The organism is Salinirubrum litoreum (assembly GCF_020567425.1).
Classification (GTDB): Archaea; Halobacteriota; Halobacteria; order Halobacteriales; family Haloferacaceae; genus Salinirubrum; species Salinirubrum litoreum.
In genome coordinates, this window is the sequence record NZ_JAJCVJ010000001.1 from 228,293 (window position 1) to 284,516 (window position 56,224).

At 67.9% G+C, this 56,224-nt stretch carries 56 protein-coding genes and 2 pseudogenes (2 of these 58 cut by a window edge); 30 read left to right on the forward strand and 28 right to left on the reverse strand.

The window, feature by feature from the left end; genetic code table 11:
• On the forward strand, window positions 1–579 hold the 3' portion of the coding sequence (locus LI337_RS01050) for a bacteriorhodopsin (RefSeq protein ID WP_227227857.1). Its footprint begins 192 nt before the window's first position; only the last 579 of its 771 coding nucleotides appear in the window; its start codon lies off the left edge, out of view; the stop codon is at window positions 577–579.
• Window positions 580–640: 61 nt separating this feature from the next.
• Here LI337_RS01050 and LI337_RS01055 read toward each other — a convergent pair whose 3' ends face one another.
• On the reverse strand, window positions 641–1,363 hold the full coding sequence (locus LI337_RS01055) for a diphthine--ammonia ligase (RefSeq protein ID WP_227227858.1): 723 nt from the start codon (window positions 1,361–1,363) through the stop codon (window positions 641–643).
• Between the two features lie 438 nt (window positions 1,364–1,801).
• Between LI337_RS01055 and LI337_RS01060 the strand changes: the two genes are divergently transcribed.
• The 7 genes from LI337_RS01060 (at window position 1,802) to LI337_RS01090 (ending at window position 10,226) form a co-directional block, all read left to right on the forward strand.
• Window positions 1,802–3,442 carry a SipW-dependent-type signal peptide-containing protein gene (locus LI337_RS01060; protein ID WP_227227859.1) on the forward strand — a complete coding sequence of 547 codons (1,641 nt, stop codon included), beginning with the start codon at window positions 1,802–1,804 and terminating at the stop codon, window positions 3,440–3,442.
• 405 nt (window positions 3,443–3,847) lie between these two features.
• On the forward strand, window positions 3,848–5,434 hold the full coding sequence (locus LI337_RS01065; RefSeq protein ID WP_227227860.1) for a CalY family protein: 1,587 nt from the start codon (window positions 3,848–3,850) through the stop codon (window positions 5,432–5,434).
• 263 nt (window positions 5,435–5,697) lie between these two features.
• Window positions 5,698–6,681, forward strand: coding sequence for a hypothetical protein (locus LI337_RS01070; RefSeq protein WP_227227861.1), 984 nt, complete (start codon window positions 5,698–5,700; stop codon window positions 6,679–6,681).
• Window positions 6,678–7,664, forward strand: coding sequence for a superantigen-like protein SSL4 (locus LI337_RS01075; RefSeq protein WP_227227862.1), 987 nt, complete (start codon window positions 6,678–6,680; stop codon window positions 7,662–7,664). The genes LI337_RS01070 and LI337_RS01075 overlap by 4 nt, the downstream gene beginning before the upstream one ends.
• Window positions 7,665–7,711: 47 nt before the next feature.
• The gene (locus LI337_RS01080; protein WP_227227863.1) at window positions 7,712–8,893 is read left to right on the forward strand and encodes a signal peptidase I; all 1,182 of its coding nucleotides are present in this window, start codon (window positions 7,712–7,714) and stop codon (window positions 8,891–8,893) included.
• Window positions 8,890–10,059: a hypothetical protein gene (locus LI337_RS01085; protein ID WP_227227864.1), complete on the forward strand. Its 1,170-nt coding sequence runs from the start codon at window positions 8,890–8,892 to the stop codon at window positions 10,057–10,059. Before LI337_RS01080 ends, LI337_RS01085 begins: the two co-directional genes overlap by 4 nt.
• A complete protein-coding gene (locus tag LI337_RS01090) occupies window positions 10,056–10,226 on the forward strand; it encodes a hypothetical protein (protein ID WP_227227865.1) in 171 nt (56 codons plus the stop codon). The genes LI337_RS01085 and LI337_RS01090 overlap by 4 nt, the downstream gene beginning before the upstream one ends.
• Here the strand turns inward: LI337_RS01090 and LI337_RS01095 are convergent.
• The 3 genes from LI337_RS01095 to LI337_RS01105 all read right to left on the reverse strand — a co-directional run bounded on the left by LI337_RS01095 (window position 10,203) and on the right by LI337_RS01105 (window position 13,573).
• Window positions 10,203–10,898 carry a 6-hydroxymethylpterin diphosphokinase MptE-like protein gene (locus LI337_RS01095; protein ID WP_227227866.1) on the reverse strand — a complete coding sequence of 232 codons (696 nt, stop codon included), beginning with the start codon at window positions 10,896–10,898 and terminating at the stop codon, window positions 10,203–10,205. The genes LI337_RS01090 and LI337_RS01095 overlap by 24 nt on opposite strands.
• A gap of 153 nt (window positions 10,899–11,051) precedes the next feature.
• Entirely contained in the window at window positions 11,052–12,206 is a 1,155-nt protein-coding gene (locus LI337_RS01100) for a dihydropteroate synthase (RefSeq protein WP_227227867.1), read from the reverse strand.
• Between the two features lie 308 nt (window positions 12,207–12,514).
• Window positions 12,515–13,573: a glycosyltransferase gene (locus tag LI337_RS01105; RefSeq protein ID WP_227227868.1), complete on the reverse strand. Its 1,059-nt coding sequence runs from the start codon at window positions 13,571–13,573 to the stop codon at window positions 12,515–12,517.
• 121 nt (window positions 13,574–13,694) lie between these two features.
• Here LI337_RS01105 and LI337_RS01110 point away from each other — a divergent pair, with 121 nt between their 5' ends.
• Window positions 13,695–15,497, forward strand: coding sequence for a S9 family peptidase (locus tag LI337_RS01110; protein ID WP_227227869.1), 1,803 nt, complete (start codon window positions 13,695–13,697; stop codon window positions 15,495–15,497).
• Window positions 15,498–15,512: 15 nt separating this feature from the next.
• On the opposite strand, the gene LI337_RS01115 is transcribed toward LI337_RS01110, so the two are convergent.
• Entirely contained in the window at window positions 15,513–16,106 is a 594-nt protein-coding gene (locus tag LI337_RS01115) for a sulfite oxidase-like oxidoreductase (protein ID WP_227227870.1), read from the reverse strand.
• A 223-nt stretch (window positions 16,107–16,329) separates the two neighbouring features.
• On the opposite strand from LI337_RS01115, the gene LI337_RS01120 reads away from it, so the two are divergent.
• Both LI337_RS01120 and LI337_RS01125 read left to right on the forward strand, forming a co-directional pair.
• Window positions 16,330–16,545 (forward strand): ribbon-helix-helix domain-containing protein, encoded by a 216-nt coding sequence (locus LI337_RS01120; protein WP_227227871.1) that lies wholly within the window; start codon window positions 16,330–16,332, stop codon window positions 16,543–16,545.
• A 66-nt stretch (window positions 16,546–16,611) separates the two neighbouring features.
• The gene (locus LI337_RS01125) at window positions 16,612–16,890 is read left to right on the forward strand and encodes a UPF0058 family protein (RefSeq protein WP_227227872.1); all 279 of its coding nucleotides are present in this window, start codon (window positions 16,612–16,614) and stop codon (window positions 16,888–16,890) included.
• Window positions 16,891–17,059: 169 nt separating this feature from the next.
• Here LI337_RS01125 and LI337_RS01130 read toward each other — a convergent pair.
• A pseudogene (locus LI337_RS01130) lies at window positions 17,060–17,503 on the reverse strand (universal stress protein); the annotation flags it as partial.
• 556 nt (window positions 17,504–18,059) lie between these two features.
• Here LI337_RS01130 and dhaK point away from each other — a divergent pair.
• Complete coding sequence (dhaK, locus tag LI337_RS01135) at window positions 18,060–19,055, forward strand: dihydroxyacetone kinase subunit DhaK (RefSeq protein ID WP_227227873.1); 996 nt, start codon at window positions 18,060–18,062, stop codon at window positions 19,053–19,055.
• Between the two features lie 174 nt (window positions 19,056–19,229).
• Window positions 19,230–20,228 (forward strand): annotated as a pseudogene (locus LI337_RS01140) (S1C family serine protease); the annotation flags it as partial.
• 222 nt (window positions 20,229–20,450) lie between these two features.
• Here the strand turns inward: LI337_RS01140 and LI337_RS01145 are convergent.
• From LI337_RS01145 to LI337_RS01160, 4 genes are all read right to left on the reverse strand, one after another.
• Window positions 20,451–21,230 carry an ABC transporter permease gene (locus tag LI337_RS01145; protein WP_227227875.1) on the reverse strand — a complete coding sequence of 260 codons (780 nt, stop codon included), beginning with the start codon at window positions 21,228–21,230 and terminating at the stop codon, window positions 20,451–20,453.
• A complete protein-coding gene (locus LI337_RS01150) occupies window positions 21,227–22,261 on the reverse strand; it encodes an ABC transporter ATP-binding protein (RefSeq protein WP_227227876.1) in 1,035 nt (344 codons plus the stop codon). Before LI337_RS01150 ends, LI337_RS01145 begins: the two co-directional genes overlap by 4 nt.
• Before the next feature lie 93 nt (window positions 22,262–22,354).
• The gene (locus LI337_RS01155; protein ID WP_227227877.1) at window positions 22,355–22,678 is read right to left on the reverse strand and encodes a DUF8060 family membrane protein; all 324 of its coding nucleotides are present in this window, start codon (window positions 22,676–22,678) and stop codon (window positions 22,355–22,357) included.
• Window positions 22,675–23,682 carry a DUF7490 domain-containing protein gene (locus LI337_RS01160; RefSeq protein ID WP_227227878.1) on the reverse strand — a complete coding sequence of 336 codons (1,008 nt, stop codon included), beginning with the start codon at window positions 23,680–23,682 and terminating at the stop codon, window positions 22,675–22,677. Before LI337_RS01160 ends, LI337_RS01155 begins: the two co-directional genes overlap by 4 nt.
• Window positions 23,683–23,849: 167 nt before the next feature.
• Here LI337_RS01160 and LI337_RS01165 point away from each other — a divergent pair, with 167 nt between their 5' ends.
• On the forward strand, window positions 23,850–24,251 hold the full coding sequence (locus tag LI337_RS01165) for a universal stress protein (protein WP_227227879.1): 402 nt from the start codon (window positions 23,850–23,852) through the stop codon (window positions 24,249–24,251).
• Here LI337_RS01165 and LI337_RS01170 read toward each other — a convergent pair whose 3' ends face one another.
• The 7 genes from LI337_RS01170 to LI337_RS01200 form a co-directional block, all read right to left on the reverse strand.
• Window positions 24,252–24,581 carry a hypothetical protein gene (locus LI337_RS01170; protein WP_227227880.1) on the reverse strand — a complete coding sequence of 110 codons (330 nt, stop codon included), beginning with the start codon at window positions 24,579–24,581 and terminating at the stop codon, window positions 24,252–24,254.
• 333 nt (window positions 24,582–24,914) lie between these two features.
• Window positions 24,915–26,036: a presenilin family intramembrane aspartyl protease PSH gene (locus LI337_RS01175; RefSeq protein WP_227227881.1), complete on the reverse strand. Its 1,122-nt coding sequence runs from the start codon at window positions 26,034–26,036 to the stop codon at window positions 24,915–24,917.
• A gap of 113 nt (window positions 26,037–26,149) precedes the next feature.
• The gene (locus tag LI337_RS01180; protein WP_227227882.1) at window positions 26,150–26,377 is read right to left on the reverse strand and encodes an H/ACA ribonucleoprotein complex subunit GAR1; all 228 of its coding nucleotides are present in this window, start codon (window positions 26,375–26,377) and stop codon (window positions 26,150–26,152) included.
• Window positions 26,377–26,655, reverse strand: a complete 279-nt coding sequence (gene srp19 / locus LI337_RS01185; protein WP_227227883.1) for a signal recognition particle subunit SRP19 — start codon at window positions 26,653–26,655, stop codon at window positions 26,377–26,379. Before srp19 ends, LI337_RS01180 begins: the two co-directional genes overlap by 1 nt.
• A gap of 85 nt (window positions 26,656–26,740) precedes the next feature.
• On the reverse strand, window positions 26,741–27,970 hold the full coding sequence (locus LI337_RS01190; RefSeq protein WP_227227884.1) for an HAD family hydrolase: 1,230 nt from the start codon (window positions 27,968–27,970) through the stop codon (window positions 26,741–26,743).
• Window positions 27,971–28,197: 227 nt separating this feature from the next.
• On the reverse strand, window positions 28,198–28,695 hold the full coding sequence (locus LI337_RS01195) for a LabA-like NYN domain-containing protein (RefSeq protein WP_227227885.1): 498 nt from the start codon (window positions 28,693–28,695) through the stop codon (window positions 28,198–28,200).
• A 92-nt stretch (window positions 28,696–28,787) separates the two neighbouring features.
• Entirely contained in the window at window positions 28,788–29,774 is a 987-nt protein-coding gene (locus LI337_RS01200) for an NAD-dependent epimerase/dehydratase family protein (protein ID WP_227227886.1), read from the reverse strand.
• A gap of 118 nt (window positions 29,775–29,892) precedes the next feature.
• On the opposite strand from LI337_RS01200, the gene LI337_RS01205 reads away from it, so the two are divergent.
• The gene (locus LI337_RS01205; protein WP_227227887.1) at window positions 29,893–30,600 is read left to right on the forward strand and encodes an ABC transporter ATP-binding protein; all 708 of its coding nucleotides are present in this window, start codon (window positions 29,893–29,895) and stop codon (window positions 30,598–30,600) included.
• Complete coding sequence (locus LI337_RS01210) at window positions 30,597–32,027, forward strand: hypothetical protein (protein WP_227227888.1); 1,431 nt, start codon at window positions 30,597–30,599, stop codon at window positions 32,025–32,027. Before LI337_RS01205 ends, LI337_RS01210 begins: the two co-directional genes overlap by 4 nt.
• 166 nt (window positions 32,028–32,193) lie before the next feature.
• On the opposite strand, the gene LI337_RS01215 is transcribed toward LI337_RS01210, so the two are convergent.
• Window positions 32,194–32,652, reverse strand: a complete 459-nt coding sequence (locus LI337_RS01215; protein WP_227227889.1) for an SRPBCC domain-containing protein — start codon at window positions 32,650–32,652, stop codon at window positions 32,194–32,196.
• Between the two features lie 87 nt (window positions 32,653–32,739).
• Here LI337_RS01215 and LI337_RS01220 point away from each other — a divergent pair, with 87 nt between their 5' ends.
• Window positions 32,740–33,171 carry a DCC1-like thiol-disulfide oxidoreductase family protein gene (locus tag LI337_RS01220; RefSeq protein ID WP_227227890.1) on the forward strand — a complete coding sequence of 144 codons (432 nt, stop codon included), beginning with the start codon at window positions 32,740–32,742 and terminating at the stop codon, window positions 33,169–33,171.
• An 85-nt stretch (window positions 33,172–33,256) separates the two neighbouring features.
• Here the strand turns inward: LI337_RS01220 and LI337_RS01225 are convergent, their stop codons facing one another.
• Complete coding sequence (locus LI337_RS01225) at window positions 33,257–34,123, reverse strand: hypothetical protein (RefSeq protein ID WP_227227891.1); 867 nt, start codon at window positions 34,121–34,123, stop codon at window positions 33,257–33,259.
• A 141-nt stretch (window positions 34,124–34,264) separates the two neighbouring features.
• Between LI337_RS01225 and LI337_RS01230 the strand changes: the two genes are divergently transcribed.
• From LI337_RS01230 to hemA, 12 genes are all read left to right on the forward strand, one after another.
• Window positions 34,265–34,756 carry a GIY-YIG nuclease family protein gene (locus LI337_RS01230; RefSeq protein WP_227227892.1) on the forward strand — a complete coding sequence of 164 codons (492 nt, stop codon included), beginning with the start codon at window positions 34,265–34,267 and terminating at the stop codon, window positions 34,754–34,756.
• A 227-nt stretch (window positions 34,757–34,983) separates the two neighbouring features.
• Complete coding sequence (locus tag LI337_RS01235) at window positions 34,984–35,772, forward strand: helix-turn-helix transcriptional regulator (protein WP_227227893.1); 789 nt, start codon at window positions 34,984–34,986, stop codon at window positions 35,770–35,772.
• A 31-nt stretch (window positions 35,773–35,803) separates the two neighbouring features.
• Entirely contained in the window at window positions 35,804–37,003 is a 1,200-nt protein-coding gene (locus LI337_RS01240; RefSeq protein WP_227227894.1) for a pyridoxal phosphate-dependent aminotransferase, read from the forward strand.
• A 72-nt stretch (window positions 37,004–37,075) separates the two neighbouring features.
• The gene (locus LI337_RS01245; RefSeq protein WP_227227895.1) at window positions 37,076–38,350 is read left to right on the forward strand and encodes a tripartite tricarboxylate transporter permease; all 1,275 of its coding nucleotides are present in this window, start codon (window positions 37,076–37,078) and stop codon (window positions 38,348–38,350) included.
• A gap of 143 nt (window positions 38,351–38,493) precedes the next feature.
• Entirely contained in the window at window positions 38,494–39,678 is a 1,185-nt protein-coding gene (gene priS, locus LI337_RS01250) for a DNA primase small subunit PriS (RefSeq protein ID WP_227227896.1), read from the forward strand.
• A 16-nt stretch (window positions 39,679–39,694) separates the two neighbouring features.
• Window positions 39,695–40,705: a hypothetical protein gene (locus LI337_RS01255; RefSeq protein ID WP_227227897.1), complete on the forward strand. Its 1,011-nt coding sequence runs from the start codon at window positions 39,695–39,697 to the stop codon at window positions 40,703–40,705.
• A gap of 24 nt (window positions 40,706–40,729) precedes the next feature.
• Complete coding sequence (gene bcp / locus LI337_RS01260; protein WP_227227898.1) at window positions 40,730–41,194, forward strand: thioredoxin-dependent thiol peroxidase; 465 nt, start codon at window positions 40,730–40,732, stop codon at window positions 41,192–41,194.
• Between the two features lie 6 nt (window positions 41,195–41,200).
• Window positions 41,201–41,614, forward strand: coding sequence for a twin-arginine translocase subunit TatC (locus LI337_RS01265; protein WP_227227899.1), 414 nt, complete (start codon window positions 41,201–41,203; stop codon window positions 41,612–41,614).
• 180 nt (window positions 41,615–41,794) lie between these two features.
• Window positions 41,795–42,196 (forward strand): DUF5778 family protein, encoded by a 402-nt coding sequence (locus LI337_RS01270; protein WP_227227900.1) that lies wholly within the window; start codon window positions 41,795–41,797, stop codon window positions 42,194–42,196.
• 164 nt (window positions 42,197–42,360) lie between these two features.
• A complete protein-coding gene (ahbB, locus tag LI337_RS01275) occupies window positions 42,361–43,422 on the forward strand; it encodes a siroheme decarboxylase subunit beta (protein WP_227227901.1) in 1,062 nt (353 codons plus the stop codon).
• Window positions 43,423–43,988: 566 nt separating this feature from the next.
• Window positions 43,989–44,642, forward strand: coding sequence for a precorrin-2 dehydrogenase/sirohydrochlorin ferrochelatase family protein (locus tag LI337_RS01280; protein WP_227227902.1), 654 nt, complete (start codon window positions 43,989–43,991; stop codon window positions 44,640–44,642).
• Window positions 44,642–45,994: a glutamyl-tRNA reductase gene (gene hemA, locus LI337_RS01285; protein WP_227227903.1), complete on the forward strand. Its 1,353-nt coding sequence runs from the start codon at window positions 44,642–44,644 to the stop codon at window positions 45,992–45,994. Before LI337_RS01280 ends, hemA begins: the two co-directional genes overlap by 1 nt.
• Here hemA and LI337_RS01290 read toward each other — a convergent pair whose 3' ends face one another.
• The 9 genes from LI337_RS01290 to LI337_RS01330 all read right to left on the reverse strand — a co-directional run bounded on the left by LI337_RS01290 (window position 45,995) and on the right by LI337_RS01330 (window position 54,690).
• Window positions 45,995–46,867: an RNA methyltransferase gene (locus LI337_RS01290; protein ID WP_227227904.1), complete on the reverse strand. Its 873-nt coding sequence runs from the start codon at window positions 46,865–46,867 to the stop codon at window positions 45,995–45,997.
• Window positions 46,864–47,553, reverse strand: coding sequence for a DUF8114 family protein (locus LI337_RS01295; protein ID WP_227227905.1), 690 nt, complete (start codon window positions 47,551–47,553; stop codon window positions 46,864–46,866). The genes LI337_RS01290 and LI337_RS01295 overlap by 4 nt, the downstream gene beginning before the upstream one ends.
• Window positions 47,554–47,647: 94 nt before the next feature.
• Entirely contained in the window at window positions 47,648–48,523 is an 876-nt protein-coding gene (locus LI337_RS01300; RefSeq protein WP_227227906.1) for a DUF7847 domain-containing protein, read from the reverse strand.
• Between the two features lie 138 nt (window positions 48,524–48,661).
• Entirely contained in the window at window positions 48,662–50,782 is a 2,121-nt protein-coding gene (gene metG, locus LI337_RS01305) for a methionine--tRNA ligase (RefSeq protein ID WP_227227907.1), read from the reverse strand.
• 434 nt (window positions 50,783–51,216) lie between these two features.
• Window positions 51,217–51,609 (reverse strand): hypothetical protein, encoded by a 393-nt coding sequence (locus tag LI337_RS01310; RefSeq protein WP_227227908.1) that lies wholly within the window; start codon window positions 51,607–51,609, stop codon window positions 51,217–51,219.
• Window positions 51,610–51,785: 176 nt separating this feature from the next.
• Window positions 51,786–52,352, reverse strand: coding sequence for a DUF7110 family protein (locus LI337_RS01315; RefSeq protein WP_227227909.1), 567 nt, complete (start codon window positions 52,350–52,352; stop codon window positions 51,786–51,788).
• Between the two features lie 202 nt (window positions 52,353–52,554).
• Window positions 52,555–52,899: a glutaredoxin family protein gene (locus tag LI337_RS01320; RefSeq protein ID WP_227227910.1), complete on the reverse strand. Its 345-nt coding sequence runs from the start codon at window positions 52,897–52,899 to the stop codon at window positions 52,555–52,557.
• Window positions 52,900–52,985: 86 nt separating this feature from the next.
• Window positions 52,986–53,627, reverse strand: coding sequence for a transcriptional regulator GfcR (gene gfcR / locus LI337_RS01325; RefSeq protein ID WP_227227911.1), 642 nt, complete (start codon window positions 53,625–53,627; stop codon window positions 52,986–52,988).
• On the reverse strand, window positions 53,614–54,690 hold the full coding sequence (locus LI337_RS01330) for a glucose 1-dehydrogenase (RefSeq protein WP_227227912.1): 1,077 nt from the start codon (window positions 54,688–54,690) through the stop codon (window positions 53,614–53,616). Before LI337_RS01330 ends, gfcR begins: the two co-directional genes overlap by 14 nt.
• A gap of 299 nt (window positions 54,691–54,989) precedes the next feature.
• Between LI337_RS01330 and LI337_RS01335 the strand changes: the two genes are divergently transcribed.
• A protein-coding gene (locus tag LI337_RS01335) for an alkaline phosphatase D family protein (protein ID WP_227227913.1) crosses the window boundary here: on the forward strand, window positions 54,990–56,224 show its 5' portion. 475 nt of this gene lie beyond the right edge of the window; 1,235 of the gene's 1,710 nt are visible here — the first part of the coding sequence; its start codon is at window positions 54,990–54,992; its stop codon lies beyond the right edge, outside the window.

Sequence of the window (56,224 nt, forward strand, 5' to 3'; positions counted from 1 at the left end):
GGGTTGATCGAGGTGAACGTGGCCGGTCTCGGCACGCTCGACATCTACTGGGCGAGATACGCCGACTGGCTGTTCACCACGCCACTGCTCCTGCTCGATCTGGCGCTGTTGGTCAACGCCAAGCGGAACACCATCTACACGCTGATCGGACTGGACGTGCTGATGATCTCGACCGGCCTGGCGGGTGCGCTGGCGACAGAGGGGCAACTGTTCCGGATCTTCTGGTGGGCGATCAGCACGGGCGCGTTCGTCGTCCTGCTGTACTACCTGCTCCGGACCCTGACCCGCGAGGCTGCGACCCGCGACCCCGAGACTGCGAAGCTGTTCGGACAGCTTCGCAACCTCGTGATCGTGCTGTGGTCGCTGTACCCCGTGGTCTGGCTCCTCGGCACCGAGAGTGGCCTGGCGATAATCGGTCTGGGCGTCGAGACGGCCGCGTTCGCGGTACTCGACCTGACGGCGAAGGTCGGCTTCGGGCTGGTTCTCCTCCGGAGCCGCGCCATCCTCGGCACCGACGAGGGCCGGGAGATGGACGAGGCGACGGAGGAAGCCGACCTGACCGGCGACGCGGCCGTCTGAGATCCGACCGTCGGAACACGTTTTTCGGGCGAATCGACCGACTACCTGCTGTATCGACCTGCTACTCGCCGAGTCGCGCGTCGGTGATCTCCAGATAGCCGCGCGTCCCTTCCCACACCGTCTCGTACTCCAGTTCCAGCTTTCGACTCATGTGCGGCGCGTCGGTCACGAGCGTCTCGAACTCCCCGCCCTCACCGAGCAGGTGGACGCCGTACTCGTCGTGCAGGTCCTCCAACTCCGCCAGCGCCTCGTGATCCAGCGTCCGGCCGAGCCACGACTCGTCGAGTCCGTGCGCGGCGACCTGCACGATCAGAATCTCGAAGCCGGCGTCGAGCATCGCGTCGGCCAGTTCGCGGGGGTCCTCCTGCCAGAGTGGCGCAAAGAGGTCGATGCCGAGGCGGTCGCACATCGCCCGAATCCGGTTCGTCTGGAACTCGCTCTCCACCGCGCCGGCCGTCACGCCCGCGATGTCGATGTCGTCCTGCAACTCCCGCAGGGCGGCTTCGAGCGGTTCCAGTTCCGAGTCACCCTGCGCGCCCGAGTCCCGGGTGCCCTCGGCGTCGAGTTCGCCCGGTTCGACCTCGATCAGGTCGATGCCGACGCTCTCGGCGACCAGCGCCGTGAGATGCGTGGCCGGCGTGTGGTACATGTACGAGTCGCCCTCGGGGTGGACCGTCAGGAGTCGCGTGACGTTCAGGCCATCCTCCAGGGCGCGGTACAGCGCCCACGAGGAGTCCTTCCCGCCCGAGAAGAGACTGACCCACTCGCCCTCGCTCGTCGTCATTGCCGGTCCTAGTACCGAGTGCAGTAAACCGTCTCCGGTTCGCCGCGGTAGGCCGAGAACGAGGCCGGATCGGTTCGACACACAGTCTCGCGGGTTCTGCTACCGCCGGTCGTGACAACGACTGACTCGATTCCGTGAAACCGAGCGACAGCGCCGACTTCGGCTCGGGTGGTACGCCGGCCCTACCGATCCGGTTCGCCGGGCCTGCGAGGGACCTAACAACGACTTAGGCCGGGAGGTGGCGGATCGTACCTATGACCCAACAGGTCGGAGTGAGGGTATCCCTGTTCGGACAGGTGCCGGCACCGCGCCGGCTGGCGACAGACGCCGAACTCCCGACGCCCGTCGCGTCGTGGGACGACGCTCACCGCGCCGTCGTACGACGCCCCCGCGCCGTGGCAGTCCGACCGACGAACAGGACAGAGAGAAACCCCAACAATGAGCAACGATACACAGTTCCGCATCTCCCGACGCAGCGTCCTCGCAGGCCTCGGCACCATCGGCATCGCGTCCGCCGGCGCCGGCCTCGGCACGACCGCCTTCTTCAGCGACGAGGAATCCGTCTCCGCCGAGCTCCAGGCCGGCCGCCTCGACCTCCTGGTCGACTTCCGCGCCACCTACAAGCCGTGGCTCGGACTGGAGGACACCCAGGCAATCGTCGACGGTCCCGTCTACGCAGTACCGGGCGACGAGATGACCTACGTGGTCGGACAGGCGCCCGACTGGCGCGACGTCGACGACCAGGTTCTCACCGGTGAGGCGTGGGCGTCCGCGACCCGTCAGATCGACGCGTGTGAGTACGAGAACACCACCGACATCCGCCAGGAGATCGGTGACGGCCAGTTCGTCGACGGCACGCCCGAGATGGACGACTCGTTCTACACGGGCTACGTCGACGGCGACGAGGGCGTCATGTTCTCGCTCAACGACGTGAAGCCGAAGGACGAGGGCGAGGCGACCATCTCCCTGCACCTCTGCGACAACCCCGGGTTCATCGGCGTGAGCGCGTTCGTCGACTCCGCGTCCGAGAACGGCCTCGTCGAACCCGAGACGTCGGCCGGCGACGACATGGGTGACGGACTCGGCGAACTCGCCAACTTCATCTACGTCCGCGTCTGGCGCGACGCCGACTGCTCCAACACGATCAACGGCGACGAGTCACCCCTCTACCAGGGTTCCCTCGCCGGCTTCGTCGCGGCGATCGACGAGGCGAGTTCCGAGCAGACGCCCGTCGAGGGCCTCCAGCTCATGGGATCGCGCATGAACGGCTGTTTCGAGCCGGGCGTCCACTGCGTGGCCTTCGACTGGTACTTCATCTGTGAACCCGAGGACTTCGACCTCCCCTCGGACGCAGTCGCGGAAGGCACCATCGGTGACGAACTCGACGCCGCCGGCATCGAGCGCGACGTGAACGTCGCCCAGACCGACACCCTGTCGTTCGGTCTCGCGTTCAACGCGGTCCAGTGCCGCCACAACATGGTCCCGAACTTCCGACACGTCGTCGGTGAGGGCTTCGGCAAGAACGACGCCGGCGCTGACGGTCTCGCAACCCCCGTCCCGCTCGAGGGCAAGATCCGCAAGGGTCAGTCGCCCCAGAAGGGCACGTTCGCCTACACGCTCCAGAACAACGTGACGAACGCCGCTAGCCCGCTGAACGGCACGAACGTCCCGAACGGCACGAGCCAGTCGTTCACGCTGAGCTACGACGGCACCACGGCGAACCTGATGGTCGACGACGCCGACGACACCGTCGACATCGACATGCTCTCCGACATCACCGACGCGGTCGGTGTGACGGTTCGCGGTCGCGGCACGGTCTCCAACGCTGTCGTCGAGAACCTGCGCCTGCAGGTCCCCTCCAGCGGCATCGACACCACGGTTCCGACGCTCAGCGCGTTCGACAACCCGAGCTACATCAACGGCGACGACGACCAGCCGGAACGCTACTGCGCGTTCCTCGACGTGGACGGTCTGGACGAGGGCTTCACCCTGACCGGCGACGCGACCCTGACCTGGGACGGCGACAGCTCGCAGGAACAGCCCGCCGTGTACTTCTTCGCTGGCGCGACCGGCGCGTGAGCTGAAGTCCACGACCTGACAACCTCCACCCCCGTCTCGGTGCGGCAAACTCCCCTGTCTCACCGACGACCCTCCCGCGCCCTGCGCGATTTTCACGATCACCACAGCACCTTGCTGTCGAGTCGTGAAGCCGGCGCGTAGCTAACTGGATCGTAGAGTGTTTGCATCCGACCGCACCCGAGACGCGTCCGGTACGCATCCCGTACCGTCTCTGCGAGTCGCACCACGCGACCCATACCTATCCCCCGAGAGGGCGTCAGATCGGGTGTCCTCCCCCGCCGGCCGGTCGTCTCCGACCGGTCCGTGGGACCCCGACTGACGGTCGGCTCTCCCACCCACCGTGGCGTTCGGCGGTTCGACTCCGCCAGTGGGTCTCACTCCGGCACCACCGGAGCAGACACGATCATGACACACACACCTCCCCGCGACGGTGACTCCCGTCGCCGGGCCGACACCACCCGTCGCTCGGTCGGCGTCTCGCGCCGCCAGCTACTGGCCGGCGTCGGCACGGTCGGCGTCGCCTCGCTGGGCGCGGGACTCGGCACGACCGCGTTCTTCACCGACCGGGAGGTGACGACCGCGACGCTGGACGGCGGCACGCTCGACCTCCGACTCGACTACCGCGCCGCCTACCGCCCTGGCGACCGCCGGACCGACTTCGGCTCGGACCCCGACGCGGACCGCATCCCCGACTCGGGCGGGCTGGTCGTCCTCGAGCAGGTCCCGGACCTGCGCTACGAGGACGGCCCGCGCGAGGGCCGCCCCTTCAGCGAGGGCGACTGGGGCGACGCTGTCCGGGAGATTCCGTGTGACGACACCCGACTCGTGGACGGGTCGGTGCCGACGATCTTCGACCTCGGCGACGTGAAACCCGGCGACGAGGGCGAGATCACGACGAGCCTCCACCTCTGCGGCAACCCGGCGTACCTCTGGCTCCGGACGACCGAAACCGTCGACGCCGATGGACCAGAAGACGGTTCGATGCCGGCGCTGACCGAGCCGGAAGTCGTCGCCGGTGACGACGGCGAGGGACCGCTCGTCGCGGGCGAACTCGACGACTACCTCTACGTCGAGGTCTGGTACGACACCGACTGCGACAACCGGTACGACGACGAGGAGGCCCTGCTCTACCGTGGCTCGCTCGACGGCTTCCTCGGCCTCGCCGAGACCGGCTACCCGCTCGCACCCTCGCGGGCAGTGGCCGACGAGCAGGATTCCGACGCCAGCGACCTGTCCCCGGTCGTCGGCGACCTCGACGGCTGTACGCCCCTGACGAAGATCGAGTGGGACGAGTCTGCCGGCCGGTTCACGACCGCCGACAAGGACGACGCCGGGGAACGCGCACTCGATCTCGGCGAGGGCGACACCCTCGCCGTCGTCTACGACGAGGACGCCGAGCCGATCCTGCTCGAACTGTCCGACTTCGTCTGGAAGGGCGAGGGCGGGGGCGAAGACGGCGACGAGGGCGAGATCACCGCCTTCGACTTCCGGGTGCTGACACCCGGCTTCGGCGTCTGTGCGGTCGCGGTGAAGGCCGGTTCGGACCGACAAGGCGGTCGGGGCGGTCGTGGCGGCCCCGGCAACGCGGGCGGCACGGAGACGTTCGAGTTCGCCTGCGCCCGCAGCGGGACGGTCGACACCGACGACCTGGGCGGCAAGGGGATCAGCAACGTCCGGTTCTCGCTGTGTCCGCGGCCGTCTGTCCCGCCCGTCGGCGACCCCGACGGCGAGTGCGTCCAGCCAGGCGTCGTCTGTCTCGGACTGCGGTGGTACCTCCCGACCGGCGCGGACGAGGACGGCGAGCGCTTCGCCGACTTCCCGTCCGACGTGGCCGGCACCCTCGCCGAGGAACTCCGGACGAAGGGTCTCCCGACCGACGCCGACGCGATCAACGTGATCCAGACCGACGTGGTCGGCTTCGAGACTGAGTACGTGGCGATCCAGTGTCGCCACAACGCGGACAACCCCAACCCGTTCACGCTCGGTCTGTGACGGCAGGCACAGCACCGGAAGCGGACGAAACGGGTCAGTATCGAGCGACAGAAGCCGGTATCGACACACCGTCTTACAGCGTCCTAACGACGCGGTAGGGCGCGGTACGGACGCCATACCGCCGAGATCGGCGGGGTACGCGAGACATACCTAATGCCGGTTCTGGCGAACCAAGGGACAGAGACCACGGGTGTCTCCGCCCCTGCCCACGCGGGCGGTCGGCGGTTCGACTCCGCCGGTGGGTCTTCCCCTCGGGGACCATCATGACACACGACTCACGACTCATCACACGCAGGAAGGTACTCGCCGGGATCGGCGGGGTCGGCCTGCTCACGGCGGGTGCGGGCCTCGGACAGGGGGTCCTGTCCGGTGGTGCCCCACCCTACACGCGATTCACCTACGCCCAGCCGGACGGCACCGACGGCAACGGCCAGAACGGCAACGGTGGAAACGGCGGGAACAACGGCAACGGCTCGTTGCCCCGACTCAAGATCGCGTGGTATCAGACCTACAACGACCGGCCACTCGACTCGCCCGTCGACGAACAGACCGAGGACGCCTTCGGCGATCAGGCGGTCTACGTCGCGGACGTGACCGGCCCGGTGGTCCGGGTTCCCGACGCGATGCCGGGCGACGCCGGGTCGCTCGGTATCGGCCTCCTCGCGGAGAACGCCCCCGCGAACGTCTGGTTCGCGGTCCGGGCGGTCCCCGCCGACGGGAGCGACGACCCGATCACGGGGTTCACCGAGAACCAGATCCGGGAACCCGAGGCGACGGCCGGCGACACGACCGAGACGCTCGGCGAACTCCAGAACTACCTCGACTTCGACCTCTGGTACGACACCGGCGTCCTCGGCAACGGAGCCGGCTTCACCGGTGCCTGCAACGGGACCCGGGACGTGGGCGAGCAGACGATCGCCGAGGGTCGACTCTTCGAGACCGACGACAGCGGCGCGTTCCTCCACCCCGACTACCAGTCGCTGTCCGAAGGCATCAGACTCGACGACGAGACGCTCGTCGGCGGGAACGGCTGTCTCGCGCCGAACCAGCCACGCTGTCTCGGCCTCGACTGGCAGTTCGCGGCCGACGCCCCGAACGTCGCACAGACCGACGCGGTCCAGTTCGAGTTTGTCTTCGCGCTGACCGAGTGTTCCCCGAACACCGACGACGTGAACCCCTTCACCGGGGCGACCGTCGCGGAGGCGACTGGCAACGGTCGCGGCCGTGGGCGAGGAGGCGACAGATGACCTTCGACGGCATCTCCCGCAGAGAACTGCTCGCCGGCCTGACCGGCGTCGGCGCGGCAGGCGCGCTGACCGGCCTCGGCACGGGGGCGCTCCTCTCCGACACCGAAGGACTCGCGGCCGGCCTCGCCGGCGGCGCACTCGACCTCGAAGTCACGTGGTCGTACCCCTCCGGCGCGTCCGAGTCGGACGCGAACCTCGCGCGCGTGCCGACCACCGAGGCCGGCACCGAGAGCACGGTGTCGATCACCGTGGACCTCCCGCAGGGCGCGACCGACTTCAACAACGCCGCGTTCGTCTGGGTTCGCCTGCTCTGTCCCGAGGAGTCGGACGTGCCGGCCGACGACGTGACGGTCGAACTGGCCTACGACGACGGCGACCTCGACGGCCAGTCCATCGTCGGTCCCGCGTCGCTCGCCGATCTCCTGTCGCTGGAGACTGGTGACGGTGCCCGGACCGGCGTGCCACTGCGCGCGACGGCCGACGACGCCTGCCTCGACACACGGGACGACGGCGACCCGATCCGACTCGCACTCCGGATCGCGCTGGACGAGGACTACGTCGGCGAGACGGCGTTCCACCTCCCGGTCGAGTTCGTCGGCCACCAGTGCCGACACGCGACCGCGACGGAGAACCCCTTCGCCCGGTCGCCAGTCGGCCCCTGTGGCTCGGTCGGCGTCTTCGAGGAACCGGCGTCCGATCCCGAGGAACCGAAAGCCCCCGAGGAGTCGACGACCGAGTCCGACTCAGCCTCCACCGAAACCGAGACGGACCCGACTCCCGAGTCGTCGGAGACCGAGTCGACTCCCGAGGAATCGACCCCCGACGAAGCGACTCCCGAGTCGTCCACCGCCGAGACCGAGACACCCACCGCAGAACAATCGACCACCGAACAGCAACCGACCGAACAGCAGTCCACCGAGACGACGGCGACCGAATCGACACCCGAGTCGGTCGACCCGAACGTCGGCGGTGGGCGGGCGTAGCCGGTACGTGACCCATACCTAACCACTCGAAACACCATCTCGAACCAATGACATCACTCTCACGTTTCACAGGCGGCAGGTGGGGAGCACGGAACGTGCTCGCCCTCCTGCTGTTGCTCGCTCTCCTCGCGCCCTTCGCGGTCTACGCCGTCCCCGGCGTGATCGGGGCCGACCAGAGCTACGTCGTCCTCACGGGGTCGATGGAACCGGCGATCAGTCCCGGCGACGCGGTCGTCGTGGACGCGGTCGACCCGGCTTCCATCGTCGCCGGGGACGTGATCACCTTCCAGCGCTCGGCCGCGAACGACATCCCCACGACCCACCGGGTGATGGACGTCGTGAACGGTGACGCCGGCCTCGCGTTCGTCACGAAAGGTGACGCGAACGAGGACGTCGACGCCAGCGTGGTCACCCCCGACCGCGTCGTCGGGAAGGTCGTCCTGACCATCCCGTTCATCGGCTACGTCGTCCAGTTCGTCAACTCCCCGCTGGGCTTCGTCGCCCTCGTGGTGATCCCCTTCGGCCTCCTCCTCATCACCGAGGTCTGGAGCATGATCCGGGGCAACGCCGGCGCGTCGAGGCGCGACACCGAACCCGGTGTCGGAGCCGACGCGACCACCACTGGTGCCGCCTACGCCACCGACGGCGAGTCGGCGCGAGCCGACGAGCCGACCGGCCCGGACGACGACAACCTGACGTTCAGTCAGCGGGACCTCGCGGTCGCCGCAGTCGTCCTCGCGGTCGCGGCGCTCTTCAGTGGCTACTTCGCCTACGAGCGCCGCGAGGCGTGGCTCGTCGCCGTGGCGGTCGCCGCGACCACGACGTTCCTGCTCGTCGTCGGCCTCCGCCAGTTCGGTGGTGACGACCCGACCGCCGACGGGACGGTCCAGGCCGGCGCTGGTATCACTACCACCGCCTCGGCCGCAGTCCCGCAGGCGACCATCCCGGCCGCGATCCGCGACCTGCCGACCGTGACGCTCGCCGACGCGACCGCGCTGGTGACGCTCGGCCGGGACACCGGCCACCCGGTGGTCCACGACCCCGAGACGGACGAGTACGTCCTGATCGACGCCGGCACGGTCTACACCGCCCCCGCGCCACAGCCAGAACCGGACCCGGAACTGGCCGCCGACGTCGACGCCGACGACACCCTCGACGCGTCGATGGAGTGGTTCTTCGGCACCACCGTCGAACCACCGCGCCCGGTGACGGACGGAGGTGAGGAATGAGCCGACTCGGACCCACGGGACGCCTCGCGGCACTGGCGATGGCGGTCGTCCTCGTCTTCGCGCTCGCCGGGAGCGGCGTCGGCACGGACGCCCGACTCGGCGACAGCGAAGTCGCCAACGTCCCGGTCGTCGTCTTCGGTGCCGCGCCGGACGACCAGCAGTCGGACCTCGTCGGGACGCCCCTCACGCTGACGTTCGAGGGACTGACCGCCGAGACCGCCGACTGGCCGGACGGCTTCACCGCGGTCGCCGACGACACCGGAACGGCGTCGTTCTCGGTCCTCTCGACGGTCTCGACCACCGAGTCCGACGAGTCGAACGAGACCGCAGAACCGGTCTACGTCGTCAGACTCGACAGCGTCGGCCCCGACAGCGTCCAGTTCACGCTCGCCGGGAGCGAACAGACCCCCGCGACGGTCGCCGTGAACGGCGATCTGCTCGCCGGCGCACTGGGCCTCTCGGCGTTCGACCCGGCAGTCGTCGAACTCCGGATCGACGGCGTGGTGACCGGCTACGACACGACCGCCGCCGGGTCCGTGCAGTTCCAGACGCTCGACTGGGCCGACCGGACCGTGACGTTCCGGGCTGTCGAGTCCGAGGTGCCCGTGAGCGATCCGACCACCGAGACGCCGACCGCGCCCGGTGAGGAGCCGAACTCCACGACGGAAGCGCCGACCGAGGACCCGAACAGCACGACCGAGGAGACGCCCACGGAAGGTCCCTCGGGCGAGACGCCGACCGAGACACCCACCGAAGAGGCTCCGACCGAGGCTCCAACAGAGGAGGCACCGACCGAGACTCCAACGGAGGAGACGCCGACAGAAGAGGCTCCAACGGAGGAGGCACCGACCGAGGCTCCAACGGAGGAGACGCCAACCGAGACACAAACCGAAGCGCCGACCGAAGACACGCCGACAGAGACACCGACTGAGTCCTCTCCGACCGAGGAATCCACCGAGTCGTCTTCGACCGAGACTCCGACCGACGAGACGAAGACAGAGACTGAATCGTCGGAAGCGACAGAGACGACCGAAGCAGGGTCGTCGGCAGCCGAGACGACAGACTCGGCCGGATCGGGTGATTCGACCGACTCGTCTGACTCGACCGACTCGACCGGTTCGGCTGACACCGAGGCGTCACAGACACCCGACGAGGCGGGCGAATGAGTGACGCCGGAGCGAGCGGCATGACGGCAAGACGCCCGTCTCGCTCGCTCCTGTGGAGTGTCCCCGGACTTCGGGCGAACGCACCCAAGCGCAACGCGCTCGTCGTGTTGTGCTACCTCCTGCTGATCGCGCTACTCGCCGAACTACTCCTGCTGTTCGTCGTCTAACGGGACCAGCGACTCCCGTCGGCCGTCGAGGACCGCGAACTGTTCGCCGCGACGACGTTCTAACCAGCCGAGCAGTCGCTCTGCCCAGTCCAGTTTCTTCGCCTTCTCCGGATCGACCGACTGATCGTCGAAGTCCCACCCCGGAAACACCAGTGTCTCGGCACCGAACGCGTCCGCGAGGAACGCCCCACGGTCCCCGTCCGTGAACCCGCCGTAGTTGGCCACCGGGCCGACCGGTTCGGCCTGCGTCGTCGGCAGGACGTTGTCACGCGCGAACGCTGGCACCCACTCGCGGACCGCCGGGACGTTGTCACCGTGGGCGTGGGCCGCGACCGGGATACCCTCGCGTGTGAGGTCCCGGGCGGTCTCCGGCGTCTTGTCCAGATCGGTGACGAGGAGGTCGATCTCGACGCCCGCCGCTCGGAGCACGTCACCCGCTGTCGAGGCGGCGACGACGTAGTCGGCCTGCGCTGCGAGTTCGGTCTCGTCGGCCAACGAGGGAGCGGCACCGGCGACCGCGACGCGACTGCCCGCGATGGGCCGAAGTCGATCGGTGTCGAAGGGCCTCGTCAGATCGGCGAGCACGTCGCGGGCGTGTTCGTCGCCGGCTCTGTCGTAGCCGAAGTCCGCGAGAATCGCTTCGTAGACCGGCTCCCACGTCTGGAAGTTCACGTGTCACTCCGCAGGTGGTCGTCGAAGAAGCCCGGAGTACGATGACTCTCGGGGAACTGTTGAGTTTGGGCCGGAGTGGCACCAAGTACCCCTACCCGTGTGCCCTTCCGGCGTCCGAATGACAGTTTAGGTGGATACGGCATAAGTTTTCTCTTACTCGACAGACCCACCGATCTCCCCGAGTGCGTCGTCTAGCGCCGCCGAGACGCCCGATCCAGCCGTTTCGAGCGCCGTGAGCGCGCCGGGCGTCCCGAACAGCAGTCCGCGACCGGGGTCGTCGGCCTCCAGGAAGACGACGCCGGTGTCGGCACTCGCGGCGCGGAGGGCACCGCGGTCCTCAGGCGACAGCCCCGAGAGTTCGTACACCCGCGAGACTGCCTCGCTCGCGGCGTCCGGGTTCCCGCCGAGTCGTTCGAGGTGGCGGTCGGCCTCGCGGGTCGTCGTCACGTCGAGTTCCTCGACGCCGATCGCGTTCTCCGAGGGATCGACGCGCAGTCGGTCGCGGGCGAACTCCGCGCCGATCAGCGCGGCGTCGCGGGTTTCGGCCACGTCGTGGGTCCGGATCACGTGCGCACCGCGCTCGACCGCCATCGACGTGGCGGCCAGCGAGACGGGCAGTGCCTCATCGGTGTCTCTGCCGGCGATGTCCCGGAGGAAGTTCTTCCGGTTGATCGACACCAGAATCGGCTGGCCGAGGCCGCGGAACTCCCGGAGGCAGTGGAACGTCTCGCGGTCGTCTTCGAGGGTCTTCGCTTCGGACCACCCGCCGAAAGCCGGGTCGACGATCGTCTTGTCGGTCAACCCGTTCAGCTTGAGGGCCTCGTAGATGTCGTCGACGTCTTCGACCGCGCCGGGGCGTTCGAGGTCCGGCGGAGACGCCATCTTCCCGACTGCGGCGTCGTACTCCGCACACACTTCGGGCATCTTCGGGTCGGCGAAGCCACAGATGTCGTTGACCATGTCGTAGCCGGCCGAGAGGGCGGCGTCGGCGACTTCGTGGTAACGCGTCTCGATCGACCAGATCGCGTCGCCGGAGGTGGACTCCATCACCTCGATGGCGGTGTCGAGGCGGTCGAGTTCCTGTTCGGCGGAGAGCACCTCGAACTTCTTGTTCGCCGATTCGAGTCCCACGTCCACGATGTCGGCCCCTTCGCCGATCAGGTCCTCGTCGACGTACTCGGCCGCCGCACTCGCGTCGTCGAAGACGCTCGGTTTGTACGGCGACTCTTTGCTGACGTTCAACACGCCCATGATTCGCGGCGGGTAGTCGTCGCCGATCCCGAGGCCTGCGGCGTCCACGTTTCGCATGGAATTCGAATCGGGCGCGACGACCTTAGGCGGTCCGATGTGTCGAGCGACGACAGCCGTGTGAGTCTCGGCGGACTCCGCTCTGGTTCGGTGAGACGGCGCGAGCAGATTCCGGCGCGACCGTGACCGTGACGGACTACTGTGACCGCGACAGCGACCGCCACGGCTAGTAGCGCGAGGAACCGCATCCGCACCGCGACAGCACAGCACCACACCTCACCCTTCCCAAGCCTCGCGGGCGACGCACCCGAGTTCGCGTCTCCGACTCGCCCGATCGGGTACCCCACCGGCCCGTACTCGACTCGGCCTCAGAACAGCCCACGCTCGTCCAGCACGTCCCGGTAGCAGTCCAGATACTGCTCCAGTACCGGGAACTCGTCGTAGTCGGTGAACGCCTCGCCGACCGTCGAGTGTGGGACGTCACTGGCGGCGACGATCTCGTCGGCGAGTTCCTGCGGACTCGTCACCCGGTAACCGCGGTCGCGGCCCTCGACGAGTTCGTGCGCGCTGGACCCGGCCTGGTACTCCACGATGCCGACACAGCCACAGGCCAGCGCCCACAGCAGGTTCGTGGCGAACGCCTCCCGCGTCGCGGTCTGCGCGAAGACGTGCGCACCCTTCAGAATCGGGACGCGCTCTTCGATCGGGAGATCGCCGAGGAACTCTACCCGGTCGTCGATCCGGAGGTCCCGCGCGGTCTGCTCGGCGTCGGCGCGGGCCGGGCCGTCGCCGATCACCGCCGCGCGCCAGTCGCGGTCCCGAAGCTCTGCCAGCGCGAGCAGAAAACTCTCGACGTTCGCGTCGTCGTCCAGATCGCGGGCGTAGACCACGTCGGCCCGGTCGTCGACGGGGGACTCGCGGATCAGGTCGTAGTCCACCGGGTCCGGCACCACGCGCACCGACGCCTCGGCCGCGCCGTGCTCTCTGATCTGGGTCTTGACCGTCCGGGAGGGTGTGACCACGCCGTCTACCGCCCGAACCGCCAGTCGGCGCGCTCGCCCGGACGCGTCGTCGTCGTCCGCCCACCAGTCCGCGACGACCGGCGTCCGGAGGAGCGTCCCAGCGACGCCTGCCGTCACGACGAGAGTCGCGGGGTTGGCGACGACCTGGATCACGTCCGGGTCGACGCGGGCGAGCGCGACCGGCAGTCGGGAGCCGAACCGACCGGCAGAGTCGTCGCGGGTGACCGCACGGTACTCGACGCCCTCGTGGGTGAACGCCGGTAGGTGACCCTCCCACCAGCGGGCACACAGCACGGTCACGTCGTGCCCACGCTCGGCGAGAAGTCGTGCAGTGTGTCGCGTTCGGCGCGTGACGGGTGTCTCCCGTCGGTGAGTCGTCCACGGCGAGACGAACGCGACGCGCATACCCCCGGCGACGAATCAGTGGCATAAAAATCCAGTGTGTTCCGGGCCGGACTCGGACTGTTCGCCTCGCCGCCGGTTCCGCCACCCGAAACGGTTTGCCCGTGCCAGCGGTAGCGGAGGTATGTTCGACATCGACCGGTATCTGGCCGTCGAGAGTGCGGCCGGGGCGTCGTTCGGTCCCGACGGCGACCACCTCTCGTTTCTGATGAACACCACCGGCACCCACCAGGTGTGGACGCTCGACGGCCCGGAGGCGTGGCCGGACCGTCGGACGTTCTACGACGAACAGGTCTCCTTCGCGTCGTGGTCGCCCGAACGTCGGGAACTCGTCTTCGGGATGGACGAGGGTGGCAACGAACGCACGCAGTTCTACCGACTCGACCCCGACGCCGGCGAGATCACCGACCTGACGCGCCACCCGGAGAAGAAACACCAGTGGGGCGGCTGGAGCCACGACGGCGAGCAGTTCGCGTTCACCTCGAACCGGCGCGACGAACGCGTCTTCGACGTCTACGTGCAGGACCGCGAGGCAGTCGGCGAGGCGGCGACGCTGGTCGCAGAGAGCGACGGCTGGTACTCCGCGGTCGGCTGGAGCCCCGACGACGACCGCATCCTGCTCCACGAGATGCACTCGAACTACGACCACGACGTCCACGTCCTCGACCTCGACTCCGGCGACCGCCGGCATCTGACGCCACACGACGAGGCGACGCGCTTCGGCAGTCTCGCGTGGGCACCGGACGGCGAGTCGGTGTACGTCACGACCGACGCCGACGCGGACACGCTGGAACTCGCCCGTCTCGACCTGGCGGACCTGTCGCTGGAGACGGTCGTCACCGGTGGCGACTGGAACGTCGACAGCGTGGCGATCCACCACGAGACGGGTCGGGTGGTGTACGCCCGGAACGTCGACGGCTACACCGAACTGACGACCGGCGAACTCGACGACTCGGGTGAGATCGACGAGTTCGGACAGGTCGACCTCCCCCTGTCGGTCTCGGGCGGGATCAGCTTCGACCCCGACGCGGAGCGGTTCGCCGTCACTGCGACCGGGAGCACGCTGAACACCAACGTCCACGTCGTGGACCTGGAGACCGGCGAGGCGACGCGCTGGACGCGCGCCTCGACCGCCGGTATCCCGCCGGAGACGTTCGTCGAACCGGAACTCGTCCACTACCCGACCTTCGACGGCCGGGAGATTCCGGCGTTCTTCTCGCTCCCCGAGACGGACACCGGCACCGGTGAGACGCCGGTCATCGTGGACATCCACGGCGGGCCGGAGTCCCAGCGCCGTCCCTCGTTCAACGGCGTGAAGCAGTACTTCCTCTCGCGGGGCTACGCCTACTTCGAACCGAACGTCCGCGGGTCGACGGGCTACGGGAAGGAGTACACGCGCCTAGACGACGTGCGCAACCGGATGGACTCGGTCGCAGACATCGAAGCGGGCGTCGAGTGGCTCCACGACCACCCCGCAGTGGACCCGGACCGGATCGTCGCCTACGGCGGCTCTTACGGCGGGTTCATGGTTCTCGCGGCGCTGACGGAGTATCCGGACCTGTGGGCCGCCGGCGTCGACGTGGTCGGGATCGCCAACTTCGTCACGTTCTTAGAGAACACCGGCGAGTGGCGGCGCGAACACCGCGAGGCGGAGTACGGCTCTCTGGCGGACGACCGGGAGTTCCTCGAATCCATCTCGCCGACCAACAACATCGAGAAGATCGAAGCGCCGCTGTTCGTCCTCCACGGCGAGAACGACCCTCGGGTCCCGGTCGCGGAGGCCCACCAGATCGTCGAGCAGGCCCGCGCTCAGGGCGTGCCGGTCCGAGAACTCATCTTCGAGGACGAGGGCCACGGCTTCTCGAAGTTGGAGAACCGAAAGGCGGCCTACCGCGCCATCGCGGAGTTCCTCGACGACCACGTCTGAGCGAGGGTCGTCGGCTCAGCTGTAGCGTTCCTCGTTCCACGGGTTCGCCGTGTTCGAGTAGCCACGCTTCTCCCAGTAGCCGCGCTCCGGGTCGGTCAAGAACTCGACGCCCGTCACCCACTTCGCACCTTTGTAGGCGTACTTGTGTGGCGTGACGACGCGCAGTGGCCCGCCGTGGTCCGCCGGCAGTGGGTCATCGTCGTACGCCCACGTCAACAGTACCTCGTCGCGCAGACAGTCCGAGAGCGGGAGATTCGTCGTGTAGCCGTCTGCGGCGTGGAACATGACGTGGACCGCGTCGTCGTGGACGCCGACGTGGTCCGCCAGCGTCGGGAACGTGACACCCGTGAACTCGCAGTCGAACTTCGACCACCCGGTGACACAGTGGAAGTCCTGCACCTGCGTCTCGCTCGGCAACTCGCGGAACTCCGGCAGTGTCGCGTCCAGTGGCTCCTCGACTGCGCCCCACACCTCGATCCCCCACGAGTCCGGATCGCCGGACGGCGTCCCGCTCTTCGACAACACGGGGAAGCGACTGGTCTCCCGCTGTCCCGGCGGGAGGCGGTCGTCGCCGAACTTCCGGTAGAGGTCCGTGACGTTCCTCGTCATACCCGACCCAGGACCGCGACCGTGGTAGGCGTTCCGACTCGGCCCGTGTGACTCCGAGTGCCCCGGTGGAACCCGGAGAGACGAAAGATCACTGTCCAGAATCGAAAGAAATCTGTTCGTTCTCCCGACTCGAGTTCGGTATCGACCGAAAACGGACCGAAAACGGCGTATCCCGCCCCCGCCAGACTTATATATACCCCCTTCAAATCCCCGGCCGTTCAGAATGCCGAAAGTCGAGATCACTATCCCCGAACATCTTGAGATGCAGATCACCCAGCTCGTCGAGCAGGGTGAGTTCATGAACCGGGAGGAGGCGGTCGAAGAACTCCTCTCGACCGGATTGAAAGCGTACAAGACGAGCGGGCCGATGGACGACGAGCAGGAACCGGGCTTCGAGGACGACGGGATGATGGGCCACGACGACGAGTACGTCTTCTAAACTCGTCTCGGGTGTGCGACAAGTGCCCAATAACGCTTAAGCGGGCTACAGTGCATAGGGACGCTCATGCACAAAGACGAGCTTCTCGAACTGCACGAACAGATGGTCACGATCATGAACCACTTCCGCTCGCAGAACACGGTCGACGACGAACTGTTCGAACCCTACGAGGGACTCGGCGTCGATCCGTCGCACGTCCACAAGTCCAAGAGCGAGCACAAACACGCCGTCTTCGTCCTCGGCAACGCACTCGCCACCGCGATGAGCGAAGACGAGTTCTCCAACGCCGGCCGGGTCGGCAAGCGGATGGAGGAACTCGCCAAGGACGCCGAGTCGAAACTCTGAGCCGGGTCGGTCCCGCGGTCGGTCGTCTCACGGAGCGACAGCAGTAAACCGACTCTCTCGTCACCCCATCTCGTCTCACACTTCTCGCCGCCGGCCGCTTCTCTCGCTCTCGATCACCGACCTCCCACCAGCGATCGCTTGTTTCCGCCGCTCAGGTCGGTTCTCCGGGCGCTTCGTCGCCGACGCGGAGCGTCAACACGGGGACGTTCGAGGCGCGGACGACCTTCTCTGCGACACTCCCGAGCAGCAGTCGGTCGATCCCACCGCGTCCGTGAGTGCCCATGACGATCAGGTCACAGCCCTCTCGCTCGGCGTACTGGACGATCTCGGTGCTGGGCGACCCGTCGATGACGTGGGTCGTCACGTCGACGCCGGAGCCCTCGGCGCACTCGCGAACCTGCTCCAGTGCGCTGTCGGCGTCCGAGCGCAGCATCTCGTCGACTCCTTCCATCGAGGCCTCCATCGGGAGACCGGCGAGGCCGGCGGTGTTGACGACGTAGATCGCGTGGATCTTCGCGTCGTGGGCGGCCGCGAGGTGGATCGCGTGGGTGATCGCGCGCTCGACGCCGGCCGATCCGTCGGTCGGAACGAGCACGCGGTCGTACAGTGCCATGTTCTCTCGTACCACGCTTCTCGTCGGTCAGGTAAGAAGATTTCGCGCGAACCGGTGCGACCACCTGGAAGTGACGACAGCGGATCGGTCAGTGACGGTGCTCCCGAATCGGGTGACGACCGAGCCTGGAAGGCGACGAGGGGTGTCGGAGCCGGGTGGCTCGCCGGGTTCCGGGCTGGCGACAGCACCCGCGACTGGATCCACACCGCACCCGCCGACAGCACCGCACCTCGGACCTCCCCAGCCTCGTCGGATGCTCTCCGCACCGCCCGCATCCGACTCCCTCGCACGTCTGGCGAGAGACACGCTCTCGCTGACCCTCGTCACCGGCGCGCCGCGCCGACTGCCAGCGAGCCCCTCGGTCTCGCCCTGTTCGGTCCCCTCACGAGGACGACGCCTCGCGCGCGCCGTCCGCAGACTCACAGACTGAACCGCTCGAACTCCACCCCGAACAGCTATTCGTGGCTCACACGGCCGAACAGCCTTCCTTCCAGTCACTCCGGGCGTGAGTCCCGAGCAAAGCTTTTGCCCGGAGACAGGAATGGTAACGTGCACCATGAAGAAACTCATCAACGAGCCGGGTGACGTGGTCGACGAGATGCTGGACGGGATGGTCGCCGCGTACCCGGATCGGCTCCGACGGCTGGACGGAAACGAGGTGCTGGTGCGGTCTGACGCGCCGGTCGCGGGGAAGGTCGGTATCGTCTCCGGCGGCGGCAGTGGCCACGAACCGACACACGCGGGCTACATCGGCGACGGGATGTTGGACGGCGCGGCCGCCGGCGAGATATTCACCTCGCCGACCGCCGACCAACTCGACGCGATGATCCAGGCCTGTGACGCCGGCGAGGGCGTCCTCTGTGTCGTGAAGAACTACGAGGGCGACGTGATGAACTTCGACACCGCCGGCGAGATGGCCGGGATGGAAGACGTCGACGTCGAACAGGTCGTCGTCAACGACGACGTCGCGGTGGAGGACTCGCTGTACACCTCCGGCCGCAGAGGTGTCTGCGGGACCATCCTCGTCCACAAGGTCGCCGGCGCGAAGGCCGCCGAGGGCGCGGACCTCGCGGAAGTGAAGCGGGTCGCGGAGAAAGTCATCGACAACGTCGGGACGATGGGGATGGCGCTCACCTCCTGTGTGACGCCGGAGAAGGGCGAACCGACCTTCGACCTCGGCGAGGACGAGATCGAACTCGGCATCGGGATCCACGGCGAACCGGGCACCGAGCGTACCGACGTCATGTCCGCCGACGAGATCACCGACCACCTGACACAGAACGTCCTCGACGACCTCGACCTCGACGCGGGACAGGAGGTCGTCACCATCGTCAACGGGATGGGTGGCACGCCCCTGTCGGAACTGTTCGTCGTCAACCGTCGCCTCCAGCAACTGATGCACGACCACGGTCTGGAGACCTACGACGCGTGGGTCGGCGACTACATGACCTCACTCGACATGATGGGCTGTTCGATCACGGTCTGTGCGGTGGACGACGAACTGAAAGACCTGCTGGACGCACCGGCCGACACCCCCGCGCTGAAGGTCTGAGTCGCACAGCCATCCACGACTCTCGATCCGTCTTCTTTCGCTGTCGTGCTCGAGGCACGCCACCACGCGACAAGGTGATATACGCGCTCGGCCTAACCGATGGTAAGTGTCGGGGCGTTCGCCACCTGTTCGACCGCGTTCGGGCGATCTGCGGCGATCGACCGGCGCAGACTCATGCAACAGGATATCGACCTCGAACGACTGTACCGCGACGTGATCCCGTCGGTCGTCTCCGTCTACGTCGCCAGCACCGGCCCCGGCATGGGGTCGGGATCGGGCTTCGTCTACGACGACAGCCACGTGCTCACGAACCAGCACGTCACCGCCGGCCAGCGAGAGGTCGAACTCCGCTTCTCGGACGGTCAGTGGCGCACCGGCAGAGTCGTCGGCGAGGACGCCTACACCGACCTCGCAGTAGTGGCAGTCCCGGACCTCCCGGCCAGAGCGACGCCGCTGACGGTCGCAAGCGAGAACCCTTCCCCGGGACTCCCGGTCGCCGCACTCGGCAACCCACTCGGTCTCGAGGGCTCGATCACGGCGGGCATCGTCTCCGGATCGAACCGGTCGATGGCGACCTCCAACGGCTTCGCCATCCCGGACGTGGTCCAGACCGACGCGCCGATCAACCCCGGCAACTCCGGCGGCCCACTCGTGGCACTCGCCGCGGACGCCGACCCCGACGATCCGGCCTACGAAGTCGTCGGCGTCAACCGCGCGAAGTCCGGCGACAACATCGGCTTCGCGGTCTCGCCGACAATCGTCCACCGGGTCGTCCCGGACCTCGTCAGCGACGGCAAGTACCGGCACTCGTACCTTCGCGCCAGAACGCTGGACGTGACGCCCTCGGTCGCCGAGGCGAACGGACTGGACGCTCCACGCGGTGTTCTCGTCGTGGACGTGACCGAGGGGCCGACCGGCGGGGACAGCCTGCGCGCCTGCACGACACGCCGGACGGTTCGAGGCAGAGAGATACCGGTCGGCGGCGACGTGATCGTCGGGATCAACGGTCACGAACTGCGCGCCCACGAGGAACTGATGCGGTATCTCATCACCGAGACGCGACCGGGCGAACCGGTCAAGGTCGACGTCCTCCGCGACGGGCAGGAGACGACTCTCCGCGTCGTTCTCGGCGAACGCCCGGCGGCGACACCCCGTGATCGGACGCGCGGGGGACGCAGAGGTGGTCGCGGCCGAGGCGGACGCGGTGGCGGTGGTCGTGGCGGACGGGGCGGTGGCGGCCGTGGTGATAGCGGTCGTGGTGGTCGACGCGGCGGGAGCGGTCGTGGTGATCGTGACAGGCGCGATGGCGACGACGACAGCGGTCGTGACGGCGACGACGGCGGGAACCGAATCCCCATCGAGTGACGACGAGAGGAGCGGACGACGCAGCCCTGCTCAGTCGGTCGTCGGGATGGCGACCGCGCCGGCGACGAAGAACGCGACCGCCAGCACCGCCAGCACTCCGAAGTTGAGCCAGACCAGCGACGGCTCCGTCCCGGCACCGACCGCCGGCGGCGAGGTGACGGCCCGGACGCCACGCGCGAAGTAGGTCAGCGGCGAGAGGTCGACCACCGGCCGGAACCACGCCGGGAGCAGATCCAGCGTGACGAACGTCTCCGAGAGGAACAACAGCGGGAGCGCGACCGCGTTGCTCGCCGCGATGACGCCGTCCTGTGAGTCGGCGACCCGGCCGAGCACCGCGCCCAGTCCACAGAACAGCGCGACCGCGAGTGCGACGAACGGCACGAGCAGCAGCAGGTACGGCGACACGACGATCTGTGCGCCCGTCGTCAGGACGACCAGCGCGAGCAGAAGGAGACCGGCCGCGCCGATGACGGCGACGTTGACGAGGGTGTGTGCCAGCAACCACTCGGCAGTCGAGAGCGGCGTCGTCGCCAGTTTCTCGAACCGGTTGCCCTCGCGGTGGCGAGCGATCTCGCTCCCGACACGCGAGAGCGGGGTGAAGAGGACGACGACCGCGAGATAGCCCGGCAGATAGTAGACCGGCGGTTGGGAGAACAACCCGCCACCGGTCGGTCGGGTCCCGACGAGGACGCCGAAGATCAGGATCAGGATCACCGGGAAGAAGAACGTGAAGAAGACCGCCGTCCGGCGTCTGAGGAAGGAGGCCAACGCGGCCGAGAACTCCGCGCCGACGCGACGCGTGGCCGTCATCGCGTGCCCCCCTGCCGACCGCCGGTGGCGGCGCTCGCACTCTCGGTCCCCTCGCCTGCCGTCTCGTCCGGTGGCGACTCACCCGGCGACTCGCCGGGCGTGACCGCCTCGGGGTCGGCGACGGTCCTGCCGCCGGCGTCCACGCGCTCCCCGGTGAGCGTGAGATACACGTCTTCCAGGTCGGGTTGTGCCCACGCCAACGTGTCGTACTCGACGCCGTGGTCCGCGAGGAGTTCGACGACCGGGCCGATGTCGGTCGGAGTGACCGGCCTGACGACGACACGCTCGGGACCGGTCTCGACCGCCAACTCGGTCTCGGCGAGCGCCGCGACGGCCGACTCGGGATCGTCGGTCTCGAAGGTCAATCGCGTCTCGCCGCCGTAGTCCGCGATCAGTTCCGCCGGCGAACCGACCGCGACGAGTTCGCCGGCGTTCAGCAGGCCAACCCGGTCGGCGAGTCGCTGGGCCTCCTCCATGTAGTGGGTCGTCAGGAAGACCGTGGTCCCGCCGCCGGCGAGCGATTCGAGGAGCGACCAGAGCGCGCGTCGGCCGGCGGGGTCGATGCCGGTCGTCGGTTCGTCCAGAAAGAGGATGTCCGGATCGTTCACCAGCGCGGTCGCCACGCAGGCTCTCCGCTGTTGACCGCCGGAGAGCGTCTCGTACCACGTGTCGGCGTCGTCGGCCAGTCCCACGTCCGCGAGCACTGATTCGGTGTCGCGGGCCTCGTCGTACAGGCCGCCGTAGTAGTCCACGAGTTCGCGCGCGGTGAGCCGCGAGGGTGGGTCGAACGACTGCGGGAGCAGGCCGATCCGCTGTGGGTCGAGCGCGTCGGCCGACTCGCCGAAGACCGCGACACGGCCCTCGACCTCCGTGGTCCCGGTCAGCGCACGTACGAGCGTCGTCTTCCCGGCCCCGTTCGGGCCGATGAGACCGAACACCTCGCCCGTCCCGACCGACAGCGAGACGCCGTCGAGCGCGACCGTGTCGCCGTACTCGCGGCGCACGTCCTCCGCGACGACTGGCTCCGTCATACCTCTCGCTACCGGCGGTTCGTGGGTAAGGATTCCGTTTCCGGTGGGTCGACGTGAGTCGTCCGGCGGTCGGTGCCGGCGTGCGTCGATGACTCAGCGCAACCGCCGGAGTTGCCAACTGATCCCGACGCCGACGACCAGCAGGACGACGAGGTTGAACGCGGTCCGGAACAGCGACCGGAACTCGGGGGCGATCCAGTCGGTGATGACCTGCGAGGCCGAGAGGTACAGCGAGACGACCGCGACCCCCGCGAGCAGTAGGAAGCCGGCGAGCAGGACGTAGTCGATGTACCGCCTGACTCGACTTTCGTCCGTCCCCTCGTCGCTCGACCGCTCATCGCCGACGTCCTCGTCATCGCCGACACCGACGGCGGTCGCTGGCTCACTCTCCTCGCCGGCGAGTGCGTCGTCGCTCACGCGGCCCACCTCCGGGCCAGCAGGCCAGCAGAGAACAGTGCGACGAGCGCGACGACCGGCCCGAAGCCGGGTGCCTGCGTGTCGAGGCGGGTCGGATCGCTGGTCGGTCGGCCACCGTCAGTGGCACTGTCCGACTCGAAGTCGCTCACCTCGAACTCGACCTCCTCGCGGGTCTCGTCGGCCGAGATGGTCCGCGACGGATCGAGGTTCGCGGTGCTTCTGGCGGTGTCGATCAACACGCCGTCCCGCCAGAGGGTGGCGTCGAGGTAGTAGTTGTACCCCTCCGGCACCGTCAGGCGAACGCTCGGCGCGACGGTCCGACCGGGGCGGATCGAGCCGACCCGAACCGAGGCGCGGTCGGCGACGACGTTCGACTCGGCCTGCCGCGCGACCACGGTCACGCGGAGGTCGTCGGGTGCGGTGTCGCCACCGTTCGTCAGCGCGGTCGAGACGTTCAGCGTCGTGCGGTTCGGGCCGGCGTCCGCCACCGAGTAGGAGAGTTCCGGGAGCGCGTCGGTCTCGGCGAAGGTCACGTCGCTCCGGGCGTACGGTGGCTGGAGCGCCGAGAGACCGGAGAGCGTGGTTCGACCCTGGTCGACGCGCTCGCCGTCGCGGTAGACGACGGTCTCGATCCGGTAGCCGCCCTCGCGTTCGACGCTGAGGGTCGCGTTCGCGGTCGTCTCGCGGTCGCCACGGAGTGTCCCCACGTCGACCCGGCGGGTCGTCTGGAGGAGTCCGGAGTCACCGTCGACCGCGCGGACCACGAGCGTCACGTTCTCGCTCGGGTTGCCGGCGTGGCGGAGGCGCGTCTCGACGCGGAGGTCGACGGTCGCACCCGAGACGTTCTCTGCGGCGACGGCGGCGTCGGCGATCTGGACGGGGCCGGGTCGCACCACCTCGCGGGAGTCGGGGCCTGCGAGGACCCCCGGGACCACGCCGGCGACGAGGAGGGCGACCGCGACCGTGCCGACGGCTCCGGCCGTCAGCAGGCGTTCGCGGTTCATATCCGGGAGTGCGCGGGAGTGAGATAAGTGTCTTGTGTCGAACTGGTTCGTGCGGCGTCGAACGGTCGCCGTCGCCTCAGTTCGTGCGACACGCCCACACGAAATCGGCACGCGCCGGCGGGCGATTTGGGACCGGTTTTAAGTCGTCTCGCGGGGGTCGTTCGAGTATGACGCTGTTCGTACTCGGGACGAACTCGGTTCACCACAGCGCCGCTATCGCCGACTACCTCGACGGCCGTGTCGGGCCCGACGACGAGGTCCACGCGATCAACTCCCAACAGGGTGGGGACGCCACCAGTGCCGAGGACGTGCGCGACGGCGAGGACGCGCTCAACGCGATCCGATCGCGTCTCGGCGACGCGACGACGGTCGAGACACACCAGTTCATCCGGGGGAACGATCCCGAGGAGGACGTGCTGGGCTACGCCGACGAGGTCGATGCGGACGAGATCGTCATCGGTATCCGGAAACGGAACCCGACGTCGAAGGTAGTGTTCGGGTCGACCGCACAGAAGATCTTGCTCCGGTCGAACCGACCGATGGCGGTCGTCCCGCTGGAGTCGGTCTGACTACTCGAAGTTCCGGGCGTACTCGACGCGCCGGCCGCTGTCGTCAACGCGGACGACGTAGAAGTCGGCGTCGCGGGCGTCGGCGGCATCGCTGAGTGCGCCGTGGCGGTCCGTCGCGGCGTCGCCGGTCTCGACGGCGACGATGCGTGCGGTGCCCTTCCGGGTCGCGTAGATGTCGGGGTCGTAGTCCGCGAACGGGCCGGGCTGATCGAAGCGGTCCAGTGCCGCCTGCACGCACCACCCGCTCTCGACGAGTTCGTCCGCTTCGCGTTCGATCCCGACCTCGCGGGGCGACCGTCCGCCGTCCGCCGACGCTCGTGTCTGACTCATGGATTCGTGTTTTCGTTCTCACGTGATAAAGCTGGTAGAAGGCGTGTTAACCCGACACGTGGCGGCTCGCGCCCGCTCGCCGGCTCTCGGGGGTCGGCTCCCGCGGTGGTCCCTCCGTCGACTGGCGGCGACCGAAGCCGGTCCCCCCGGACGCGTGAGCCATCGACTCGTCGCCGGTCGTCGTGCGCTTCGCTCGGGTCCTGCTCGGTGTCGGTCGCCAGCAGACTGCGTCCTCCTGGGGTCCGGGTCGCGCCGCGTGACCGAACGACGGTCGTGGCGGTCGCTTGTCGGGCGTCCGTGCGATCGAAACCACTCGCAGACGGCGTCCCGCGCTCAGAGTCCCAGCGCGGTGAGGATCGGCACTCCGGTCGCGAGCGACCCGAGGAGGTAGCCGGTGATGGCCCCGCCGTTCAGCAGTGGGAGTCCGGCGTGAGCGCGTCCCGCGAACACCATCCTGAGCAGGATCAGCAGGCCGAGGAAGGTGCCGACCATCGACAACAGCGCGGGGAGGTTCAGCACCGAGAGGAGGCCGGTGCCGAGCGGATCGGCGGGTGAGAAGAACGCGGCGCTGGCGACCATCACCGTCGGCATCACCGCGTCACCCAGTCCGATGAAGAAGGCGTCGCGGTCCGGTTCGTCGGTGTCGTCGGGGTCGACGCGCCCCTCGCCCAACTCGAACTCGCCGTCGCCGCCGACGTTCACCGCCGGGTCGTCGCGCTCGTCGGCCACCGACTCGCCGCCGTCGGCCTCCGGCGCGGCCCCTCCCGACTCGGTGGCACCGGCGTCCGTGCCGCCGGGGGCGTCCTCGTCGTCACCCTCTACGGCGGGCGTCTGCGAGAAGTCCTCGTCAAGGAGGGAGTACGAGAGAGTCAGTGGGACGACCAGCACCACGGGGATCTTGAGGTTCATCACGCCCTCGGCGAGGTCCAGCATGTGCTCGGTGCCGTAGACGCTGATCGCGTCGTACACCGCGAGCACCGTCAGGAGGACGATCGCCGGGAGCAGGCCGAAGCTGATGCCGAACAGGCCCGCCGCGCCGGCACCCATCAACACTCCGGCGGTGTCGATGACGTACCACTCCGGGTAGAGCAGGAGCGCGACCGAGACCCCGCCGGCCAGCGCGATAGACAGCAGGTTCGCGGGGCCGGCACCGATCACACCCCCCAGCGCGGGCGGGATCACCGCACCGAAGACGTACCACGACAGCAGTCCGGAGGTGAAGACGATCAGGCCTCGGATCAGTCGGTCGAGATTGTACTTGAACGCGGCGAGCATGACGACGGTCGCCACGAGAATCGCCCCGATGTACAGCAGACTGTTCGTCGGGTCGGTCGGGTCCTCGACGGTCTGGTACCCCTGCTCGTAGAACGTCGGCACCAGTGCCAGCGCGCCCAGTTGGACGAGGAGGAAGATCAGGACGGCGAACGCGACGCCACCCCACTCGCGTCGATGCATACCGTCGGCTTCGCAACCCAGCGGTTTGGCCGTTGTGTTCTCCGAGTCGGTGGCTGGCGGTCGCCGGCCGTCGACCGAGTGTCACCGGTGACCGAGATCAGTCGCCGGTCGAGTCACCGCGCGTACAGTTTCTCGCCGACCAAGGTCGGCAGCGACACGCCGTCGTCGGGCGTGATCGCCACGTACGGGCGGGAGACGGGGCCGAACACGTCGACGACGCGCCCGACCGCAGAGAGCGACTCGTCGACGGCTTCGACGCCGATGTCGGGGTGGTCCGCGTCGTCACAGCGGACGATCGCGAGTCCCTGTGCCGTCCGGGAGACGGTGCCGAGTCGGTGCATCAGTCGCGGAGGATGGCGACGTAGGCGGCGACGGCCTGCACGAGGTCGTTCTTCGTCGAGTCCTCGGCACCCTTCACCAGCACACGCCCGCGCTGTTCCCACTCGCGGGGGTACGTCTTGTCGCGCTCTACGACCGCGTCGTAGCCGACCTGCTGGACCGCCTTCGCGATCTCCTCGACGGTCGGTTCTTCCACCGCGTCGTCTCTCGGGACCCGCCGCCCCTTCCGGCGGGTCAGCGCCGCGTCGATGTACGCGGGCCAGATGACGTTCTCGACCATACTCGAGAGGGGACGCGCCGGCCGTAATACGGTTGTGGTTGCCGGGGGCCTGCGTGGCGACGACCCCGAGTCGTCCCCACTCGTCTCAGCCGAGACTCGCCAGCAGGTTCAGGACGTACACCGTCCGGAGCATCTCGGCGGACGCGCCCCGGTCGAAGACGAGTTCGTCGGTCGCCATCACGTGGTCGAGTACGTCCTCTGAGGCGTGGTCCGGCGCGGCGGCGATGCCGGTCCCGTTCGATTCGGCCCACTCCATCACGCGGAGATCGGACTTGCTGTCGCCCATCACCGTGACGAAGGGGTCGTCGACCTCCAGAACGTCGAGTGCGGCCTCGACGCCGGCGACCTTGTTCAGTTCGAGCGATCCGATCTCGGCGGCGTCGGCGTGGTAGTACGCCACGTCGATTCGGTCGAAGACCTCGGCGAGGTCCCCGGGCACCTCGTCGGGGTCCACGTCGGGGTACTCGCCCTCCTGTTCGAGGACGGTCCGTATCTCCGGGTCGGCGTCGGCGTAGTACGCCCGCGCCCACTCGGTCCCGCGGTCGTCGTCGGTCACCGCCTCGCCGAGGAGATCGAGCAGGTAGACCAGCCCTCGGTCGATGACTCGTTCGGCGTCCGGCGACCCGATGTCGAAGTTCGGCTTCAGGGTGACGTTGAACTCGTTGCCCTGCAGGTGGACGCCGCGCCGGAGGTCGTCGGGCGCGTCCGGGAGGACGCGACTCCGGATCTCGTCGAAGACGGACCTGATCTCCTCGTCGAGTCGCTCGTACAGCAGTTGTTTCGTCCGGGAGCCGTGTCCCGGCGTGAAGACGCCGGTCCCGGCCTCGTAGACGATAGAGAAGGTGCCGGAGTGGACGAGTTCGTTGCCGAGACCCTGGATCATGAACCCCTTCACGTTCTCCAGGGTCTGGCCGGTACAGATGACGATGGGGACCCCGGCCTCGTGGAACTCGGTCAGGACGTGGAGTGTCTCGCGGGGGATCTCGTTGTCCGTGTTGCCGGCCGAGCGCAGGGTCTCGTCGACGTCCAACACGAGTGCGTTCACCTCGCGGTCGTACTTCGAGAGCAGATCCAGCGCCGTGAACGCCTGATCGCGGGAGGCCTTCGCGGCGACCTCACAGAACGTCGCGCCCGACGCGAAGGAGTCGCGTATCTCCTGTTTTCGCTCGTCCAGTTCCTCGTTGGCCTCCTGCCAGTGGTCGAGTGCGACGCGGGAGTCCACCGGCGGGAACACGTCCACGAAGTCCTGGTAGGCCCGCAGTGTCTCCGTGTCGAAGTCGTCGTAGAGTCGATAGAGAAGGTCGTACCGCTCCATGCGTGTCAGTCGGTCGGACTCCGGCTTAAACGTCTTGACTGGCGCAACGCCCGGCGGGGTAGTCGGTGCCGGCAGGGAAGTCGGTCGATGCCGGCAGGGTAGCCGGTCGATGCCGGCAGGGAAGTCGGTCGATGCCGGCAGGGTAGCCGGTCGATGCCGGCAGGGAAGTCGGTCGATGCCGGCAGGGAAGTCGGAGCCAGCAGGGAAGTCGGACAGTGCCGGCGGGGTCACAGCAGGAACGTCTTCGACCGCTCCGAGAGGTCGAGGAAGGAGTCGGCGGCCTCGACCAGTTCGTCCGCGGTCGACTCCGAGAAACCCATCACCTCGACGCGGACGCCCTCGTGACGCAGGTGCGAGCAGAGCCGCGAGAAGTCGCCGTCACCGGTGCAGAGGACGACGGTGTCGACGTGGTTGGCGAGCGTCACGGCGTCGAGGCTCATCCCCACGTCCCAGTCGGCCTTCTTCGAACCGTCGCCGAACGTCTTGATGTTCTTGATCTTCGTCTCGAAGCCGATGTCGACCAGCGCGTCGAAGAAACTCTCCTCCTCGGGCGAGTCGGCCCGGATCACGTATGCGATGGCGCGCGTGAGTTCCCGGCCCTGCACGCCCTTCTCCAGCAGTTTCGAGTAGTCGATGTTCCTGGAGTAGAGACTCTGTGCGCTGTGGTAGAGGTTCTGCGCGTCGGCCAGCACCGCGACGCGCTGGTTGGGGTGGATGTCGGTCATTGGGTCGTTCCACCGGGGCTGGCCGCTTAACGTCTTCCGTTGGCTACTCGGGTCGACCCCGCCACGGTGCCGGTCGTCCGCGACCGTGCGGCTCAGATCGTGTCGAGAACCCCGAGCACGCGCTCCTCCGCCTCGCGGCCGGGGTCGTGTTCCGACCCGTCACGATCCGACTCGCGGTGTTCGGCGACGGTGCGAGCCATCGCCTCCGGAACTGGCGTGGACTCCCAGCCCAGATCGGCGAGTTTCGCGGTGTCGAGGACGTGTGGGTACTCCCGGTAGAGGATGAAGTCGGTCGGTGCCAGTCCGGCGGCGGCGAGTTCGCGTTCCCCGGCGTGGACGACCTCGACTTCGGTGTCCATCGCCTCGGCGATCACCTCCAGCATCTCTTCGAGCGTGACGAGCCGTCGGTCGCCGACGTTGTAGGCCTCGCCGGCCTCGCCCTCCTCGCCGACGACACGCAGGGCACTCGCCACGTCCTCGGCGTAGGCCCGGTGCCAGATGTTCGTGCCGTCGCCGGGGACGAGCACGCGGTCGTGGTGCTCGACGCGGTCCAGCCAGTAGTCGAGTCGCTCGGTGTAGTCGTACGGCCCGTAGACGATACACGGCCGGACGGACATCGCGTTCACGCCGTCTTCGGCGGCCTGCGCGATGATGCGGTCGCCCTCGGCCTTTCGAGCCCCGTAACTCTCCGGGGAGTCGTCGGTCGCCTGTTCGGGCGTACAGTCGCAGAGTTCGGTGTCGTTCTCGCGCTTGGGGATCTCCTCGGTGCCGTACGCGGACCCGGAGGAGATGTAGACGTAGGCGTCGACGTCGGCGAAGACCTCCACGGCGGTCTCGACCTCGCCGGGTTTGTAGGCCACGCAGTCGACGACGAGGTCCGGTTTCGCGGAGAGCGCGGCGGTCTTGAGGTCGGTCGTGTCGGTGCGGTCGCCCTGGATGTGGGTCACGTCCTCGTCGGCGAAGGGGTTGTCGTGGTTGCCCCGGTTGAAGATGGTCACGTCGTAGCCGTGGTCGCGGAGGTCCTCGACGACGTGGCGCCCGATGAAGCGCGTGCCGCCGATGACGAGTGCAGTCTCCATACCACTCGGAGTCGGGCCGGGGACTAAAGCGTGGTCGATCCCGTGGCTCGCCGCCGGGCGCACTCGGTTCCCCGTCGTGATCCGTAGCTATTTGGTAGCCACACGTGACTGTCGGGCCGTGACCGCGATCCGGGCAGACGGCGTGGCGAAGTCGTACGGCGACGTGCAGGCACTCACCGACCTGTCGCTGTCGGTCGAGCGCGGCGACCTGTTCGGCGTCCTCGGCCCGAACGGGGCCGGGAAGACGACCACGATGGAGATTCTCACCGGACAACTCGACCCCGACACGGGAAGCGTCGAGGTTCTCGGAACCGACCCGACGACCGACCCGGTCGAAGTTCGGCGTCAGATCGGCATCCTGCCGGAACAGGAGTCGCCACCGAGTTTTCTGACGCCCCGAGAGTACTTCTCGTTCGTCGGGCGCGTGCGCGACGTGCCGGACGCGACCGTCGAGTCCCGCGTCGCCGAGTGGGCCGACCGACTCTCCTTCCGGGCGAAACTCGACACGCTCTGTTCGGACCTCTCGCGCGGGCAACAACAGAAGGTGATGATCACCGCCGCGTTCCTCCACGAACCCGAGGCCGTCTTCATCGACGAACCGCTGGCGAACCTCGACCCCATCGTGCAGGAGACGGTGAAGGAGTTCTTCGAGTCGTACCGCGCCGACGGGAACGCGCTGTTTCTCTCGACACACCACATCGAGGTCGCCGAGTCGATCTGCACCCGTGTCGCCATCGTCGCCGACGGGCGGGTCCAGCGTGAACGTCGGCCGGCCGAGTTGGGCGAGGGGAGCCTGTTGGACGAGTTCCTCGCCAACATCAGATGATCGGACTTCGCGCGCTGTTCGTGACGATGGTCCGCGAGGAGTGGCGGTTCCACAGCGAACTGTTCGGCGGCCGGCGCTTCGCCGGCTTTCCGGTGTTCGTCACCCTGCTCGCCGCCGGCGCGGTGCAACTCCTCCAGTTCACCGGGACCTCGCTCTCGGGCGTCGTGGCGGGGCTCCACGCGCTGGTGTTCGCGTTCGGTCTCCACACCGGCACCATCGGTCTGCTCGGGCGGGATTCGGTCCGGGACCTGTTGGGGGAGGTCTCGTTGCTCCTCTTTGCGGACCGGACGCTCCCACTCTCTCGGACGCGCCTCTTGGCCGTCTTCGTCGTGAAGGACGTGGCGTACTACGCCGTCCTCTTTCTGCTTCCGCTCGCGCTGGCGTTCGTGCCCTCGGTGGTCGCAGGGCGGGTCCCCGCGACGCGCGTCCCACTGCTCTGGCTCACGACGACGCTGACCTTCTCGCTCGGTGTCGTCGTCACGCTGGCGGTCGTCGCCCTCCGGACGCGGGGGCGGCGCGGGACGCTCGGTCTGCTCGTTGGGGCGACTGCAGTCGGTGGGGGAGTCGCCCTCGGCGTGGACCTCGTCGCGTGGACGCCCTACACACTCCTCCGCGATGGCGTCGGAATCGGACCGCTGTTTCGAGCCACGACTCCGACAGTGCTCTTCGGCCTGCTGGGACTGTTCGCGTACGACACCAGGTTCGAGCGTCCGGCGCGGACGACCGACGACCGGTTCTCGGCGTGGCGTGCGCGCCTGCGTGACGACGACGGTCTGCTGACGCGCACCTTGCTCGACGTGGCGCGGAGCAGCGGCGGCCTCGTGAAGGTCCCCTTCTCTGCGGGGATCATCCTCGCGGTCGCGGTCGTCCTCGTGGAGTTCGCGGGCGTCGTCACGGGGCGGACGCCCGCGACCGGTGTCTCGCTGGGCGCGCTGCTCGGGTTGTCGGGCTTCACGACCTACAACTGGCTGACGGGCTTCGACGGTCCCCGGTCGTACCTCGCCTTCCCGGTGTCCATCGCGGACGTGCTCCGGGCGAAGTTCCGCGCCTTCCTCCTGCTCGGCCCGCCGGTCGCTTTGGGGTTCTACCTCGTCGCGGTCGCGTGGTTCGGCGCACCACTGCTCGACGCCATCGCGGGTGCGGTGCTCTGTCTCGGCCTCCAGTCGTACCTGTTCGGGACGACGGTCTACCTCACCGGACTGCAACCGGACGAGTTCCTGTTCGACACCGTGCTGTTCGCGGGGTTCACGCTGGCCGTCGCGGTCGTGCTCGTCCCCTTGCTCGTCGTCGGGTTCGTCGTCCCGCCCTCGGGCAGTGTCCTCGTCGGCCTGACCGTCGCCAGTCTCGTGATCGGTCTCGTCGGTGTCTCGTTGGCCCGGCGCGCCGAGAGTCGGTGGACACGCATCTACCGAGACGGTGACTTCTGAGTCGACGGTCGTCTGAGGTCTGCGCCGACCGTCTCGCGGAGTAGTCGGGCAAAAGCCGACGTCAGTAGGTTCGGCAAAAGCCGACGTCAACAGAGTCGACGAGAGTTGGGTCGCAGAAGCGGTCGACACCTGCCCGGCCGTCGCGTGGTCTCGGGTGCGGTCGCGACTACTCCTCGGCGACGGGGACCGACGACTCGACTCTCCGCTTCAGTGCGTCGTTCATCTCGCCGAACCCCTGTTCGACCTGCGAGACGAGTCCCGCCGGCATCGCGGCCGCCAGCACACCCTCGAACGACTCCGTCTGGGTGAACCGCGTCCTGTCCCCGCCGTCGAGTGGCGTCAACAGGAACGTGTGTTCGGCCGACAGCACGCCCGGAATCGGCGAGTCCGAGCGCCAGCGCAGTTCCCGTTCTGCGTCGAAGGTGATCACCTCCGGGAGGATGACGACCGGCGGGAGCCCAGGCTGTGAGAGCAGTGCCCTGAGTCGGGCACCCTCCTCTGGCCGGCCACGTACCCGGCGCAGAAGCGGGTTCCAGTCGCGGTACGACCCGAAGTCCAGCAGTTCCCGCCAGACGACAGCCGGCGGCGCGTCGATCTCGACCGTCGACTCCACGTGCCGATCCATCGTCCGTGTGTAGGCGTCGACCGGCATAGGTGTCCCGACTCCAGCCCGCAGAGCGACGTTTTTGGGGGTCGCGCCCCTACCACTTGTATGGACGACTACGACGCCGTGCTGATCTACGACGGGGAGTGTCCCTACTGTTCGGTCGCGGCGCGCGCGCTAAAGAAACTGGACGACGTGGCCGCCATCTCGTGGTACGAGGACACCGCCCAGCAGGTACTCGAAGCGCAGTTCGGCGAGACCCCCTTCGCCATGGTGCTCGTGGACCGCCGGCTGAACCGGGTGTACGCCGGCCGCTCGGCCGCGAAGGAACTCGCCGACCGCGCCGGGATGCCGGGCATCGTCGGCTCGCTCGTCCGGGACAACTACGAGACCATCGCGGACGTGGTCGGGAAAGCCAGCGGTCGCGGCCGGGACCCGGACGACTACCACGACGAGTACCCGCTGGCCGACGGCGTCCGGGAGTTGTTCGACGCCCTCGTCTCTGCCAGCGAGGAGCGGCCCGAAGCGCTGACCGGCTGAGACGCGGCCTCTCTCCGACCGCGCTACACCCCGTGGACCGACTGCTACCAGTCACTCGTGGCGTTCGGCCACCGACTGCCGCCAGTCAACCGCGACGTTCGACCGCCGACCTGACCGGCGGGAGCACCTCGGCGAGGATCGCTTCGAGTGTCGGCTCACGGTCTCGAATCACGGAGAGCGCGGTGACACACTCGAACTGGTCGTCCGCGTCGGCGACGTAAACCCGAAACTCTGTCTCCGTGAGGCGCGCCCGAACGACCGGGTCGGTCCCACCCTGCCGGTCCGGGTCGGCACCGCGAGCGAACAGGAAGTCCACGTCGGTCGTCTCGTCGGCGTGGACGACCCGGTGGTCGAAGTCGGCCAGACCTTCGATCTCCGCGAGTACCTCCGACGCGAGATCACTGACCGCCTGTGGCCACTCGCTCGCCTGCCGTTCGACCAGTCTGTCGAGTCGCTCCGCGACCGACTCCGGTCTCGGAATCTCGACGCCACGCTTCCGGATCAGCGACGACAGGTCGCTCCCGTCGAGCAGTCGCACGCCGGACTCCTCCGCGAACGCCCGTGCCTCCGCCGTCACCGGTCCCGCGACTGCGACGACCACCGCGTCGAACGACTCCCCGACCGTGAGGATTTCGCGGAGTTCGACCTCGTCGAACTCCGGAACGGTCTCCTCACCACCGGACTCGTCGGTCTCCTCGCCGGATCGACCGGGGGCATCGGTCTCGTCGGCGACTCGCGGTGGCGTCGGGTCGACCGGTCGGCGGACGTGAAAGAGGAGTCGCCGGTCGTCCGACTCGGACTCGATCACGGCGTCGACCCCACCGGCGGGCGAGGGTGGCGCGACGGTGACGGCGGCGTCGGACGCGACCGTCTCGGCGACCTCGGCGACGAAGCGGCCGAAGGTCTCGTCGGACAGCGCACTGAGCCGACGCAGGGTGTCGGGGTCGGACACACTGGAGAGTCGCCCGCCAGCGACGAAAGCGTTCTGGCATCTCGGGTCGGCCGGTTCGACGCCGTCGCCTCCACCCACACGCCGAGAGCCGCCTTGCCGGAGAGCACCAGGCTTTTCGCCCAACGCGACCGACTGCCGGCCGTGACAGGCGACGACCGAGTCGCGGAGACGACCGGCGACCGCGGGACCTACACCCTCCTCCTCGTCCGCGATACACCCGGCGAGATCACGGCCGGCGCACTCGGAGCGTACCACCTGCCGGCCGGTGCCTACGCCTACGTCGGGAGCGCACTCGGCACCGGCGGGTTCGCGCGTGTCGACCGCCACCGCCGAGTCGCGGCCGGCGACCACGACACCCGCCACTGGCACGTCGACTACCTGACGGGCGACTCGGCGACCGAACTCGCGTCGGTCGTCACGACCGGCGGTGTCGACGCGGAGTGTCGGATCGCGGACGGGATCGACCGACGACTCTCGGCGCTCACGCCGAAAGCAGCGACAGCGCCGGCAGTGGAACCGATCGCCGACTTCGGTGCGTCGGACTGTGACTGTCGGACGCACCTGTTCGGCCACGACTCGCTCGGCGAACTGGAGACGGTCGTCGAGGAGGTACACGGTACGGTCCGCAGGTAGAAAGGGGACGTCCCCACGCGCATCACCGATCCGGGCAAGGTCGATGAGACGCGGTTGCCGGTTGTCAGAGGCACCCCGGCGTCTAGACGAGCGTCCCGGGATAACTTTACGTCACGCACCGCGACCGCGGTCGTGGGCTGACTCATCGTACTTATTCATTTCGCTCGTTTATCAATGCTCGGCGGCACCCGAACTCTTATGACTGCGCTGACGTGAGTTTCTGGTAGATGCAGCGCCCCGATCCCTCCGAAGTGATGGCGGTCGTGGCGCGCCGTGGTGACGTGCTCCGGGCACTCGCGGACGACGGTGGACGCAAGTGTGAACTGGACGACGAACTCGACGTGTCACGGTCGACGATAGACCGCGCGATCCGGGAACTCGAAGGACTCGGGTTGGTCGAACGCGCCGAAGACGGCTACTTCCGAACGTTGTCGGGGACCCTCGCGCTCGAGGAGTACGACCGATTCAAGTCCCGGATGGACGGCGTCCTCGAGGCACGGGACGTCCTCTCGCCGCTCCCGAGCGACGCCGACGTCGACGCCGCGGTCGTGGACGGCGCGGAGGTCGTCCTCGCGGATCGACACTCGCCGCTCAGGCCGGCGCGCCACCAGGTCGAGATCGTCGAGCGTGCGTCGCACGTCCGGGCCGCCGCCAGCGCCGTTCTCCCGCAGCACGTCGACGCCTACTACCAGGGGATCGTCGAACGCGGGATGCACGCCGAGATCATCCTCTCGACGCCGGTGATGGAGCGGGTCGTCGCCGATCACGACACGAAGTTCCACGACTCGCTCACGACCGGGCGTGTCGACCTGCGCCAACTCGACCGGGACCTCTCGTACAGCCTCATGGTCGCGTCGACGCCGGACGGTCCCGTGATGGGGATGCTCGTCTACGTCCAGGGCGGGATCAGAGGCTTCGTCGGCAACGACAGCCAGGAGGCGGTCTCGTGGGCGCGAGCACGCCTGGACGACTACTGGTCGCAGGCGTCCCCCATCCCCATCCCGGTCGAGGAGTAAGGCTTACCCGCTGGCCGGCGACGACTGGCGTATGTTCCCTGCGATGCCGTATCTCCGGTGGATCGACGGCCGGCCAGCGACGGCCACCTACGATCTCGGCTCCAGCGACCTGCGACCGGACACTCCGACGGACGGCGTCGTCCCGCGACCACTCGCCGGCTACGAGGACCCGCCGACCGACGCGTCACTCCGAGAGCAACTCGCGGCGGCGTACGGCGTCACCCCCGAGGAGGTGCTGGTCACGGCCGGTGCGACACACGCCAACTTCCTCGCGGAGGTGACGGCGCTGAGTCTCACCGACGGCGACGACTCTGACGACGTGAGCGAGACGACAGCCGAGGGAGCCGACTCCTCCACCGACAGCGAGCCACAGGTGCTCGTCGAGAAGCCGGGCTACCAGCCACTGACTGCGACGGCGGCGTCACTCGGAGCGAACGTGAATCGGTTTCTCCGCCCGCCAGACGACGACTACCGACTCTCGCCGACGCGCGTCGAGAACGCGGTCACAGACGAGTTCGCGCTGGTGACGGTGACGAACCGCCACAACCCCTCGGGGCGACTGACGACTCGGGAGACCCTCACAGCGGTCGCTCGTGTCGCGGCCGACGCCGGCGGCTTCCTCCTCGTGGACGAGGTGTACGCACCCTACGTCGGGACCGCAGGCACCACTGGCGACACCGCCGGTGACCCGCAGTCGGCGACAGACGGGACGGCGACGGCTCGGACCGCCTTCGGCGGCGTGACGGCCGCGGGCCTCCCGAATACCGTGACGACAGGCTCACTCACGAAGTTCTACGGTCTCGGCGGGCTTCGGATCGGCTGGCTGATCGCCCCGACACGGTTCGTCGCACGCGCCCGGACGGTCGCCACTCACGTTCCGGCGGTCGCCGAACCGAGTCGCGTGCTGGCCCGTCGGGCGCTCCACCACGAGGAGCGACTCGCCGAACGGCAACGCGCCCTGCTCGCCGAGAACCACGACCGACTCTCCTCGTTCGTCGCCGACCGCGGCGACCTCTCCGGGACGGTCCACGCCGGGAGCAGTTTCGCCCTGCTGGCTCACGAGTCGGCCGACGGCGACACCGTGGCCGAGCGAGCGTGGGACGAAGGGCTGTTGGTCGTGCCGGGGCGGTTCTTCGACCGCACCGAGTCGTTCCGGCTCTCGCTCGGCCGCGACGCCGAGGAGGTCGCCGGGGGGTTGCGCGTCCTCGGTGACGTGTTGGACGCGGTCTGATGCGGGACCGTCGGCTCGCGTCTGTCCGACCGACCGAGGGTTCAAGTCGGATGCCGGGACCAACCCTGCGCGATGGAGCCACTGCCGCCCCCGTCGCTGGTCGCCTCACTGTTGTCGCCGCCGGACCTCGTGGTCGCGCCCAGTACGAGTCTGACGCTCGTCGCGTTCGCACTCGGCGGGGCGGCGCTCGGGACGCTCTCGGGGCTCACACCGGGCCTGCACGCGAACAACTTCGCACTCCTGCTCGCCGCGTCGGCGTCGGCGATTCCCGGGTCGGCGACCGCCGTCGGCGCGGCGATGCTGGCTGCGGGGGTGGTCCACACCTTTCTGGACGTCGTGCCGGCGCTGGCGCTCGGTGTCCCCGACGCGGCGATGGCCGCGACCGCGCTGCCGGGACACAGACTCGTGATTCAGGGGCGCGGCCGCGAGGCGCTCCGACTCTCTGCGGTCGGGTCCGGGCTGGCGGTCGCGCTCGCGGTCCCGCTCGCAGTGCCGATCACGCGGCTGATGACCGCCATCTACCCGACGGTCCGCGCGCACCTGCCGCTCCTGCTCGTCGGGGTCGTCGTCCTGTTGATCGCCACCGAGTCCTCGAGCCGTGCTCGGGTCGGCGGGGTCGTCTGTCTCGCCGTCTCCAGTACACTGGGTGCGGTCGCGCTCGACGTGTCACCCTCTGCGCCGCTGGACGCGGGCGGGATGCTCGCGCCACTCTTCGCCGGGTTGTTCGGCGCACCGGTGCTCGTGGACGCGATGGACGGTGCCGGCGTGCCGCCGCAGGCAGACGCCCTGCTGGCGATGCCGGAACGTGATCTGGGGTTGACGGCGCTCGCGGGGTCGGGTGCCGGCGCGCTGGTCGGCTATCTGCCGGGGGTGTCGAGTGCGATCGCCTCGGTCGTCGCGCTCCCGGCGGTGCCGGGCAGGTCGGGTGCGCGTGGGTTCTTGGTGGCGACCAGCGGTGCCAACACGGCGAACACGATCTTCGCTCTCTTTGCCCTACTCGCGCTCGGCACCCCTCGGACCGGCGTGATGGTCGCACTGGAGACCGCCGCGGTGCCCCGGTCGTTGCCGGTCCTGCTCTCGACTGCGGTGTTCGCCTCGGCGCTCGCGTTTCCCGTGGTGGTTCTCTTGGGCGACGGCTACCTCCGGGTCGTCGGCCGAGCCGACTACACGAAGCTCTCTGTCGCGGTTCTGTCACTGCTGACGGTCGTCTCGTACCTGTTCGCCGGACTCGTCGGCATCGCGGCGTTTCTGGTCTCGGGGCTGATCGGACTCCTCCCGCCGCGATTCGGGACACGCCGCGTCCACCTGATGGGCGTGTTGCTCGGACCGCTGGCGCTGGGGGTGTGATCGTGGGGGAATCCGTCGGTCCCTCCTCGGAGTCGGGTGGCCAGTCCGCACTCGGCGGGGGGACGCCCGGCACGTCACGGACCGGCACTCGTGGGCGCAGAGGGAAACGGTTTTGCGGCCGGTTCGACAAGACACGGAGAGCGATGGAGGGGCGCACTCGTCGATACCTGCAGGGCCGGTTCCGGGACTACTACCGGGGGGTCGATCTCGACCTCCCGCCGGCCGCCGACCGCCGGGAGTGGGGCCACATCCCGTGGACCTCGGGCACCGGGACGACGATGATCCGCCACCAGTCACTGCTGGACCTCGGCGATCTCGCCACGTTTCTGCGGGAGGACGCCCCGCGACACGTCTACTTCTCGGCCGCTCGGTTCCGGGACCCCGGCGCGAGTCGGATGGCCGACAAGGGCTGGGAGTCGGCCGACCTCGTCTTCGACCTCGACGCAGATCACCTGCCGGGCGTCGATCCAGAGGCGACCAGCTACGCCGAGATGTTGTCGGCCTGTAAGGACGCGCTGCTGCGCCTGCTCGATCTACTGGACGACGACTTCGCCTTCACCGACACCGAAGTCGTCTTCTCCGGTGGACGCGGCTACCACGTCCACGTCCGGGACGAGGGCGTCGCGGAACTGGACAGCGAGGAGCGCCGGGAGATCGTCGATTACATCCGGGCGAACGACCTCGATCTGGACGGGCTGATCGAGACGCGCGCCGTCGAGGGGACGCCACGGCGCGTGCTTCGCACCGAGGGTGGCTGGGGTCGGCGCGTTCACGAAAACTTGCTCGACTACGTCGCCGAGTTGCAGGAGATGGACGAGGACGACGCGATGGACCGTCTCCAGGAACTCGACGGGATCGGGGAAGGCCGGGCGACGACGATCCTCGGCGCGGTGGAGGCGAACCCCGACGCGATCCAGCGCGGCAACGTCGAGGCCGGCGGACCGGGCGTCCGGACACTGCTGCAGGCGATCGCCCGCGAGACGGTCGGCGTGGAGTCCGGCGGCCGGATCGACGCCGAGACCGCGCCGATCGACGAACCGGTGACGACCGACACGAACAGATTGATCCGGTTCCCCGGCAGTCTCCACGGCGGCAGTGGCCTGCGTGTCGTTCGACTCGACCGAGGCGAGTTGGCCGACTTCGACCCACTGGTGGACGCGGTGCCGGCGCGGTTCACCGACCGGGAGATCGCAGTCGAGGTGATGGACCCGGTCGAGGGGCGACTGGGTGGCGATAGTTTTACACTGTCGGCAGGCAGACACTCTGTACCCGAACACGTCGGCGTCTTCCTGATGGCACGCGGACAGGCAGAGAAGGTGCAACAATGATCTCGGAGGCTCACACGTGAACTTAGACGAACTCCGCACGGTGCAGATGAAAGAGCGCAAGAAGGACAGCCTCCAGCACCTGCGGGACTCCTTCTACGCCGACGTGGCGACCTACATCGAGGATCTGAAAGCACAGCGCTCGCGCGCCGCAGAGCAGGCCGACGACCCCTTCTCCTCGCCGGAGGTCGGCCGACTCTCCGACGAGATCGAGACGGCCGAGGAGGTCGCAGAGGCGGTCTACGAGCGCCGCGTGGGGAAAGTCGTCAAACTCGCCTCCTTCGCGGCCGCCGACATGCCGGTCGAGAAGGACGGCATGACGACCGAGGAACGCCGACTGTTCGACGACCTCGTGGCCCGCATCGAACAGAACAAGACCACCGTCCTCGACACGCTGGCGGGCAAACACGACGAGACCAGCACCGAAGAGCAGTCGGCGACTGCCGAGACGTCACCCGCCGCTCCCGGCGAGACGCCGACACCGAGCGAGCCGAGTCCGCCGGACTCGGCGACAGCAGGCGCGACAGACGGGCGGGCGACGACCGACAGGGAGTCGCCCGAGCGTGAGAGCGGGGGCGGCGGGATGCTGGCCGACGCGATGGCGGGTGGTGACGACACCGCTGGAGCGACCGACGCACCGAGCGCCGAGAGTCGCGCTTCGAGCGAGTCCGGCGACAGCGGCGACGGCAGACCGATCCCCCCCGACGAACCGCCGGCGGAGGGTGCCGCCAGCGACGGCGGGGCGGTCACGGCCGACGCCGATGAGTCGCCTGGTGGCTCCGGAGGATCGCCAGCGCCTTCGGCCAACAACGACCCCGCCAGTGACTCCGAGGGCGTCTCGGCGAGTGCGGGCGACACACAGTCGGCGGACGACACCGACCGGACCACGGTGCGGATCACGCGCGACGTGGGTGCCATCTTCGGCGTGGACGAACGCGAGTACGACCTCTCGACAGAGGACGTGGTGACGCTCCCGTCGGCGAACGCCGACCCACTCCTCGAACGGGACGCCGCCGAGCGCATCGACTAAGTTCGGTCGGCGACAGGGTGAGATATGCTCAGCGTCGGCGACACTGCCCCCGACTTCGAACTGCCCGACCAGGACGGCGAGCCGGTCTCGCTCTCGGACTTCGCCGGTCAGCACGTCGTGGTCTACTTCTACCCGCGTGCGGACACACCGGGCTGTACCACCGAGGCCTGCGGCTTCCGCGACAACATCGACGAGTTCGAGGCGCGCGGCGTCTCGGTCGTCGGGATCAGCGACGACCCGGTCCGGGACTTGCAGGCGTTCGCCGAGAAACACGACCTCCCCTTCCACCTGCTGTCCGACGAGTCTGGCGAGGTGGCGTCGGCGTACGACTCCTACGGCGAGAAGTCGATGTTCGGCAACACCTTCGACGGCGTCTTCCGGAACACGTACGTCGTCGGTCCGGACGGAGAGATCGAGTCGGTCTACGAGGGCGTCTCGCCGGAGAACCACGCCGAGGAGATTCTGGCCGACCTGCCCGACGCGGAGTAGGTTCGGATGACCGTCGCCCTCCTCCAACTCGGGATCACCGAGTACGCCCTGTTCGGGTTCGTCCTTCTCGGATGGCTCGTCGGAGTCGCCGGCCTCGCGTACTGGGTCGTGACCGACGCGGCGAGTCGCGGTCGCCGGAGTCCGTGGTTCGACGGGGTGCTGGCGGTCGGCTTCCCGCCGTATCTGCTCGCGTACCTGTTCTGGCGCGGGGAGCGCACTACTCCGCCGACGCGTCGGGAACTGGTGGCCCGCGACTGGGCCGGCGTGGTCATTGCGGCGTTCGTGATCGGCGCAGTGTTCTCCCCACCCGATCCCCTGGCGCAGGTGCTGTGGGCGACACCGATGATGTTCGTCGGGGCGCTTCTCGTCGGCTACCGACACCGTGACCGCACTGGTGGTGGTGAGGACCCGACGGCGTGAGCGACACAGCGGGTCGTGGGTCGGTTCCGCACACACCACGTTTCCGGTGAAAATCCGACGACTGCAACGCGTGAATCCTCCCAGTGTTGTCAGTTCTCACTCGGTTCGTCGATCTCGATCTCCCGGCCACCCGACGAGGAAACCGTCATCAGTTTGTACGTCGCGTGAGGAGTCGTCGGTATGAGCGAGACGCTGGACGAGGACCTCTACAAGCGGACGCAGGCACTGCTGGAACCGGGCGAGATCGAGTTGACCGGGCTGATCGTCCACACCGACCTCTCGGGACGAGAGGATCTGGAGATGCACGAACTGACCGTCGCGCTGAACGAAGTCATCTACGAGCACGCCGGGAAAGGGGAGGCGTACATCTACGCCGGCAACGACGACACGAACTTCTCCTCGAACCAGTTTCAGGGGCTGACGCTCGGAGACGACGAGTTCGTCTGGGAGTGCCAACAGCTACTCCGCGAGGGCACCTTCGACCTGGTCTTCTACTGGGAGGCGACCGCCGACAGCGAGGCGATCGCCGAGGCGGTCGGGGAACTGGACCACGTGGACGCGACGACACTGGTCGAGTCGTAAGGTCAGAGGGGCGATCGAGCGATCGATCCACAGTGGGCGGTCGAGTAGTCGTTCTTGGAGGGCGGTCGAGTGGCCGCCCACAGAGGCCGACCGAGTCGTCGGTTCCCGTCGTCGACTGACCGCCGAACGTGGCGTTTATGCTCGCGCCTCCCTGCGAGTACGGTATGCAACAGGTCGACGCGGACCTCTCGACGCTCGACCGGGCGATCATCAACGCCTTCCAGGGCGGGTTCCCGGTCACGGCTCGGCCCTTCGAGCCGGCTGCGGCCGCGCTCCGGGACCGTGGCGTGGACGTGACGAGCGACGAACTGCTCGCCCGCGTGCAAGAACTCGACGAGTCGGGTGTGCTCTCGCGGTTCGGCGCGCTGGTCAACGCCGAGGAGATCGGCGGCACCGCGACCCTCGTGGCGATGCACGCCCCGCCGGAGCGGTTCGACGCGGTGGCAGAGCAGGTGAACGGCCACATCGAGGTCGCGCACAACTACGAGCGCGAGCACCCACACCTCAACATGTGGTTCGTCGTCTCGGTCGCCGAGGAGTCTCGTGTCGAGGAAGTCCTCGCCGAGATCGAAGCCGAGACCGGCCAGGAGACGTACAACCTGCCGAAACAGCAGGAGTTCCGCGTCGAGGCGAAGTTCTACGTCGATGGCCCGATTCCGGAGGGCGACGTGGATCTCTCGCATCTCGGGCCGGACGTGACGCCCACCGACCGCCGGACGCTCACGCCACAGGAGCGCGATCTGGTAGTCGAGATTCAGGGCGGCCTGCCGATCACCGCGACGCCCTACGCGGACGTAGCCGAGGCGATCGACGCGGAGACAGACTGGGTGATCGAGACGATCAAGCGATTCGAGCAGGAGGGGAAGGTGCGCCGGGTCGGCGTCATCCCGAACCACTACGCGCTGGGGTACACCGAGAACGGGATGACCGTCTGGAACGTTCCGGACGAGTTGCTCGACGAGGTCGGCCCGGAGGTCGCGGGGCTGTCGTTCGTCACGCACTGCTACCACCGCCCGCGCCACGAGGGCGTCTGGCCGTACAACTTCTTCGCCATGACCCACGGACGAAGCGACGCGGAGAGCCAGCAGCGGATTCGGGAAGTGAGAGAGACGATGCAGGAGTTCTGGGACGTGGGCGAGGACGACTGGGACTCGCTGTTCTCGACGCGGATCCTGAAGAAGACGGGCATCAGGCTGGACGAACGAGCGGACGCGAACACGGAGTGAGCCCGTGACTCGGATGTCGAGGCCGGTGGTGTGGTCGAAGTCGTCTGGGGCGCGAAGGTGGTCGCCGGGACTGGCAGGTGAGTCGCCGACGACAGGAGGTGAAAGCCCCCGTCAGACACAGTTGGTGTCGAGAGAGTCGGCGATAACGAGCGGTGAAAGCCCCCGCCGTCTCGACCACTGTCAGCGGCACGCTCTGACAAGCCTTCGTTCGGTTCCCTCACGAAGACGCCCGCGACTCGATGCGCGCTTCCCTCGGACTGGCGGGCAAGCCCGCCAGCCCTCAGTCCAGTGCTTACGTCGTCGGGGCGGGATCGAGATTCTGGAGAGCGAAGCTCTCCAACGTCTCGTTCACTTCGTTCACGAGACCGCCGGCCCCTTTCAGTCCCACCCGGTGGACTCTGCGACCAATCGTGCAACACCCGGTGGCCCAGTCGGTTTCAGCGCGAGCGCCTCCCCGAACCCGCCGGCGCGACACGAGGTCGCGCCAGCCCGTTCGACTGGGAAGTGTGTCGTCGCCAGATCGATACCGGCGGCTGTCACCAACCGAAAATCGGAGGTGCAGTAGCGTGATCCCACTCTACCACGACTTCAGCGACGAGACGGTCCTCGTCTTCGGCGGTGGGCCGGTCGGGGCGCGCAAGGCCCGCCGGTTCGCCGAGGAGGCCCGCGTCGTCGTCGTCAGCCCCGCGTTCGCCGACCGCGCGTTCGGCGACGCCGAGTTGGTCCGCGAGGCACCCGACGCCGAGGGCGTCCGCGGGTGGGTCGCCCGCGTGGGGCCGGCACTGGTCGTGGCCGCGACCGACGACCCCGACCTCAACGCGGCGGCGGCGGCGGCGGCCCGCGCGGCCGGCGCACTCGTGAATCGCGCAGACCGCTCGGGGAGCGATCGCGACGTGGACAGCGTCGTCGTCCCGGCGACCGTCGAGGACGGGTCCGTGTCTGTCGCCATCTCGACCGGCGGCGCGAGTCCCGCGCTGGCGAAACACCTCCGCGAGCAGATCGAAGCCGACATCGCCGACGCGGGGGCGATGGCCGAGTTGACCGCCGACCTGCGCAGCGAGTTGAAGACCCGCGATATGACGGCAGAAGAGCGACGGGACGCGGTCCGAGCCGTGGTGCGATCTCCGTCGGTTTGGAAGGGTTTACGTAGGGGCGAATCCAAGGCCCGACGAGAGGCACAGCGAGTGATACGGAACACAGTTGGGGGTGACTCGTCGTGATGGACCTGTCCGTGATCACGGGCGTCAGCGTCTCCCACGACCGGGCGACGGTCGACGAGATCGAGTCCGCGCGGTTCGCAGACGAGCGCACCGCAGTCGAGACACTCCTGACGCGCGAGGGGGTCGACGAGGCCTTCGCGCTCCAGACCTGCAACCGGGCGGAAGCCTACGTCGTCACCAGCGACGCGGCCGCCGGTCGCCGAGCGCTCTCTGACTTCGCGCCGGACGTTCGCGACGGCGCGGTCGTCGAACTCGACCACGAGGCGAGTCTCCGGCATCTAATGAGAGTCTCCGCCGGCCTGGAGTCGCTCGTGATCGGTGAAGACCAGATTCTCGGCCAACTCTCGACGGCGATCGAGGAAGCCCGCGCCGTCGGCGGGATCGGCCCGATGCTGGACGACGCACTCGGGAAGGCGGTCCACGTCGGCGAACGCGCCCGCACCGAGACCGAGATCAACGAGGGGATCACCTCGCTCGGCTCTGCGGCGGTCGCACTCGCGGACCGCGGGATCGACCTCGACGGCGCGACCGGTCTGGTGATCGGTGCGGGCGAGATGGGCACCCTCGCCGCCCGCGCCCTCGACGCGAGCGCGGTCGACCACGTGATCGTCGCCAACCGGACCGTCCCGCACGCCGACCACGTCGTCCGCGATCTGGTCGGCGAGGCGTCGGCGATCGGACTCGACGCGGTTCCGACCGCGGTCGGCGAGGCGGACGTAGTGTTCACCGCGACTGGCGCACCGAACTACGCGATCACACCCGAGACGCTCGCCGACGCCGGGGAGACGTTCGTCGTCGACCTGGCTCAGCCACGCGACGCCGACCCCGCGATCGACGACCTCGCGGGCGTCGAACGCCGGGACATCGACGATCTGAAGCAGATCACGAAGGAGACCGAGTCGAACCGCGAGGCCGAGGCACAGGCGGTCGAGCGCATGATCGACGAGGAGTTCGAGCACCTCCTGGCTCGCTTCAAGCGCAAGCGCGCCGACGAGGTGATCTCGGCGATGTACGAGGGCGCAGAGCGCACGAAGACGACCGAAGTGGACCGTGCGATCTCGAAGCTCGAATCGCAGGGCGAGTTCACCGACGAACAGCGCGAGACGGTCGAGGCGCTGGCCGACTCGCTCGTCGGTCAACTGCTGGCCGCGCCGACAAAGAGTCTGCGCGAGGCGGCCGGCGAGGACGACTGGACGACCATCCAGAGCGCGATCCAACTGTTCGATCCCGAGTTCGGCGCGGACGCACCCGACCTGCCGAGTGCACCGGAGCCCCGCGGCAGTATGCCAGAGGAGATCCCCGAGGACGCCGACGTCCCGGAGTTCGTCCGCGAACAGTTCGGCGACGACTGATCAGTTCTCTCGGCTCGCGGAGTCGACGTCGCCGTGTCCACCAGCACTGCCCACGTCGTCAGACTGCTCGGTTCCGCTCGCCGGTCGGTCCCACGCACCCTCCGCGCGCCGTAGTTTCTCGTTCGCGCGCCGGAAGACGCCCAGCAGCGTCGCCATCTCCCGGTCGGTCGGGTGGGCGCGGCCGATCAGTCGGCGGATCATCCGGTTCGTCTTCCCCTGTTTGTGCGCCTTGTGGTCGCTCAGGTCGAGAAAGTCCGCGAAGTAGTCGTAGAAGCGTTCTATCTCGGCTTCCGGCGCGCGCGACTGGTCAGGGTCAGGCAACTGCGTCTCGTCGAGTGTCAGCTCCCGGAGTTCGTACAACACGACCGTCGCGGCCTGTCCGAGGTTCATCACCGGATACTCCTCGCTGGCCGGAATCGACGCGACCTGGTCCAGTCGGGCGAGTTCGTCGTTGTTCAGCCCCTTCCCCTCGCGGCCGAAGACGAGTGCGGTTCGGGTGTCGACCTCTTGGAGCGTCTCGCGGAGTTCGACCGGCGTGGTGAAGGGCCACCGGACGTGCCGGCGGCTGTCCTCGTTGGTGATCGCGGTGAAGCCGACCGTGTGGTAGTTCTGGACCACCTCGTCGAACGTCACCTCCTCGGCGTTCGGGAGCACGTCCTCGCGAGCGTGGCCGGCGAAGCCGTATGCCTCGCCGTCGGGTTCCAGCGGCGGCGGGGTCACCAGCTTCAACTCCGAGAGCCCGAAGTTCTTCATCGCCCGCGCGATGGTACCGACGTTGCCGGGCGTCTCGGCGTCCACGACGACCACCACCGGCTTCTGCCAGCCGTCGGCAGTCGACCCGTCCGAGTCCGTGGCGGGTGCCTCCTCGCTCATTTCGTCGGGTAGTCCTGGCTCAGGTCGGGGATGTCGTCCTCGTCCAGTCCGTCGCCGTCGTCGGAGTCCGAGTCGTCGTCGGTGTCGTCGATGTCGGTCCCCTCGGCCTCGCTGGTCGCGGTGACCGTGCCGGCGTCGTCCTCGTCGGGGATCTCCCGGTCCGGGTTCGCGCGCTTGGCGAGTTCCCGGATGTCGATGTGATCCTCCTCGGGGGCGCGCTCGGCGGTCGCCTCGATCCGGCGCTGGATCTCCTCTTGGTCCGGCGGGTCCGGCAGCGCGTCGGGGTCGGTGTCGACGTGTTCGAGGCCGGCGGAGCCCTCCGGCGCGTGGTTCCCCTCGGCGTACCACTCGTGGAAGGCGTCGGCGAAGGTGTCCTCGCCGACGAACTCGCGGCCGCCGGCCTCGCGGAACCAGTAGAGGAAGTCGATCTCGTGGCGATCACAGACCAGCACCTCCGCCAGCGGTTCACCGTAGACGACGGTCGGCTGCCGACACTGCTCGATGTGCTCGTCGCCGTGGTCGAGGTAACAGGCGTCACAGGGCTTGTCGAGCAGGATCGGGAGGCGGATCAGCCGGTGACGGGGGTCGTCGGGGATCTCGTCCAGTGGCTTGAACTCCCCCGCGTCGGTGAACACCTCGCTCTCCTCGAACCGCCAGCCGCGGAGCCCGATACTGACTTTCGCCATCGGCGGACGTTGGTCGCGCCCGGATAAAAACGGCGTGACTCCCGGTCACCGTCCACGCCCCGGTGGGTCGACGGCTGGCGACCCGGCCGCGAGGTCAAGCCTGCTCGTCACGGTATCGGAGGAACTGGTAGACGTTGACGGTGTACGGGAGCGTGATCGCGTAGGTCAGCGACCGGCTGAGGTACGCGACCGCGACGACGGCCAGCAGGACGACCAGTCCCCCACGCGAGGTCTCGAGCAGGGAACCGAGTTCGCCGACCGAGAAGACGACGACTGCCAGTGCGAGAGCGATCCCCCCGAACAGCAGGCCGACCGCGAGTCGGAGGACGTAGAACCCGCCAGCAGTGCCGAGGTTCTCGCGGACGAGATGGTAGCTCTCCCGGAAGGCGTCGCCCACGTCGCGGTCGGCGACGACGATAGCCGGCTTGTAGAAGACGAGCGCGAAGTCGACGAGCAGGTTCACACCGAACCCCACGAGGCCGAACAGGAGGACCAGGAGGTAGCCGACCAGCGTCACCCCGGCGAGTGCGGTCGGGAGTGCCGAGTCGGTGCCCGTCGTGGTCGCGGTGGCGGCTCCGCCGTCTGCCAGTCCGCCGAGACCGACGCCGACGACCAGCAGGACGACGAGGATCAGCGCCGCGAACAGTCCGACTGCGAGGTTGACGCCGAACTGGAGGCCGACGAACCCCAGGTTACCGACCAGCAGGCCTGCGTAGCGGTCCTTCACTGCGGCGACGAGTGAACTCGGCTCGCGGTCCCGCAGGGCGTCGTCTGCGCGGGTCAGCAGGGCGACGAGGACGACGGGCGTCACGAAGAACGTCAGTCCCGCGAGGACCAGGTAGATCGGCCCGTAGAGGTATCGAAGCGCGGGCGGTGGACGGAGGACTGCGAGGGCGACTGCGAGTACGAGGACGGCCGGGTGGGAGACCAGCGTCCCGAACGCGCGACGGAGTTCTCGGAGGGCTGCCATGTCACCCGGCTCACACCGACCGAAAATAAGGGTTCGGTTGCGGTGTCGGTCGGCGATCGTCGGTCAGTCCGTCGGTTCCAGCGTGTGAGGTCGCGCCCGTGTTCGGCCTGTCGAACTCGGGGCGCGGAAGTGACTGGGTTACTTCACTTTCGTCCCCGGCACCGCGTCGCCGTGGGTCGTCAGGAGGTCGGCCTCTTCACCGGCCGCCAGCACCATCCCGTTCGACTCCACGCCGAACAGCTCTGCCTGCTCTAAGTTCGCAACGACGACGACCTTCGTCCCCGGCAGACTCTCCAGGTCGTGGAGTTGCTTGATACCGGCGACGATCTGCCGCTCCTCGATACCGATGTCGACGGTCAGCTTCGCCAGTTTGTCGGCCCCCTCGATGCCCTCGGCGGTCAGAATCTCGCCGACCCGCACGTCGAGGTTCTGGAACTCCTCGAAGCTGATGCGGTCGTCTGCGAGCGGTTCGAAGTCCGTGGTGTCGCTGTCGTCTGTCATGGTGTCCTCGGTGTCGCTGTCGTTTGCGTCCGTCGCACTCTCCGCCTCGTCCTGCTCGTCGGGCGCGTTCTCCGCCACGCGCTGGGCGAGTTTCTCGTTCAGTTCCTCGACGCGCTCGTCGGGGATCTTCTCGAACAGTTCCTCGGGTTCGTCGAAGTCGGCCGGCGGAGCGTCCAGCGCGGCCGAGAGATCGGTGTCGGCGACTGCGCCGTCCTCACCTAACTGCTCCCAGAGCGCCTGCGCTTTGCCGGGGACGACCGGTTGGAACAACACCGCGAGCGCCTTGGCGATCTGGACGCAGTCGAAGATGACCTGTGCGGCCGCCTCGGGGTCCGCGTCGGTCAGCTTCCACGGTTCGTTGCGCTGGATGTACTCGTTGCCGAACCGGGCGAGTTCCACCGCCGCGGTGCCGACCGCACGGATGGAGTAGTCGTCGACGCCCGCGTGGAACTCGTCGATCGCCCGTTCGATGCGCTCTTCGACCTCGGCCGAGACGCCCGCGTCCGGGGTACCCTCGTAGTTCCGGTAGGCGAACAGCATCGACCGGTAGCAGAAGTTGCCGACCGTGCCGACCAGTTCGGTGTTCACGCGGTCGCGGAACTTCTCCCACGAGAAGTCCACGTCCTGTTGGAACCCGCCGTTCGTGGCGAGGTAGTACCGCAGGAGGTCCGGGTGGAACCCCTCGTCGAGGTACTCGTCGGCCCAGACCGCGCGGTCGCGGGACGTCGAGAACCCCTTGCCGTCGAGCGTGATGAACCCGGAGGCCATCACGGCACGCGGTTCGGCGTAGCCCGCAGCGTGGAGCATCGCCGGCCAGAAGACGGTGTGGTGCTGGATGATGTCCCGGCCGATGACGTGGACGATCTCGCCGCCGTCGCTCGACTCGGTGCGCTTCCACACTTCCTCCCAGTCGTAGGCGTCCGCGCCGACACGCTCGGTGTACTGCTTCGTCGAGGAGATGTACTCGATGGGGGCGTCGACCCAGACGTACAACACGAGGTCCTCGGGGTTCTCGCCGGGGTAGTCGATGCCCCAGTCCAGATCGCGCGTGATACACCAGTCCTGGAGTTCGCCCTCGATCCACTCGCGGGGCTGGTTCCGGGCGTTCGAGGTGCCCTCCAGTCGGTCGATGAATTCTTGGAGGTACTCTTGGAGGTCCGAGACCGCGAAGAACTTGTGACTGCGCTCGCGGTACTCGGCGGGGTTGCCGGTGATCGTGGACACCGGGTCTTCCACCTCGCCGGGTTCGAGGTGCCGGCCACAGCCCTCGTCACACTCGTCGCCGCGGGCGTGCTCACCGCAGTAGGGACAGGTCCCTTCGACGTAGCGGTCGGGGAGGAACTGGTCGGCCTCGGGATCGTAGCCGACCATGATCTCCTTCTCGTAGACGTAGCCCTCGGCTTCGAGGGTCTGGACGATCTCCTGTGTCAGTTCGGTGTTCGTCTCGTCGTGAGTGTGGCCGTAGTTGTCGAAGTCGACGTTGAACTTCGGGAACGTCTCGCGGTAGGTCTCGTGGTAGCCCAGTGCGAACTCCTCGGGCGAGACGCCCTGCTGTTCGGCGTTGACGGCGACGGGCGTCCCGTGCATGTCGGACCCGCTGACGAAGGCGGTCTGCTGGCCCGCTCTGCGCAGGGCGCGACTGTACACGTCGCCGCCGACGTAGGTCCGGAGGTGACCGATGTGCAGGTCGCCGTTGGCGTAGGGCAACCCGCACGTCACCACCGCCGGGTCCTCGGTCGGGAACTCCTCGTGGCTCATGTGTGTGTCATCCTGTATGCGGGCCTAAAGCCCGCCGGTTTGTGGTCGGCGTGGTCGGTGCGACTGTCGTCGGTGTCGGAACTCGTTCGTGTGGTCGTGTCGTCTGTGGCATCGTCTCTGTCGGTCGCGGTCGTCCGGGTCGAACCCGGTCGTTCCGCGTCTGTTCGGTCGTCGGTCGCGGTGCTGATCGGCAGTCGAGACGACCGAGGTTCGCGGTCGGTCACGGGGCTCCCGTCCTACCGGAAGGCCGTGACCGAGTGGTCCACCCGGTGCTACAGAAGGTGCATCGAACGCATCGCGCAGGTCGGCGAGTCGGCGTGGACCGTCACGACTCTCTGTTGTCGGTCGCATTAGTAAAGGATGTTGCCGAGTCGATGAGTGACGCCGACCGAGCAACGCGTTGCTTCGGTCGCGTCATCGGTGGGACCCACCGGTTACACGAAATCGACGATTGCCAGCTGTTGGTCGGCGTTGTACTTGATACTCAACTGGACCGGACGTTCGTACCCGTCCAACGTCTTCTCGTCGGTTTTGTCGTCAACCCTCGCTCGAACTTCGGCCGCTGTGTCCGGAGCATCCGAGAGAACCTCCCTCGTGACGCGGTTGCCCGACGCACCTTCGAGTTCGATAGATCTCTGATAGGTCTTCTCCCCGTTCGTATCGAACACCGACACCTGAAACGTGTGACCGGAGTCGTCGGCGTTCCACACTTCGACCTCCGTTATCTCCGTGGCTCTCACGTTCGAATGCAGGTCCGAGAGACAACCGCTCCCGACACCGACGAGACCTATCGAAAGACCACCGAGAATCAGTCGCCGACGTTTCATACGTGACAGTCGATGATGGAGTTCAATTATCCTTACGCAACCGAACGATTTCGATTCGCACGCGGAGTCGCTTCGTTTGGATACTCCGGATTCGGACCTCTGTAACCGCAGGTCGTCGAATGGAAACGAGAGAGTAACAGACCCGGTCGAGTGGCACCTCCGGGCGAGGTAGTGTATTAGCTGATGAACTTGTTGTCGCGCCAGTTCACACCGTTCCCGGCCTGTGACTCGCTGCCGGGCGTCTCCGCGACTTCGATGGAGGCAGGCCGCTCTTCGCCCTCCACGATGCGGTGGGCGTGGAGTTCGCCGTCGAGTTCGGTGATCGCCGTCAGGGTCCCCTTCTCCGACCGCAGGGCGATCTCCCGAAGCACGAGGAACATCGGATACTGGAGTGCCGTGTTCTGGAGGACCGTCTCCCGATCACCCTTGAAGCAGGCGAACTCCACGAGTTCCGAGGGGATCTCCTCCTCCTCTTCCTGTCCCCACTGCGGGCCGCCTGCTCGTGGCGGCTCCTCCTCGTAGACCCGCGTCTCCGTGACGCTGGCTTTGAGTTGGGCCGTCGGCGTGTACTTGCTCATGCTCTCGTCGGAGGACACCGCCTTGATGATCAGCGTGTTGTTCCGTCGGGTGATGTCGATCGAGTCGATCTCCGACGGCAGCTCGGGGTCGTTCTCGAAGTACTCTTCTACGTCTTCGAGTGGCAGTTCCAGCGTCGAGTGGAGTCTGAATACGCGGCCTGTCATGTGTGTGGTGAGTGAAGGGTGATCGGTTGACCGGCGACGGTCCGACTGTACGTGCCGGATATTGGTGCCGTGGGGTTATAGGGCCTACTCTTTGATTCGCGGGTCACGGGTTCGTAAACTGTCGTCTCTACGGCGACGGAACGGTAGCACACCGCACGGCGTGTGACGCTACGTTCGAGCGCGATCCCCGGTGTTCGCGGCCTCACTCGCCCGTCAGCGTCGTCTCGAGTTCGCCGCGCTCGTCCAGTTCCGCGAGGACGTCGCTCCCGCCGACGAACTCGCCGTCGACGTAGGTCTGCGGGATGGTCTCCCAGCCACTGTGGTCGTTCAGCGCGGCGCGGTACTCCTCTAAGGCTTCGAGCGTGTCGACCGTCTCGAACTCCTCCTGATACTGGCTCACGAGTTCGAGCGCGCGCTTCGAGTAGCCACACTGCGGCATCAGTCGGTTGCCCTTGATGAACAGCACCACGTCGTTGTCCGCGATGGCGCTGTCCACGCGGTCGGTCACTTCCTCCTGTGAGAGATCGCTTCCGGGCTGGAACGTCATGGCTCCCAGTAGGCAGTCGCCACGCAAATGGGTTGCGACGGCGGGTCCGAGTGCGACCACCGACAGTGCCGGTGGCACCGCCGCGCTCACTCGTTGCCGACGCGGACGACCGTGATGAGCGAGTAGACCGGGACTCCCTCGATCTCCTCGACGCCCTGCTTGTCCACGAGGACACCGCAGGCGACCGGGTTCCCGCCCTGTTCTTTGACCGCCTGGACCGTCTCGGTCATCGTCGTCCCACTCGTGATCGTGTCGTCCACGATGTAACAGTCGCGGCCGCGAATCTGCGCGAAGTTCCGCGAGAAACTCCCGCCGAGGTCCTCGATGTCGCCCTCCTCCCACTGGTGCTTGCGGGGCGCGTACGTGCCCAGATCGGTGTCGAGATCCTTCGCGACCACGGTCGCCAGCGGCGCGCCGGCCTTCTCGATCCCGATGGAGAGGTCCACCTCGTCGCCCTCCTTCGAGAGCAGATCGGCGAGCGCCTGCCCGGCGTAGGTGAGTCGCGCGCTGTCCCGGCCGATGGCGTTCCAGTCGACGTGGATGTCGTGTGGCCCGCCGGCCGGTTCGTCGCCCGTGACCGCCGGGGCGGTGCTGGACGCGCCACTGCGCTCGACCAGCCAACTCGCCGTCTCGCGGGAGACGTTCAGTTCGTCTGCGATCTCGCCTTTCGACAGGCCGCGCTCCGCCAACTCGGCGGCGCTGGCGATCAGGTCGTCAACGTTCTTCATACTGAGCGAATTCGACGGCGGTTTTTATAATCGTGTCCCCGTCTTCGAAGGCTCGCTCGAACTCGCCGAGTCCGTAGACGCCGGTGATCAGATCGTCGAAGAACCAGTCGTCCATCTCCGCGAGGTGGTCGACTGCCGACTCGAAGTGCCGAACGTGGGAGTTGACACTGCCGACCAGCGCCTTGTTGTGCAGGACGAACTCCTTGTGGAACGCGCCGCCGTCGAACTCGAACTCCCACGGTCCCGGCACACCCAGCAGTGCGCCGACGCCGTTCGGCGCGAGGGCGTGGACCAACTGGACCGCGTGTTTGGCGTAGCCGGTCGCCTCGAAGACGAAGTCCATCGGCTCGTGGACCTCCTGGATCATGTCGACGGGCGTCTTCCGCGAGTCGACGTAGGTCGCGCCGAGTTCCTCCAGCAGGTCGACGGTCGGGTCGGGCCGGTCCCGCCGCCCGAGCATGTACAGTCGGTCGTAGTTCTCGTCGTTTCGGAGCATCGCCAGCGTCAGGAGACCGAGACTCCCGTTGCCGAGGATCAACGCCGTCTCGGGGTCCCACGTGAACGACGACCGGGACGCCTCCGCGAGTTCCATGGCCTTCTCCGTGATGGACAGTGGTTCGACGAGGAAGCCCAGGTCGGCCATCTCAGCCGGAATCGGGACGAGGAACTCGGCCGGACTCGTGAAGTACTCGGCCATGAAGCCGTGTTCGCCGACGATGCCGCGTTCGTGGTACATCCCCGAGGGAGCCATGTCGGGTTCGCCGCGCTCGAAGTACTCGTTGCCCCCGTTCGGCGGCCGGCGAACGGTCGGGACGACGACGTCTCCGACTTCGAGAGTAGTCCCGTTCGGGTCCTCGACGACCCCGACCGCCTCGTGACCTAAGACGAGGTGGTCGTCGTCCTCGGGGAAGCCGCCGTGACCGCCTTCGATGACCTCGTGGTCGGTCCCGTCGACCCCGACGCGGAGGGTCTTGACGAGTGCTTCACCCTCGGCCGGTTCGGGACGTGGTTTCTCGATCACGTCCAGCGACCGGTCGTCCTGACTGACTGCGATGGCTTTCATATCCGAGGCTTGGACCCCAGCCACCAAAAGATTTATTCTATCGTGAGTAAACTGTCTACGTGTCGGTGGGTGCCCGGATACGTCGGACTTACCAGCCCACGACGTGTCCGTACCGCGACGATGTCCAGCCAGCCACGTCGGCACTCACCGCACCCGTGCCACTTTCCGTACCTCGACCCCTCGCCGTCCGTCCACTTCCTCGTCGCACGACTGACCGTCCAGCCACGTAATTTTCGCCAGTAGCTTCTTGAATCGTCTCCGTGTAGCTCCGTGTGACGACCACGCGGCGTCGACCACCCATGACCCACACCGCCGTCCTCCCGGACCACGCGCCCGACACCTCGGTCACCGACCTCGACGACCCCGAAGTCGGCGACGGTGACCGACTGACCGGGCCACCGACCCACGCCGACGAGGCATTCCCCCAGTCTGTCGCCAGCGGTGGCCCCACCCACGACGGCGTGATTCTCTGGACCCGCGTTTCGCCCGACCGGCACGACCCGGACACGCCGCTGCTGGTGACCGTCGCCCGCGAAGACGACACGGACTTCTCCGACCCGGTCGTGACCGGTCGTCTCCCGGGCGACCTGCTCGAGTCCGTCTACGACCACACCGTCCGACTCGACCTCGTGGGTCACCTCGACCCCGACACCGCGTACCGCTACCGCTTCGCGTACGACGAGGCACGGAGCCGCGTCGGCCACTGCCGGACGCTCCCCGACCCGACCGCCTCGCCCGAGTCGATCCGACTCGCGGTCGTCTCCTGTCAGGACTACGTCCACGGCTACTTCGGGGCGTTCACCCACGTCGCAAGCGAGGACGTCGACTTCCTCGTCCACCTCGGGGACTTCATCTACGAGGCCACCGACGACCGCTTCGCGGGGCGCGGGAGTCCGACCCCGCCCGACCGACAGTTCGAACTCCCCTCCGGCGAACCGGTGGCTCACTCGCTCGCCGACTTCCGGACCTGCCACCGGACCTACCGCAGCGACCGCGCCCTCCAGCACGCACTGGAGGCACACACCCTGATCGCCGGGTGGGACGACCACGGCGTCGCCAACAACCGCTACTGGGACCACGACCACGGTGTACCAGTCCTGCCGGACCACCCGAAGGGTGACGACGGCGACTTCGCGACCCAGTTGACCGCAGACGGCATCAGAGCGTGGTACGAGTACACGCCCGCACGAGTCGAGTACCACCCGGAGACCGACCACCTGCACGAGCAGTTCCGACTCTACCGTCGGATCAGGTTCGGCGACCTCGCCGAGTTCGCGCTGACCGACGAGCGCTTCTACCGCGACGGCCCGCCCGAGGGAGCCATCAGCCCCCTCAGTATCACCATCGGACTCAGACGGGCGACGGACCCCGACCGTTCGATGCTCGGTGACCGACAGTTCGACTGGTTCGCCGACTGGCTTCGCGGTCGCGGGAGCACCGCCCAGTGGACGGTGTGGCTGAACGCGGTGCTGTCGGCACCGATGCGGGTCGGCGTCGGCCCACTGACCGCCTACCCCAAACAGGACGCGTGGGA

Bases quoted from the DNA above. Each gene is read 5' to 3' on its own strand.
- LI337_RS01055 (WP_227227858.1), bottom strand. From the start codon at position 1,363: ATGACGACGAGCGAGGGCGAGTGGGTCAGTCTCTTCTCGGGCGGGAAG.
- LI337_RS01060 (WP_227227859.1), top strand. From the start codon at position 1,802: ATGAGCAACGATACACAGTTCCGCATCTCCCGACGCAGCGTCCTCGCA.
- LI337_RS01065 (WP_227227860.1), top strand. From the start codon at position 3,848: ATGACACACACACCTCCCCGCGACGGTGACTCCCGTCGCCGGGCCGAC.
- LI337_RS01070 (WP_227227861.1), top strand. From the start codon at position 5,698: ATGACACACGACTCACGACTCATCACACGCAGGAAGGTACTCGCCGGG.
- LI337_RS01075 (WP_227227862.1), top strand. From the start codon at position 6,678: ATGACCTTCGACGGCATCTCCCGCAGAGAACTGCTCGCCGGCCTGACC.
- LI337_RS01080 (WP_227227863.1), top strand. From the start codon at position 7,712: ATGACATCACTCTCACGTTTCACAGGCGGCAGGTGGGGAGCACGGAAC.
- LI337_RS01085 (WP_227227864.1), top strand. From the start codon at position 8,890: ATGAGCCGACTCGGACCCACGGGACGCCTCGCGGCACTGGCGATGGCG.
- LI337_RS01090 (WP_227227865.1), top strand. From the start codon at position 10,056: ATGAGTGACGCCGGAGCGAGCGGCATGACGGCAAGACGCCCGTCTCGC.
- LI337_RS01100 (WP_227227867.1), bottom strand. From the start codon at position 12,206: ATGCGAAACGTGGACGCCGCAGGCCTCGGGATCGGCGACGACTACCCG.
- LI337_RS01105 (WP_227227868.1), bottom strand. From the start codon at position 13,573: ATGCGCGTCGCGTTCGTCTCGCCGTGGACGACTCACCGACGGGAGACA.
- LI337_RS01110 (WP_227227869.1), top strand. From the start codon at position 13,695: ATGTTCGACATCGACCGGTATCTGGCCGTCGAGAGTGCGGCCGGGGCG.
- LI337_RS01115 (WP_227227870.1), bottom strand. From the start codon at position 16,106: ATGACGAGGAACGTCACGGACCTCTACCGGAAGTTCGGCGACGACCGC.
- LI337_RS01120 (WP_227227871.1), top strand. From the start codon at position 16,330: ATGCCGAAAGTCGAGATCACTATCCCCGAACATCTTGAGATGCAGATC.
- LI337_RS01125 (WP_227227872.1), top strand. From the start codon at position 16,612: ATGCACAAAGACGAGCTTCTCGAACTGCACGAACAGATGGTCACGATC.
- dhaK (WP_227227873.1), top strand. From the start codon at position 18,060: ATGAAGAAACTCATCAACGAGCCGGGTGACGTGGTCGACGAGATGCTG.
- LI337_RS01145 (WP_227227875.1), bottom strand. From the start codon at position 21,230: ATGACGGCCACGCGTCGCGTCGGCGCGGAGTTCTCGGCCGCGTTGGCC.
- LI337_RS01150 (WP_227227876.1), bottom strand. From the start codon at position 22,261: ATGACGGAGCCAGTCGTCGCGGAGGACGTGCGCCGCGAGTACGGCGAC.
- LI337_RS01160 (WP_227227878.1), bottom strand. From the start codon at position 23,682: ATGAACCGCGAACGCCTGCTGACGGCCGGAGCCGTCGGCACGGTCGCG.
- LI337_RS01165 (WP_227227879.1), top strand. From the start codon at position 23,850: ATGACGCTGTTCGTACTCGGGACGAACTCGGTTCACCACAGCGCCGCT.
- LI337_RS01170 (WP_227227880.1), bottom strand. From the start codon at position 24,581: ATGAGTCAGACACGAGCGTCGGCGGACGGCGGACGGTCGCCCCGCGAG.
- LI337_RS01175 (WP_227227881.1), bottom strand. From the start codon at position 26,036: ATGCATCGACGCGAGTGGGGTGGCGTCGCGTTCGCCGTCCTGATCTTC.
- LI337_RS01180 (WP_227227882.1), bottom strand. From the start codon at position 26,377: ATGCACCGACTCGGCACCGTCTCCCGGACGGCACAGGGACTCGCGATC.
- srp19 (WP_227227883.1), bottom strand. From the start codon at position 26,655: ATGGTCGAGAACGTCATCTGGCCCGCGTACATCGACGCGGCGCTGACC.
- LI337_RS01190 (WP_227227884.1), bottom strand. From the start codon at position 27,970: ATGGAGCGGTACGACCTTCTCTATCGACTCTACGACGACTTCGACACG.
- LI337_RS01195 (WP_227227885.1), bottom strand. From the start codon at position 28,695: ATGACCGACATCCACCCCAACCAGCGCGTCGCGGTGCTGGCCGACGCG.
- LI337_RS01200 (WP_227227886.1), bottom strand. From the start codon at position 29,774: ATGGAGACTGCACTCGTCATCGGCGGCACGCGCTTCATCGGGCGCCAC.
- LI337_RS01210 (WP_227227888.1), top strand. From the start codon at position 30,597: ATGATCGGACTTCGCGCGCTGTTCGTGACGATGGTCCGCGAGGAGTGG.
- LI337_RS01215 (WP_227227889.1), bottom strand. From the start codon at position 32,652: ATGGATCGGCACGTGGAGTCGACGGTCGAGATCGACGCGCCGCCGGCT.
- LI337_RS01220 (WP_227227890.1), top strand. From the start codon at position 32,740: ATGGACGACTACGACGCCGTGCTGATCTACGACGGGGAGTGTCCCTAC.
- LI337_RS01235 (WP_227227893.1), top strand. From the start codon at position 34,984: ATGCAGCGCCCCGATCCCTCCGAAGTGATGGCGGTCGTGGCGCGCCGT.
- LI337_RS01240 (WP_227227894.1), top strand. From the start codon at position 35,804: ATGTTCCCTGCGATGCCGTATCTCCGGTGGATCGACGGCCGGCCAGCG.
- LI337_RS01245 (WP_227227895.1), top strand. From the start codon at position 37,076: ATGGAGCCACTGCCGCCCCCGTCGCTGGTCGCCTCACTGTTGTCGCCG.
- priS (WP_227227896.1), top strand. From the start codon at position 38,494: ATGGAGGGGCGCACTCGTCGATACCTGCAGGGCCGGTTCCGGGACTAC.
- bcp (WP_227227898.1), top strand. From the start codon at position 40,730: ATGCTCAGCGTCGGCGACACTGCCCCCGACTTCGAACTGCCCGACCAG.
- LI337_RS01265 (WP_227227899.1), top strand. From the start codon at position 41,201: ATGACCGTCGCCCTCCTCCAACTCGGGATCACCGAGTACGCCCTGTTC.
- LI337_RS01270 (WP_227227900.1), top strand. From the start codon at position 41,795: ATGAGCGAGACGCTGGACGAGGACCTCTACAAGCGGACGCAGGCACTG.
- ahbB (WP_227227901.1), top strand. From the start codon at position 42,361: ATGCAACAGGTCGACGCGGACCTCTCGACGCTCGACCGGGCGATCATC.
- hemA (WP_227227903.1), top strand. From the start codon at position 44,642: ATGGACCTGTCCGTGATCACGGGCGTCAGCGTCTCCCACGACCGGGCG.
- LI337_RS01290 (WP_227227904.1), bottom strand. From the start codon at position 46,867: ATGAGCGAGGAGGCACCCGCCACGGACTCGGACGGGTCGACTGCCGAC.
- LI337_RS01295 (WP_227227905.1), bottom strand. From the start codon at position 47,553: ATGGCGAAAGTCAGTATCGGGCTCCGCGGCTGGCGGTTCGAGGAGAGC.
- LI337_RS01300 (WP_227227906.1), bottom strand. From the start codon at position 48,523: ATGGCAGCCCTCCGAGAACTCCGTCGCGCGTTCGGGACGCTGGTCTCC.
- metG (WP_227227907.1), bottom strand. From the start codon at position 50,782: ATGAGCCACGAGGAGTTCCCGACCGAGGACCCGGCGGTGGTGACGTGC.
- LI337_RS01310 (WP_227227908.1), bottom strand. From the start codon at position 51,609: ATGAAACGTCGGCGACTGATTCTCGGTGGTCTTTCGATAGGTCTCGTC.
- LI337_RS01315 (WP_227227909.1), bottom strand. From the start codon at position 52,352: ATGACAGGCCGCGTATTCAGACTCCACTCGACGCTGGAACTGCCACTC.
- LI337_RS01320 (WP_227227910.1), bottom strand. From the start codon at position 52,899: ATGACGTTCCAGCCCGGAAGCGATCTCTCACAGGAGGAAGTGACCGAC.
- gfcR (WP_227227911.1), bottom strand. From the start codon at position 53,627: ATGAAGAACGTTGACGACCTGATCGCCAGCGCCGCCGAGTTGGCGGAG.
- LI337_RS01330 (WP_227227912.1), bottom strand. From the start codon at position 54,690: ATGAAAGCCATCGCAGTCAGTCAGGACGACCGGTCGCTGGACGTGATC.